Below are 57,105 nucleotides of genomic sequence, written 5' to 3'. Positions count from 1 at the left end.
CTGGTGGGGCTGCGGAGCGGCCGGGGTGCTTTTCGTCGGCTACCTGATCTATCTGCGCCGGCAGGTGCGCCTGGAGGAGGAGATTCGTCGCCGGCGGTCGGCCCGGTTGACCCGCGGCGGCCGGCCGGCCGCCGCCGAGCACGAGGCGCAGCATCCGGCCTCGGCCATGGACCGGGACACCGCCAGGGATCTGCGCCGCCGCGCGGTCGTCCTGGACGTCGACGACGAAGACCCGATGTTCGACTTCCTGGAGACCTTCGACGTGGCCGCGGTTCGTGCCACCCGGACCCGTTCCGGTGAGGACGAGATCCGGCGCGCCTCGGGGGAGTAGGATTCGGTTCGAGGGGGCCCGATGAGGGTTCAGGGGTTTGTGCCGCTCGAGGGGCGAGCCGAGTCAGGTCGCCGTATGATCCGGGTGGCCGATCGGCCGCATTCCCGCGCACAGGGATGATATGAACCGCTCGGTCGCGTTCGCCGTAATACAACAATGTGGACGATGTGTCCGCGGGCGCGAACTGCGTGACGTACGCGTTCGGGCCCTTGGCTGCTCCCCCCGGCCGGTTCGCACCGGGTCGACCGGGTCATCGAACAAGGGTTGGATGAATATGCTCAGACGTACCGTATGGTGTTGTGCCGCAGTCGGTCTTCTCGCGGTGGCGACCGCTTGCTCGTCCTCGACGACATCCGGTTCCGGTTCCACCACGTCGTCGGCCGCGGCGTCGTCCTCGAGCGCTGGGGAAGCCGGGATGTCGGGGGCCCCGGTTACCCTGGCCACGACGCCGACGGGCAGCGTCGTGCTGTCCTGGAATCCGGGCACCAAGGTGGTCACCGCCGCGGTCGATCTGTCCGGTCTGACCCCGGGCAGCTCGCACGCGATGCATATCCACCCCGGCAACTGCGCCGACCAGAGCCAGCCGCCGTCGATTCCGTTCCCGGACATCACCGCCGACGCCACGGGCGTGGCGAAGCAGACCGTGACGAGCCAGCCGGTCCCCGCCGGCATCCCCAACGGCGCCTACGTGAACGTGCATCTGGCGCCCATGGCCACGCTGGGCAATCCCGGCCAGCTGACCTTCACCCCCATCGCCTGCGGTGACATCCCCGCCGGCACGTCGGCCTCCGGCCCGGTCACCGTGCCGGTGAGCGCTCCGCCGGTCAAGGGGACGACCCCCTCCGGCACCATGGCGATGACCTACAACGCCGCGCAGCACAGCCTGCACGTGGACCTCACCGCGGCCGGCTTGCCTCCGAACTCCGCGCACGCCGCCCATATCCACAAGGGCTCCTGCACCGCTCAGGGCGATGTGTTGTATCCGCTTCCGGACCTGAAGGCCGACGCCTCGGGCAAGGCGAGCCTGAGCACCACCGTGAACAACGTGCAGACCGCGCCGCCCGCCTCGGGCTGGTACGTCAACGTGCATATGGGACCGATGGACAAAATCCTGGACAGCAGCAACAACCCGACCCTGCTGTTCGCCCCGATCCTCTGCGCGAACCTGAAGTAGTTCCGGCGATTCGATCGTGTGAACGCGTGTGGCCCCGGCGTGATCGCCGGGGCCACAGCCGTCGGATCAGCGCTGTCCGTCGACCCGGCGGGGCACGCCCCACGGGTTGGCGTCCTGCAGCGGCTCGGGCAGTAGCGCCTCGGGGAAGCCCTGCCAGGCGACCGGTCGCAGGAAGCGGTCGATGGCGGCGGTGCCCATCGAGGTGAACTGCGGGGTCGTGGTGGCCGGGTAGGGGCCGCCGTGCTGCTGTGCCCAGGACAGGGTGATGCCGGTGGGCCAGCCGTTCCAGATCAGGCGTCCGGACAGGGCGGTCAGCGTCGGAAGCAGCGCACGCACCTGGTCGGCGTCGGATTCCTCGGCGTGCAGGGTGGCGGTCAGGCCCGGCTCGAGCTTGTCCAGGACCGCGCGAAGCTGTTGTGGCCCATCGTATTCCACGATCAGCGAGACCGGGCCGAAGCACTCGACGTCGAGCGATTCGGTATCCGCGAGGAACGCGTCCGCGCTCACCGACAGCAGCGTCGGGCCGAACGCCGCGGCGGAGTTCGCCTCTGGCGTGTAACGCTCCGAGGACGCGGAGTCGGCGGGGTGGGTGAGCTCTGTGACGGAAGAGTGTTCGACCAGCCGGGACAGTCCGGCCCGGAAGCCCGCGGCGATCCGGTCGTTGAGCAACTGCTGCGCCCCGGTCGAGGCGACCGCGGCCCGCAGCTGCTCTTCCAGGCCATGTCCCTTGGGCAGCAACAGCAATCCCGGCTTGGTGCAGAACTGGCCCGCCCCCAGGGTGAACGATCCTACGTATCCCGTGGCGATATCCGCGCCCCGCGCGGCGATCGCGGCCTCGGTGACCACCACCGGATTCACGCTGCCGAGCTCGCCGTAGAAGGGGATCGGCCGGGGCCGGGCGTTGGCGATATCGAACAGCGCCCGCCCACCGGCCTCGGATCCGGTGAACGCCGCTGCCGCGATTCCCGGGTGGCGCAGTGCGGTGACACCCGACTCCACCCCGTACACGATGCCGACGATGCCCTCGGGCGCGCCCGCTTCGGTCAGGGCCTGCGCCAAGACCTCGAAGGTGCGCGCGGACAGTTCCGGATGTCCGGGATGGGCCTTGATCACGGCCGGGCATCCGGCCGCGAGCGCGGCGGCGGTGTCGTGCCCGGCGACGCTCAGGGTCAGCGGGAAGTTGCTGGCGGTGAAGACCAGCACCGGCCCGATCGGCACGGTCATCCGCCGGATGTCCGGGCGCGGCCCCATCGGCCAGGCGGGCTCCGCGTGATCCACTGCCGCGCGCAGGAATTCGCCGTCGGTCAGGGCCTGGGCGAACAGCCGCAACTGAAAGACGGTGCGTACCATTTCCCCGCGCAGCCGCGGCTGTTCGGGCAGGTGGGTCTCCTTGGCCGCCAACGCGACCAACTCCTCGGAGACCTTCTCCAGGGCGTCGGCGGCGGCGTCGAGCCAGCCGACCCGCTCGGCCGGGGTGCTCTGCGCGAGGTGGCGTGCGGCCTCGACCGCGGCGGCGACGATGCGGTCGACCTCGCTCGCGGACGTTTCCTCGGTCCAGGGTGCTTGTGCGGTCACGGTGTCCTCCACTTGTCTACGGTGTTCAGGCCCGGGTCTCGAATTCGGCGACGGTCCACGCGCGGGCCTGCTCGCTGATCGTCACGCCCAAGCCGGGGCGGGCGGACAGGTGCATGCGTCCGTCACGGATCTCGAGCCGCTCGTCGAACAGCGGGTTGAACCATTCGAAGTGTTCCACCCAGGGCTCGAGCGGGTAGGCCGCGGCCAGGTGCACATGCACCTCCATCACGAAATGCGGTGCCAATTGCAGATGTTCGCGCCCGGCCAGCGCCATCACGTCCAGGAAGCGGGTGATGCCGCCGACGCGTGGCGCGTCGGGCTGCACGATATCGATTCCGGCGCGGATCAATTCGCTGTGCTCGGCCACACTGGTCAGCATCTCACCGGTGGCGATGGCGGTGTCGAAGGTTCGCGCGAGCTGGGCGTGGCCCGCGAAATCGTAGGCGTCCAAGGGCTCTTCGATCCACACGAGGTTCAGCGGGTCGAACGCCCGGCACATCCGGCGCGCGGTGGGCCGGTCCCACTGCTGATTTGCGTCGACCATGAGCGGTGCCGCGTCCCCGATCTTCTCCCGTACCGCGGTGACCCGGGCGATGTCCACGGCGTTGTCCGGATGCCCGACCTTGAGCTTGATGCCGCCGATGCCCGCGGCCAGCGACTCGCCCGCGCGCTCGAGCACCTCCTCGATGGGCGCGTGCAGGAAGCCGCCGGAGGTGTTGTAGCAGCGCACCGAATCACGATGCGCGCCCAGCAGTTTCGCCAGCGGAAGTCCGGCGCGCTTGGCCTTGATATCCCACAGCGCGACGTCGAAGGCGGCGATCGCCTGCACCGACAGCCCACTGCGGCCCACCGAGGCCCCGGCCCACATCAGCTTGTCCCAGATCTTGGCGATATCGCTGGGGTCCTCGTCCAGTAGCACGGGGGCGATCTCCCGGGCGTGTGCGAACTGTCCGGGACCGCCCGCGCGCTTGGAGTAGCTGATGCCGACGCCCTCGAATCCGGCCTCGGTGGTGATCTCGGCGAACAGCACCGCGACCTCGGTCATCGGCTTCTGCCGTCCGGTGAGCACCTTGGCGTCGCTGATGCCGGTGGGCAGCGGCAGCGCCACCGAGGAGATCTTGACGCCGGTGATCCGGTCGAGTACTGCGGGACTTGTCGTATCAGTCATCACAGGAACCTCTGTCACGCAATCTTTTTCACGAGCTCGGCGAGTTCGGCGACCTCACCGGCGGTCAGATCGGTCAGCGGCGGGCGCACCGGGCTGGTCGGGCGGCCCACCGCGCCGAGCCCCGCCTTGATGATCGACACCGCGTATCCCGGCCGGCGGTCGCGAATGTCCAGGTAGGGCAGTACGAACTCGCGCAGCCGCCGATACACCTCCGCGCGGTCGTGCGCGCGTACCGCCTTGTGGAACTCCAGCGCGAACTCGGGCACGAAGTTGAAGATCGCCGACGAGTATGTGGTGACGCCCATCTCGGTGTACGGCAGGGCGAAGGTCTCCGCGGTGGGCAGGCCGCCGATGTAGGTGAGCCGATCGCCCATCCGGGCGTAGACACGGGTCATCATCTCGATATTGCCCACGCCGTCCTTGTAGCCGATGAGGTTCGGGCACCGGTCGGCCAGGCGTGCCGCGGTCACATCGTCGATCTTGGCGTTGGCCCGGCTGTAGACGATGACCCCGAGGGAGGTCGCGGCGCAGACCGCGGCGACGTGTTCGATCAGTCCGTCCGCACCGGCCTCGGTCAGATACGGCGGCAGCAGCAGAATGCCCTGCGCCCCGGCGGCTTCGGCGTTGCGGGCCTGCTCCACGGCGTTCGCAGTCCCGGTGGTGGCGGGCGCGATCACCGGCACCCGTCCACCGGTCTCCGCGACCGCGGCCCGTACCACGCGGTCGATTTCGGCGGTGGTCAGCGAGAATCCCTCACCCGTCCCGCCCGCGGCGAACAACCCGGCCACGTCGTACTGCGCGAGCCAGCCGATATGTTCCCGGTAGGCGGCCTCGTCGAAGGCCAGGTCGGCGTCGAAATGCGTGACCGGGAACGACAGCAGGCCGCGCCCCAGCGCGGGGCCCAGGTCTTCGGGGGACATCTGTGACACGGGTTTCCTCCTGGGGGACGGTAAGTCGGCGGAGCTTGCGGAGCCGGCGGGTGGGTAAACACAGCGGGAACGACATTCGCTGTCAGGGCTGGGCGGCTCAGGAATCCGGCCAGGCCTGAAGTAGTTCGATGACCCTGCGCAGGGCCGGATTCGCGGGTTGACGCCGCCAGACCGCGTACAGCTCGACAGGTTCGCGCACCCCCGCCAGCGGCCGGTAGCGGACCCCTTCGGGGTGCAGGTGGCTGGCGGTTTCCGGCACCAGCGCCAGGCCCCGTCCGGCGGCCACCAGCGCGAGCATGGTGTGCACCTGAGTCAGCTGGTCGGCGGAATCGTAGGAGATTCCGGCCAGCGTCGTGGCCAGGAGTTCGGCGAAATACCGTGCGGGCCCGGGCGCGTAGACCAGCAGCCGCTCGCCCTCGAGTTCGGTGAGCTCCAGCGGACGCGTGCCCACCAGGCGATGGCCCTCGGGTACGGCCAGCACGAGCGGTTCGCGATGCACCAGCCGGGCGTCGAATTCGGCGCGGTCGAACGGCGGCCGGGCGAACGCGAGATCCAGCTTGCCGCTGGACAATTCCTCGAACTGCACGGCACTGACCTGCTCGGTGAGCGTCAGTTCGACCTCGGGCAGCGACCGGGAGATCTCGTTGAGGAACCGGCCGAGGTAGCCGAATCCGGTGGTGGCGGTGAAACCGATCCGCACGGTGCCGGTGCGCCCGGCGGCCACCAGGCGCGCGGTGCTCGGCGCGGCCTCGGCCAGGGCCAGCAGCCGGCGCGCCTCGGCCAGGAAAACCGCACCGGCAGGGGTCAATTCGACCTGTCGCTGCGTGCGGTCCAGCAGCAGTACGCCGATATCGCGCTCGAGCTTCTGGATCTGACGGCTCAGCGGGGGCTGGGTCATCCGCAGGCGTTCGGCGGCGCGGCGGAAATTGCCCTCCTCGGCGACCACCACGAACCCGCGCACCTGTTCCAGCGACAACATGGCGGACAGCCGGTCGGTCATGCCCGCGTCTGTCCGGCGCTCGGCTCCGTCGTGCGCGAGGCGGACCGCGTCCATGGTTCCTCCTCGGTGGTACGGCAGACGGGGGTGCATGGTGCGTGCATCGGTACCTCTTGCAGGTTAGGGGTAGGGACTGATACCAGTCCAACATCAGTTGAGCATCACGATATGCCCAAGAGGTATCAGTCCTCGCTCGGTATAGATGTCTCCCTTCGGCGAAGCGGATTGTGAATGCCGGGTGGCCTGGTTAGCCTCCGAAACCGAATCAGCCCACGGGGAGCAAGGGAGTCACCATGTCGCAGCAGCGCGTTCTCATCACGGGTGCGGCGGGCATCGTCGGGCGGTTGATGCGCACCCGCCTGGCCCGTCCCGGCCGCGTGCTCCGACTGCTGGACATCGCGCAGCCGGATCCGGCCGGATCCGGCGAGGCGGTGGAGATCCACACCGGCTCGGTCACCGACGCCGCGCTCATGGCAGACCTCTGCCATGACGTCGACGCGATCATCCATCTCGGCGGGATCAGCCGCGAGGACAGCTGGGAGCGCATCCTCGAGGTCAACATCGACGGCACGCACACCCTGCTCGAGGCCGCGCGGGTGGCCGGGGTGCCGCGGGTGGTGCTGGCGTCGAGCAATCACGCCGTCGGATTCCGCGCGATCGGACAGGACGGTTCCGATGGTCTCGCGGGCGACAGCAGCCCCAGGCCGGACACCTACTACGGCGTGAGCAAGGCGGCGATCGAATCGCTTGGCAGCCTGTACCATTCGCGATTCGGGATGGATGTGAGCTGTCTGCGCATCGGCAGCTGTTTCGAGCGGCCCGCCGACGTGCGCCAGCTGTCGTTCTGGCTGTCACCGGACGACTGCGCGCGGCTGCTGGAGGCGTGCCTCGCCACCGCCGAGCCGGGATACCGTGTGCTGTGGGGCGTTTCGGCCAATACCCGCGCGGTGGTGTCGCTGGCCGAGGCCGAAGCGATCGGCTACCGCAGCCTCGACGACGCCGAACGGTTCGCCGCTAGTGTTCCGCCGGGTGAGCTGCCCAGCCTCGTGGGCGGAGCGTTCATCGAAACCCCACTGGGTCAACATAATCCGCTGTAGGCGCCACGCGGGGAGCGCCATCCGCGACGGCATGAGCTGATACCGAACGAGCATCATGATTCGTATTGTGTTCGCCGATTGGGCATGTGACTCTGAGCACACTCATCTGGCGATCCAAGGAAGCATCCCATGCGGCAATCGGCAGCGGCTCCGGCGCAGCGGCGTCGGATCAGCACCTCCTACCTGTATTTCTTCGGGTCGCTCGGCGGCATCCTGTTCGGTTACGACCTCGGGGTGATCTCCGGGGTGCTGCTGTACATCAACCCGCTCTGGCATCTGGGCTCGGTGGCCCAGGGCGTCGTCGGCGGCAGCCTGGCCGCGGGAGCGGTCTTCGGCGCGATCTTCGCCGGGCGCATCACCGAGCGCTGGGGACGGCGGCCCTCGATCATGGTCGCGGCCGTCGTATTCGCCCTGGGCGTGCTCGGATGCACCTTCGCACCCGGGTTCGGCGTGCTGGTGGTGGCACGGTTCGTCACGGGGCTGGCCGTCGGCTGTTCCTCGGCGACGGTGCCGACCTACCTGTCCGAACTGGCCCCGACGCGGGTGCGCGGGCGGCTGTCGACGCTCAACCAGTTGATGGTCGTGAGCGGCATCCTGATCGCGTACATCGTCGACTGGGCGCTGTCCGGCGCGGGTGCGGACAACTGGCGAATCATGTTCGCCATCGCCGCGATTCCGGCGGTTGTCCTGTTCTTCGGCCTGATGATCATGCCGGAGACCCCGCGCTGGTTACTGAAGGCCGGGCGCGAGGACGAGGCGCGTGAGGTGCTCGAACAGACCCATCGCGGCGAGGATGTCGCGGCCGAACTCGGCAGTATCCGCGAGGTCATCAGGATCGACGCCGAACAGCGGGGCTCGCTGCGCGACCTGATCACGCCGTGGGCCAAGCCCGCGCTGGTCGTCGCCCTGATTCTGGCCATCGGACAACAGTTCTCGGGCACCAACGCGGTGAACCTCTACGCGCCCACCATGTTCAAGCAGTTGGGCCTGGCCAACTCCGGCTCGCTGCTGGCCTCGATCATCATGGGTGCGGTCAAGCTGGTGTTCACCGCGTGGGTGTTCCTGGTGGTGGATCGGTGGGGTCGTAAGCCATTGCTGCTGCTGGGCAATGTGCTGATGGCACTGTCGCTGATCCTGCTCGGCGCCGCGGTGCTCGGTTTGCACAAGGGCACCGGAACCGGGATCGTCGCACTGCTGCTGCTGTGTCTGTACTGGGTCGGTTACGAACTGGGCTGGGGCGCGGTGGTGTGGGTGATGATGGCCGAGATCTTCCCGCTGAAGGTGCGCGGCATCGGCATGGCCACCGGTAGTACGGTGCTGTGGGCGGCCACCTTCGCCATCACGTTCCTGTTCCCCGTGATGAGTGATCATCTGGGCCTGGCGGGTTCGTCGTTCCTCTTCGCCGCGGTCAGCGTCGTCCTGTTCGTGCTGGTGCGACGGTATGTGCCGGAGACCAAGGGCCGCAGCCTGGAACAGATCGAACTGGATCTGCGGGGCCGGGTGGGTGGCCAGGAGATGGAGGCGGACAAGGTATGAGCATGGCGGTGTACGTGTCCAATGCGGACAGTGCCGAGATCTCGGTGCTGGGCCTGGACGACGACGGCGCGGTGCGGCCGGTGCAGACGGTGACCGTGGGCGGCGCGGTCATGCCACTGGCCGTGAGCCCGGATCGCCGTCACCTGTACGCCTCGCTGCGCTCGGCGCCGTATTCGGTCGCCTGCTTCGAGATCGATTCCGGCACCGGAGAACTGAGTGAGATCGTCCAGGTGCCGCTGCCGGACAACATGGCCTACCTGGCTACCGATCGCACCGGGCGTTATCTGCTCGCGGCGTCCTACACCGGCGGCGTCGTCTCGGTGAACGCGATCGGTCCGGAGGGGATCGTCGAGGCCGAGCCGCTCGAGGTGCTGGCCACGCCGCCGCATGCGCATTCGATCGTGACCGACCCGTCGAATCGGTACCTGTTCGTGGCGGCTCTGGGCGGGGATGTGCTCCTGCAGTACCTGTTCGATCAGGCCACCGGGCTGCCGACGCCGAACGATCCGGCATTCGTCTCTACCGGGCCGGGTGCGGGGCCGCGGCATCTGGTGTTCCATCCCGGCGGGCGCCTGGTGTACGTCGCGAACGAACTGGACGGCACAGTGAGCGGCTACGAATTCGACTCCGGCACCGGGCGCCTCGCCGCGCTGGACACGTATTCGGCGGTGCCCGAGGGCTGTCCGAAGCCGTGGGTGGCGGAGCTGCGCCTGACTCCCGACGGCCGGTACCTCTATGTGTCCGAACGACACTCGAGCACGATCGCCGGATTCCAGGTGGACGGCGGCACCGGGGCGCTCACGCCGCTCGGGCACACCGCGACGCAGGCCTGTCCGCGCGGCTTCGCGATCGACCCCGGCGGGCGGTACCTGCTGGCCGTCGGCCAGGAGTCCGACGCGCTGACGGTGTACGGCATCGATGCGGGCACCGGGGCGCTGACCCCGCTCGGCGAGTATCCGGTGGGCCGCAATCCGAACTGGGTCGAGATCGTCGACCTCGGATAGGTCGCGTGCGGGCAGATGAGGGGCCCGCACGCGACTGCCGGAGTGTGGGAGGAAAACTCGCGTAGGGAAGAATCGGTCCCGAGGCCGCGGCCTCGGCGAGCCGACACAGCGAAGGGGTGCCCGATGGCCGACGACGAGCTGGAACTGAGCGCGGGAGACGCGCGGTTGACGGTCAACCCCGCGACCGGTCGAGTCGCCCGGTTGGTCGTGGGCGGGACCGATGTCCTGCGCACGGGCGCGCGTTTCGGGAGTTTCCCGATGGCGCCGTGGTGCGGCCGGATGCGCGACGGGGTGCTGGAGTTCGCCGGGAACACCTATCAGCTGCCGCGCAACGCCGAACCGCATGCCATCCACGGCACGGTCCGCGACCACCCATGGGAGGTCGTACGGCACTCGCCGACCGAACTCGCGCTCGCCGCGCCGCTGCGCGAGCCCTGGCCGTTCCCCGGCCGGGTGACCCAGGAGTTCGTGCTGGGCGCCTCCGACGCCGCGTTCCGGATGACGGTCGAGTCGGACGCGGATTCCTTTCCCGCGCAGGCCGGCTGGCATCCCTGGTTCTCTCGCCGACTCGGTCCTGACGGTAAGGACGTCGAGGTCGCCTTCACCCCGGCCTGGCAGGAGCAGCGCGGCGAAGATTACCTGCCGGACGGAAACCGCATCGCTCCGCTCCCCGGTCCGTGGGACGACTGCTTCGGCATGCCCGAGGGCGTGCACGCGACACTCACCTGGCCGGGTGCGCTGGAACTGGTCGTGAGCAGCCCGCTGAGGTGGGTGGTGGTCTACGACCAACCGCCGGAGACCGTCTGCGTCGAACCGCAGTCCGGCCCGCCCAACGGACTCAACACCGATCCGCGAGTGGTCGCTCCCGGTACACCGCTCGAGGCCGAGATGTCCTGGCGCTGGAGGGTTCTCCGGTAGCTCAGTAGGCGCGCGAAGAGTCCGGCACCAGACAACCGGCGTAGACCAGCGTGCGTACCGCCGCCCGTCGCCGGGGGCATTCGTCGGTCCGGCAATCCAGGTGCATCTGCATTATGGTGTGTGCTCGCTCGACGGTGAGATTGAGGGGTTCGACCCAGCACGTACTGAACCTGTCCACGATCTCCGGCCTCCCTTGAAACCTGTAACCCCCGATGGCACCGCGTGCCATTAGATTAAGCGTCACTTCCAAGAGGGAGAATGTGACGAGCGGACCGAATATTGGTAATTTCGGACGGTGGTTGCCCCCGGTGGTCCGTTCGGCGCACGTCCCCGTAGTAGCGCCGGTGTACGAATGATGATTGGCGTCGCGAACGCGCACGGCGTGGATGAATCGGTGTTATTACGCGATACCGGAATTAGCGCAGACAGTCTGGCCGACGGGTCCATGCGATTGTGGCCTGACCAGGAATACGCGGTCGTGCGCAACCTGCTCGCCCATCTCGGCGACCGTCCCGGACTGGGTGCGCAGACGGCGTGGCGCGCCACGCTCGGCATGGCCGGTCTGCCTGGTCTGGCAGCTCTGTCCAGTCCCACCGCGGGCGCGGTCCTGTCATTCGCGATTCGCTACCAGGTGCTGGTCCCGGTGTCGGCGCGGTACTCGCTCGAGGACGACGGTGAGAGCCGGATCGCCGTCGTCGTGGACGGTGGGGAGATTCCCGAGGATGTGCGGGACTTCTGCCTGGAGCGGGACGTGACACTGATCTTCCTCGTCGGTGCGGTGCTCGGCGTCGAGATTCCGGCGCTCGAGATCGAGCTGGAGATGTCGGCCGAACGCGTCCGGGAACTGGTGCGGTTCGAGCCGTTCGATCGGCATCCGGTGCAGGTCGGACGGTCGCGCACGTGTGTCGTCATGGCCCGGTCGGTGCTGGATCAGCCCATGCCGCAGGCGGATCCGCAGACCGCCGCGCTGGTGGAGCGCAAGCTCGCCGAGGCGTTGCGACGGTCCCTCGGCGCCGGGCGCGGGCTGACCGCGGCGGTGCGGGAGCGGCTGCTGCGCGATTCGGGCGCGATCCCGACCATGGCGGAGGTCGCCGCGGAGCTGCACATCACGGTGCGCACCCTGCATCGCCAGCTCTCCGCGGAGGGGGCGAGCTTTCGCGGTCTGCTCAATGGCGTGCGCGAGACCAAGGCCGCCGAACTGCTGGCCGGTGGTTCGACCATCGAGGAGGTCGCCCGGCTGCTCGGCTATGCGGAGACCGCGAACTTCACTCACGCCTTCAGGCGATGGCGAGGTATGTCACCGCGTGCATTCCGGCAGTCGATTCTGCGTCGGCAATAGGGCGATTTACCTGCGGTTGAATCCGGCATATCGGATGCCCGTCACGACGACGAAAATGTGAGAAGTTGGTATTTCGAAAATAATTTCGGCGGTCACGCCGGATGGCATTCGGTGCCCCGGGGGTGTGACGCGATGCGGTCGGCGGTGAGCGGCCGCGCGGATCGGGCTATCGCGACGGGCCGGGTGCGAGCCGTGACACATACTTTCCAAGTAAAATATCTGCTAAGCTTTTCGTGTGTTTCCGCCTCCCTACCTACACTTGCGTCCGGTCGATCGTGCGGCCGGGAGCCTCTGGCGGGCAGGGCAGGTGCTGTCGCTGCGGGGTGTGTTCCGGATGCGGCCGGTGGCAGATACCTGGCGCAGGTCCGCCGTCAGCGGCGTGATCGCCGTGGGTGTACCCGCGGTGGTACTGCTGCTCACCGGGCATCTGCCGCTGGCGTTCTTCACCGCCGCGGGCGGGTTGTGCGCCGCGTACGCACACGGGCTGCCCTATGTGGCACGGGGTCGCGCACTGGGCTGGGTGCTGCTCGGCATGCTCGCCGGGACGGGCATCGCGCTCACCACCGCGGCGCTGACCACCTCCGCCGTCGTGCGCGTGCTGGTGCTCGCGCTGCTCGCCGGCCTGTTCAAGCTGGTCTGTGACGCGTCCCGGATCGGGCCGCCCGGCAATGTCATCTTCACCTTCATCGCCGCCGCGGCCGGCTTCCTGCCGGTGCGGCTCGCGGACATTCCCGCCCACCTGCTGCTCGTGCTGTGTGGAGGTGCGCTGGCATGGCTGGTCTGTATGGCCCCGGCCCTGGTGCGCCCGCACGATCCGGAACGGTTCGCGGTGTCCCGAGCGCTGGCGGCGACCGCCCGACTGCTGCGTCTCTCGGCCGACGGCGGCGCGAACGGCGCGGCGCGTGCGCGAGCCGAGTACGACGCCACGGCGCTGACCCATGCCGCCTGGCGCACCGTGCGCCTGGTACCTACTCCCAGCGTCGGTCGAGCCGCCGAGATCACCGCGCTGATCCGGCTTCTCGTGCGTGCCGAATCCCTGGCCGCCGCCGTGCAGATCGCCGATCGGCCCGCGCAACCCGTGCGGCCCTATGTGCCCCCTGGGTGGGAACGCGGCTGGTTGGGAGTCGGCGCCGACACCGCACAGTGGTGCGAATCACGTTCCACCGCATCGCGATCGGCGGACGCCGATCTGCTCGATGGATGGTCGCGGCAGTTGCGCACGCGGCACGCGGTGCCGGTGCTCGACGGCGATGTCCTCGCGCCGGTCCGGCGCCGCAGTATCGGGGCGCGGCGCGGGGAGAGCGGCGTGCGCAGGGTGATCCGCGCCTTCCGGCCGAGTTCTCCGGGATTTCAGATCGCACTTCGGGTGGCCGTGGGCGCCGCGCTGGCCGGGCTACTGTCGGTGGCACTGGGGGTGAACCGGCCGTACTGGGCGGTCATGACAGCGGCCGTGCTGGTGGTGGCCAATACCTCGCAGTCATGGCATCGCACGGTGCAGCGTGTGCTCGGCAGCCTGGTCGGCCTCGGACTGTTCACCGTCCTCGTTCCGGTCATGCACAGTCAGGCAGGACTGGTGGCCTTGTCGCTGATCTGCTATCTCGCGCTCGAGGCGACGATCTCGCGGAACTATTGGGTAGCGTCGATATTCGTGACACCCATGTCCTTGGTGATGGTCCAGTTCGCCGGTCGCCTGCCTTCCGGCCATCTTGCGCTGGATCGTTGGATCGATACCTGCATGGGGGCGGTGGTGGCCGTCCTCATCTGCTTCACGGTACCCAACCGGCGTGCCGAGTCCCGGGTGGCGATCGCGCTGCGGGAACTCGACGCGGTCCTCGCCCATACGCAGGCCGCGCCGGCGCAGGCGCGTGCGGACCGTGGTGTGCGAGAGCGCGTCGCCGCCGCGCTCGTGGAGCTGAGGGATGCGGCCGATATCGCTACCGGAGAGTGGTGGAGCGTCGAGGCGCCGCAGGAGCGGATCATCGCCTCCGAGCGCGCGGGTCATCGCTTGCTCGCGCAACTGCCGGTCCGGACCGCCGCGGCGGCGCGATAGTGACACCGAGCCCAAAGGAGACATCGGAGTCGGCGGAGCCGCAGGACGCCGTCGCGAGTGTGCTGCATCAATGGCAGCTCGTGCATCCGGATTTGGACCTGGGCCCGATCGCCGTGGTCGGTCGCCTCAACCGCTGCGCCGCGCTGTTCCAGCGGATGACGGATGCTCCGCTGGGTCAGGCGGGGTTGAGCCGTCCCGAATTCGACCTGCTCACCGCTCTGCGCCGGCTCGGCGGCGAGCTGACGCCGAGCCGCCTCGCGCGCGAGACGTTCGCCTCGCCGGCCGCCGTCACCAAGCGCGTGCGCGGACTCGAAGAGCGCGGCCTGGTCGACCGCCGGGTCGACGAGCGTGATCGCCGGGTGGCGCATCTATCCCTCACGGCCGCGGGAAGCGATCTATTGGACCGGCTGTTCCCGCAGCAGCTGTCCTATGAGCGAACGCTGCTGTCCCGCCTGCCCGATACCGAACAGGCGGAACTGGCCCGCATCCTGGGCCAGCTGCTGCTCCTGTTGGAGGGGCAGCTCGGAGGCCTGGAGTACTAGCGGATTACCCCGCGAAGGACATGGTGGACATGGTGCGGGGGCGGATATCGGCCGCGGCGGGAACCGACGGGGCCTGGGAGGATTCGAGGGCGGCGTAGTAGGCGGCCTCGTATCCGGCGCCGAGCCGATCGACCGAGAAGTGCTCCAGGACGCGGCGGCGGCAGGCCACGGGATCCAGGTCACCGGCCTTGGCAATGGCCGCGGGCAGCTCCGACGGGTCGTCGCAGATGAATCCGGTAACCCCATCTTCCACGACCTCCTCGACCGCGCCGCCGCGCAGCGCGACCACCGGCGTGCCGCAGGCCATCGCCTCGATCATCACGATGCCGAACGGCTCCTCCCAGCGAATCGGGAACAGCAGACAGCGCGCCGACGACAGCAGCAAACGTTTGGATACCGCGTCGGCCTCGCCGAACACACAATCCCGTTCGCTCAGCAGCGGGCGCACCGTGGAGTTGAAATACTCCTTTTCGGGCGGCTCGTTCATCTTTGCGGCAAGCACCAGTGGAATTTCCGCGGAATGCGCGGCATGTAATGCCAGGTCGGGGCCCTTGTACGGTGCGTATCGGCCCAGGAAGAGTGCGAAATCCTGTTTTTTCTTCTGCATAGGCCATTCGATGGGGCGCACCGCGTTGTACACTCGACCCGCCCAATTCAGCGCGGGCGCCAATTCCCGCTGGCGATTACTGATGGCAATGAGCTGCGCGGTACCGCCGAGTTCCCGGTAATAATCCTGTTCCTCGCCGTTGACCGGTCCGTGCACGGTGACGACGGTCGGGATGCCGAGCGCGGAATACATCGGCGCGTTCAGCGGGCCGGCGAAGGTGTGGTCGTGCACGATGTCGATGTGCTCGGTCCGTGCCATTTCGGTGATGATGCGCCGGACCTTCAGCGCGTGCAGTACCTCCGGATACGGCTCGCCGAGGCGGTCGGAGAGGATCTCGTCCCAGACCCGGACGAATCGGGCGGTGGTTCCGGATCGTCCCGCTCCGAGCAGTGTCACGCGATGTCCGAGGGCGACCAGTGCATCGCACAGTTGCGCGCAAACCGCCTCCACGCCGCCATATCCGGACGGTGGAATCTCGAAATACGGCGGTGCCACCATGACGATATTCAGTGGCGCGCGAGTCCTGCGGAATCCCATGACACTGGAGTCTGCAACGGACGGGATACTGCTCATGGTACTGCCTCCTCAACGTGTGAAGCTGCGACCAATTCGACGAGAGCCGGCGAATGCCGGTAACTCTCGGGAGCTATAGCTCCTTCCTCGGGGCGCCGACTTTTCGGTCAGGCGTGTTCCCAAGGGCAGATATACCCAGCATCCTTCGGGCTAACCATGCACGAAAAAATTTTACGGGCGACATCCCGTCCGTGCCGGTTGATGGCAAAGCTTGCCTAACATGATATCTGTCCGAGATACGCTACTCTTTAGTTGGCAAAATGATCTGGATGCGCACAGCGACACGCGGGCGAACTCCCAGCGACACGCCGCGGGCGACGGTGAGCTTCGCCGCGGGGGGTCGTACCCCGATCGCGGCGGCGCGCCGCGGTCCGGCCGAGGGCCGGGACTGCTACCGTGCGTCGGCGGACACCGTGCGAACCCTCGAGCGGCGGCGTGCGGTTCTGTATTGCGACAGTCGATCGTAATTCCTTGCTGGATAATGACGTGGCATCGGTCTTTGCTGGATCGACGCCGACGCTGCCGTGTCGTCCCCGATCTGCCGGATATGGGCGTGTTGTCCCATTAGCTGGACAGTCGCTGGAGGGGGGCTGCGACGGCATTTCGAGATATGTAAAGATTGTCTATATGCAGATCAAAGGCTGTGCTACACAACGTCGTTGATATGTGTAAAGTAGCCATCAATCATGACCCCACTACGAGGTGGGACGACCGGCGAGGCGGTGTCGTAGTGAACGTCGACAGACTCCGGATACGCCGCGCGGCCTATGTTGCGACCGCGCTCGGTGTACTGGCTCTGGTGGTGGCAGGACCGCTTGATCGGTTGTTGCTGGGCACGTTCATCTGCATCGGTCTCGGGCTGGGTTGGTTGAATGCCCACCTCACGTGGCGGTTCGCGACCCATACCATCCGATCGGAATTGCCGAATAAGCAGGCGCTGCTGGCCTCGGCCGGGGTGCGGCTGGCCGGTTTGACCGCGATATCGGTTCTGGTAGCCCTGTTGGCCCGGCCCAATGGCGTCGGGATATTCTTTGGCCTGGCATGCTTCCAGGTCATCCTGGTACTGCACACCGTTCTGCCCGAGTGGAAAGCGATGCGCCAGCTCTCATGACGATTCACGCCACCTATTCCGGACTGCTCAGTTCCAATGCCCGGGTCGGAATTCCGCTGGCCGATTCACCGAAGATCCAGGTCGGCGATCACGCCGTCGTGCATTGGCTCGGCATGGGCTTCAATATCGACACCATCATCTCCACCGGGGTCGCCGCGATCATCGTGCTCGCGCTGGCGATCTTCCTGCGGGTGAAGATCACCTCGGGCGTGCCCAACGGGATACAGCTGTTCTTCGAGGTCATCACCGTACAGGCCCGCCAGCAGGTGGAACAGGCCATCGGCCTGCGGGTCGCACCGTTCGCGCTGCCGCTCGCGGTCACCCTGTTCGTCTTCATCCTGGTCTCGAACTGGCTGTCCGTGCTGCCATTCCAGTACGGCAGCGGTGAACTGATCGCCCCACCCGCCGCGGACGTCAACTTCGTCTACGCGCTGGCCCTGTTCGTCTTCATCTTCTACCAGATCGCCGGTATTTCACGGCGCGGTCTGGGCGGCCATCTGAAGCAGACGCTGAAGGGTCACACAGGCTGGGCCGGTGCACCGCTGAACATCATCGAGGAGCTGACCAAGCCGCTGTCGCTCTCACTCCGGTTGTTCGGCAATATGTTCGCCGGTGGTGTGATGATCTCGGTGATCACGTTGTTCCCCGTCTGGATCAGCTGGGGCCCGAACGCGGTCTGGAAACTGTTCGACCTTTTCGTCGGCGCGATGCAGGCATTCATCTTCGCGCTGCTGACCGTCCTCTACTTCAGCCAGTCGATGTCGCTGGAGCACGAAGACCACTGATCGGCACCGTCGATCGGGAATACCTGTACGAGAATTAAGGAAGTGAAATGGCAGATCCAGCGATTGTTCAGGGCGCCCTCATCGGCGGCGGCATCATCATGGGCGGCGGTGCGATCGGCGCCGGCATCGGCGACGGTCTCGCGGGCTCCGCGCTGATCAACGGTGTCACTCGCCAGCCCGAGGCCGAGGGTCGCCTGCGCGGTAACTTCTTCCTGACCGTCGCGCTGGTCGAGGCCGCGTACTTCATCAACCTGGCCTTCATGGCGCTGTTCGTATTCGCAACTCCCGGTAAGTAAAACCATGATGTCTCCGCGAACCGATGTGGAGGCCGATGGGAATTTCCTCATTCCCAACGGCACCTTCTTCGCCGAGTTGCTGATCTTCCTGATCGTGCTCGGCGTCATCTGGTTCTTCGTCGTTCCGCCGATCCGAAAGGTGCTGGAGGAACGTGAGGACCGGGTCAGCCAGACCTCGGCTGACAACAAAAAGGCGAAGGACGTGTTCGCCGAGGCACAGGCCAAGTACGAGGCCGAGGTGGCCAGGGCCCGTGCCGAAGCCGCCGACATCCGCAACGAGGCGCGTGCCCAGGGCCGGGCTATCCTCGAGGAATTGCGTGGCGAGGCCCAGCATGAGGCCGACAACATAGTCGCCGAGGCCGCGGCACAGCTGCGCGCCGAGGCCGATCAGGTCGCCGCGGAACTGCGCGAGGCGGTCGAGCCCCTCTCGCAGACCCTGGCCGACCGCGTCGTCGGCGATAACGGGCATGCCGGATCGGGTACGGGCCACCGGACGGGACGGGCTACTTCATGAGTGATCTTTTCGCGGGTGGCACTACCGATGTGCTCGCTGCGGATGTCTTTCACATCTCGTTCGACTGGCCCGTGTTCATCAGCCAGCTGGTCGGCTTCGCCCTCATCATCTTCATCTTCGTGCGGTGGGTCGTGCCGCCGATCAAGCGGATGATGGCTCGCAGCCAGGAAACGATCGCGCGCCAGATCGAGGAGAGCGGCAAGGCCGCCACCCGGCTCGAAGAGGCCAAGCGCGCCTACGACAGCGCCTTGGCGGACGCACAGGTCGAACTCGAGCGCATGCGCTCGGATGCCCGGGCCGATGCCGACCACATCATCGCGCAGATGCGTGAGGCGGCGAACGCCGAGGTCGAGCGGGTGCGCAAGCAGGGCCGCGACCAGATCTCGCAGCTCCACCGCCAGCTGGTCCGCGATCTGCAGACCGAGCTGGTGACCAATATGCTCGACCGCACCGAGGAGCGGGTGCGTCAGCAACTCGCCACCCTCCAGTCCAAGTCCGACAGCGTCGATCGCTTCCTGGAGGACCTCGAGGTCATGGCCAACGGGCAGGCCGCTCCGGCGGTCAAGCGCCGGGCGCAGTCACGCTGGAACTGAATTGCCGGATCACTGGACCGGCCACCGCAGGTCCAGTGCATCCAGCCATGGTGTGAACGGCGTCCCGACGATCCCGAGGGATTGCGACATGGCGCCGAAACAATCTTCTACGGCGGCCACGACCGTGGGGTTCGCACCCCAGAGTTCGGCCATATCGAAGGTCGCGCCGATATCGGCGTAATCTTTCGCGGCGAGTTCGGTATCCACCGCTCTCTCGTCGAGAGCAAGGTATTTCCGGTACACCACAACGGGTTCGGCGTCATGCACCCGCCAGGCGGTCCACATGGCGCCGAATTCGTCGAAGTCGTCGGCGATGACTATCCGCGCCGTGTCCACCCCGGCGAACAGATCGGTTCCGATCATGTCCGAGGTCGACATGCCGACATAGCCGGATGCCCGCCAGAACTCGCCGACCGGCCTCACCGGATTGAGGGTGCATCGGTCGGTGGTCATGGCCGCCAACTTCTGCAGGTTCGCATTGATCGCCTCGGCCTCTTCGCAGGTCGCCGTGTCGGCTATGACCGCAGTTCCGTAGGTGCTCATGTTCGGATTGTCCCGAGAGGACGTGTGAGTCCCGAGCAGCAACGCGCGACCGTGCCGATTCCGTTGTGTCCGCGACGGCCCCGGATCAGCCGTTGTCCGGGCGCAGGGTGAGGACGGTGATCTCACTGGGCGCGAACAGTCGCAGCTGTGGACCCCAGAAGCCGGTGCCGCGGCTGGTGTAGAGCCGGGTGTGCTCGCCGTGCCGGCTCAGGCCGGCGACCACCGGCTGATCCAGGCGGACCAGATAGTGGAACGGCCAGATCTGCCCGCCGTGCGTATGCCCGGAGATCTGGAGCGCCACACCGGCCTTCGCCGAGTCGGCGATCTGCTTGGGCTGATGGGCCAGCAGGATCACCGGCAGATCGGTGTCGGCCCCGGACAGCGCCGCGGGCAGGTTCGGGCCGTGTCCGGCCAGGCCCACCCCGGTCGGGTCGTCGATACCCGCCATGATCAGGCGGTCGCCGCCGCGGGTGATGACCTCGTGCTGATTGCGCAACGGCTGCCAGCCGAGCGAGGACATATGCTCGAGCCAGCCCGGCGCGTCGCCGAAATACTCGTGGTTGCCGGTGATGTAGAACCGGCCCAGCGTGGCCTGGACCTTGCCGAGCGGGTCCACCTGCGGATGGCGCTTCGCCACCGAGCCGTCCGCCAGATCGCCCGCATGGCAGGCGATATCGGGCTGTAGCTCGTTCACGATCTCGACCACCCGCTCGGACCAGCGCAGCCGGTTCAACGCGGCGTAATGCGTGTCGGTGAGTACGACCAGCCGCAGCCCGTCCAGGCCCGCACCCAGTCCGTGGATGGGCACGTCGACGCGGCGTACCCGCGGAATTCGCCTCGCCTCGGTGACAGCCCAGCCCACCAGCGCCGCGACCACCACGAACACGCCCACCCCGACGATGCGCGAACGCGCCGGATCGGACACACCGCCGAGGGCCAGCCCCAGCCCGACGATCTGGCCGATGACCGACCACGTGAACGCCACCCAGGTCACCCCGAGCAGCGTGTCGCCGACGACGGTGGCGAGATCGGACTGCGCGGGCCCGTGCCCGAGCAGCATGCCCGCGGGGAGGGCGACGTAGGCGAGCAGAAAGGCCGCGGTACCGAGCCAGAAGGCCGTGCCGGACGTGGGGGCGCCGATCAGCGTCCACCACGGCAGGGCGAGCAGTATCGCGGGAATCGCCAGGAATAGGACCAGGCGGGGAATACGGATCACGGTCGGGCCATCCTCGTGCCAGCGAGCGCGGGGCGTTCGCCCGGCTCGCACCGACAATACCGTGCGGGCCGTATTGCCTGGTCAGGGTGCATTGCCGGGAAGGTGGCCGGTCCGGGTGGAGGAATACCTCCACCCGGAGGTCGAAAAGTTCCACCCGGGATCCGTCATCGGGTCCATGATCCGGATCCCGCCGGTCCGTAGCGTCTTTTTCGACAGCGGACGCCGAATCCGCGATCCGGACCCAGAAGGGCTAGCACGATGAACATCGCCGATCCCCGCACCGATTCCCCCATGACGAGCACCTCTTCCCTCGCGGCCCCGACCGAGCCGGCCCCGGCACCGGGTTCGCCCCTCCGCAGGGTGATGACCACGCTGGCGTTGGATCTGGGTCTGCCGGTCGCGGCGTACTTCGCGGCCGAGGCGCTCGGTGCGAGCACGTTCGTCTCGCTGCTGGTGGGCACCGTGGCATCCGGGCTGCGTCTGGTGTGGGTCGCGCTGCGCCAGCGCCGCCTGGACGCCTTCTCCACCTTTCTGCTGGTGGTGTTCGGCGCCGGGCTGGTGCTCTCGTTCGTGACCGGCGATGTGCGGTTCATGATGGTCAAGGACTGCGCGACCTCGGCGGTGGTGGGCCTGACGATGGTCGTCAGCTGCCTGATCGGCCGGCCGCTGGCCTACTACGCCGCGCTGCGGATGGCCGGTGCCGAGGGGCGTGAGCGGATCCTGGCCAGCGCGCAGGATGACGAACTGCGTAGGCGCTGGTACCGGGTGTCGCTGGTGTGGGGCCTGGCGCTGCTGACCGACACCGCGTTGCGGATCGCGATCATCTACCTGCTGCCGGTTCACTTGGCCGCCAACGTATCCCAGGTGCTGATGATCCTGGTGTACACGCTGCTGTTCGGCTGGACAGTGCGCAACGCCCGCCGCGCCGCCGCCTGAGCATCCGCCATGGCGGCGAGCAGTCCGCGACCCGATCGGGTCGCGGACTTTTTCGTTCGGGTACTGCGCGGAATGTCACTGCCGGACGTGGAGGGTCGTTAGGGTCTAGCCATGACATCTGATGCTGTGGCCGATCTCCAGCGGGCCTTCGCGGCGGTGGGGGGACTGATCGACCGGATCGGTCCCGAGCAGTGGCCGGCGCCGACGCCGTGCAGCGAGTGGAACGTGCGCCAGGTGGTCGATCACCTGATCGGATTGAACCGCCTGATGACGGCGCAGTTGGGCGGCGATCCGGTGCCCGACGGGCGGCCGAGCGACGATCCGGTCGGCGACTACCGCACTTCGTCGGCGGAGCTGGTGGCGGTGTTCGCGGCTCCGGGCATGCTGGAGAAGGTTTTCCCGAGTTCGTTCGGTGACCTGCTCGGTGAGATGCGGTTGCGTGTGCGGTTGGCGGATCTGCTCACGCACGGCTGGGATCTGTTCCGCGCCACGGGGATTCGGGCGGATATCCCCGAGGATCTGGCCGAGGAATCGTTGGCGCTCGTCCAGCGGCAGATGGTCGGCGCCGCGCGTGGCGGACGATTCGGCGATCCGCAGCCGGTCGCCGACGACGCACCGGCGCTCGATCGTCTCGCGGCGTTCACGGGTCGCTCCGTGTGACCGATCGCGCTCCGGGCCGGGAACGGACCGGCTGTTCGGAATGACTGTCGCGCAGCGAAATTGATTGTCGGTGTAGGCAAGTACTGTGCTCGGTGACTGGTCCGTTCGCGAGGGGAGTTCCGATGGTCGGGCGTTGGTTTCGCTGGTTGGTGTCGACGGTGGGAGTCGTGCTGATCGCCGCGGTGTCGGCGGGACCGGCCGCCGCCGCGCAGGATCCGCTGGACCGGTTCTACCACCAGAGACTGGTGTGGCAGCCCTGCCACGACGCCGTGCTCGACGGGGCCGGCGCGCGCTGCGCGGGCGTGCTGGTGCCGCTGGACTACAGCCACCCCGAGGGCCGCACCCTGACCGTCGCGATCTCCCGCATCGCGGCTACCGATCCGGCCCGGCGGCGCGGCATCCTGCTGTCCAATCCGGGTGGTCCGGGTGGTCCCGGCCTGCGCACGATGGTCAGCGAGGAGCGGAATCTGAGCGCCGGCGCGCGGGCGCAATACGATCTGATCGGCATGGATCCGCGCGGCATCGGCCGCTCCGATCGGGTGAACTGCGTAGTACCCCTGCCGACCATGCTGTTCTCGGCGGGATTCGACCTGTTCGGCTACGCCCGCGACACCGCACTGGCCGGGGCGCTGGCGGCCTCGTGCCTGGCCGGTGATTCCGAGAAGGTCCGCCAGATCACCACCCGCAATACCGCCCGCGACATGGATGTCATCCGGGCGGCGTTCGGTGATGAGAGGCTCAGTTACTACGGCGCCTCGGCCGGAACGTATCTGGGCGCGGTGTATACGCAGATGTTTCCCGGGCGCACCGATCGGATGGTGCTGGACAGCGCGGTGGATCCGGATCGTGCCTGGATGGGCATGTTCCAGGATATGGGTCCGATCAACGAGGCCGCCCTCGACGACTGGGCGGCGTGGGCCGCCCGCCACGACGATCGATACCATTTCGGCACGACTGCGCAGCAGGTGCGTGCATTCGTCGAGCAGATGATCCGGCGTGCCGCGGCCCATCCGGTCGTCGACCTCGCCTCCCAGTACCTGATCGACGAGCACACGGCGCCGATGATGCTGCTCGCGTTGCTGTCGAATCCGCAGGCCGACGCCAAACTCGCCGAGGTGGTGCGGATGGTGTCCGATGGCGTCTCTGGGCGTCCGATGGACATGGAACGGCTCAAATCCGAGATCACCGCCGCCGTACCGCTCGAAACGGGCGGTATGGCCGCGGTGACGTGCGGCGATGCGGCCGCACCCCGGGATCCGCAGTGGTACTACCGCAATATCGAGGCCGCACGGGCCACTCAGCCGGTATTCGGTGCGTTCGCCAACAACATCACCGCCTGCGCCTTCTGGCCCGCTCCGGTCGAGCCCCCGACGCGGGTTCGAAACCCCACGCCCGCAATGATTCTCGCGTCGGTCCACGATACGCGAACCGCCTATTCGGAAGGCCTCGCGCTGCACCGTGATATGTCGGCTTCGCGTCTGGTTACTCTGGCGGACACGAGGATTCACGGCGCATTTCGTGCCGGGCTGAGCCCGTGTGTGAACGATGCCGTCAACACCTATCTGGGCCAAGGGGTGCTGCCCGCCGCCGATGTCACATGTGAGCCGGAGGCGAGCTTCTTTCCGCGATAAGTCCTGGATGATGAGTGTGTCGGATGGGCGCCACGGACGCCATTTCCGATTGGGACAATCGACGGACCCCGACTGGACGGGCACCATGGATACGGGTGGACGGACCGGACGAGGAACGATTGAGCGTGACAGAGAACAACGACCGCTGGTGGGAGGGGGCGGTGTCGTCGCCGGGGGAGGCGAGCGCATCGGACGATCCGCAGCCGACGCGTCCGGGACAAGGTGAGGTGTCCGGCGATACGGCTACCAAAACGTCGCAGACCGTTGCCGAGCAGACGGTGGTGGAGCAGACGGTTGCGGAGCCAGTGCTTGCCGAGCAGGCGGTAGCGCAGGAGACCGCGCCGTCGCCCGAGCCCGATGCTCCGAGTGAGTCGGCAGGGCATCCGGGGTCGACCGGCTACCCGGTCTCGGGATTCACCAATCCCGTGGTGCCGCAGGGTGGGACGGTCGATGTGCCGCAGGGCGGTTACGGGGTGCCGGGCGGGCAATACGACTCAGCGGGGCGGCATGCCGGGTGGACGAGCCCGATGGAGGTCGGGTGGGGCACACCGGCCGCGAACCATACGCCGCCTTCCGGGAGTTATCCGACGCCTTCCGGGAGTTATCCGATGGTCGGTGCTCAGCCGCCCGGATACGGGCCACCCGGACAGCCGATGCCCGGATACGGTGGGCCGCGCAAGAATCGGACCGGGCTGATCATCGGGATCGTGGTGGTGGTCGTGCTGTTGATCGGTGGCGGCATCGCCGCGCTCGTGTTGACAGACAGGTCGTCGTCCAGCAACAACGCCTCGTCGAGCTCGTCCGAGAGGTCGACGACGGTCGATCCGAACTCGACGACGACCCCCGCGGTCATACCCGGCTATCAGGGTGTCGCGGTGCCCGCGTTCGACGTCGCCTACGACGTGCCCACCGGGTGGGCCATCGAATCGGCCGCTACGACATGGCTGATCGGCGGATTCACCGGTCGCGGCCAGGCCGACGACGGTGCGCACTACTGTCCGGGATCGGGCTATCGGGCGGTCAGCACCGTCACAGATTCGGGGTTGCAGGATCCCGCGACGGCCGCGACGTCGGTGGGCAGCACCGCCGCCCAGACCAGCTACGGCGATTCCGCCGCCACCGCAGTGCCAGCGGTCCCGTTGACCACGCTCGGTGGCATCGTCGGTCAAATGGTGGAGACCGACGGCAATTGGACGCCCAACCAGCCCGGCTGCACCACGACCTCATTTTCGATCTACACCTTCGCCTTCCCCGGCCCCAAGGGGTCGGCGCTGGTCCTCACACTCCTGGCCGACCGAGGCACCGCGGGCGAACTGTCCCCTGATCTGGCCAATCAGATCATCACCAGTATCCGTGCCCTGGGCAACTGACAGAGGCGCCTGTGCGGCAGGGGACTCCGCGTCAGATACCAAGTCCCTTGGCCGAAGTGGGTCAGAAGGCGTTGCGAGTGTCCGGCCCATGAATGGTGCCAGTGGTGTGTAAACCGTGGCAGTTGCTGCATGAAGAATGTGCGCCAATTTCGGTGCAATAACTCCATGCACCGTCGAGCGGTTCGACGATATTGATGTTCTTATTGCGTTGCCAGCCCGCCTTATCCACGCCGTTCGGCAGATACATGACCGGTCGTGGCGTGTCGGCGTCCTGCCCGCGCTGCACCTCGACAGTGATGTCATCGTTCACCGCGGCCGAGGGCAGGCGCAGGGTGATATGGCGGTCGTCGCGCAGATAGTAAGCGCTGATCTCGGATCCGTCAGGGCCGTTGGCCCGGTTAGCAGGTGTTTGGACGCGATGGTCGGGTCGGTGGCGCGGCAACATGAAAACCCCTGGTGCAGTACTCGTTTTGATGGTTTCGGTTACAAGTGCCGCCAGGCTTGCGCAGGGGTCGCAGAATTATCGGAGCGGGCCGGGCGAAGGGCTGCCCGTCGGGTCCAAGCCCAGGTCGGAGGGGTGTGTCGGACTCGGAAGGGATGCTTCGGAATTCCCGTCTCAGGGAGGGGGTGCGTTTGCAATAGAGGCTGGTCTCGCTCGATGCTGTCGGGTTAGACTGACCCGAGTCGACACCACGTCAGTATCGGCGCAGCCAGTAAGGGGAAGGGAGGGGGCTTGATTTACTGACATCCGACCGGTACGACTGAGGTGCGCCTGTGGGGGGATTCATCGGCCTACAGGTCAGCTCGACCCCGGAAACCACCCAGGTATTGTCACTGTGACGTAGGTCACAGGGTAGCCGGAATCGGATCGGAACCGATCGGGCGCTGGGTGCGTCCAAGTATATGAACCAGGTCAGCTGAACTTGAAGGGGACGTTGGCCCAGTAGAGGCAGGAGGAGCTGCAATGGCAAATACATTCAATGCCGACAAGGCCGCAATCGACAAGAAGGTCGGCGAGTTCGAGCAGACGCACGGCGAGTTGAACACGATGCTGACCCAGTTGCGGAGTGAGGCTGACACTCTCACCGAGCCTTCGAACTGGCAGGGCGCTGCAGCGAACGCGTTCAAACAGTTCATGGACACATTCGCCGATCAGGCCAAGGTCATGAACAACCAGTTGATGGACACCGCCGAAAAGCTTCGGTCGGTGGGTAGCCAAACTACGCAGCACGATGAGGATCACGCCCAGCAGGTGTCGAAGGTGGCCTCCAGCCTCAATCTGTAGAGCTCCCAGCCTCTCAACCTGTAGAAAGGTAAAAGTCATGACTATTCGCGCACAATTCGGAAATATCGACGAGAGCGCTCAGCGCATCGTGCAGCAGGCCCAGGGACTGCAGCAGAAGCTCGAGGAATTCCACAAGTCAGTCCAGGATTACGTCACCAACTCTGGTGCAGGTGCGGCCAACGACGCGTTCGGTCAGCTGCAGCGGACCTGGAACCAGCGCAGCATGCAGCTGGGGGACACGTTGAATCAGGCTGGTAAGGTTGTTGGCCAGGGAAACCAGGATCTGCAGTCGAAGGATCAGTCTCTGGCGGGTATGTTCGGAAACTAGCACAAACGAAGATAAATGCGCCTTGTGGATATCTATCCACAAGGCGCATTTAGTTTGCGGAGCGGATTGGAATAGTCCCTCACATTCCTTGGCTGTTGGCCAACAGTGCATACTCTGCTGCTGCGCGTTGCTGGGCATCATCCAGCTGGCGCGCCCAGACCACTCCGACATACTGGCGGTAGCGGACGGCACATGTGAAATTCTTAAGATCCGTTTCGCTTGGGAGCTGTGTGCATTTCGCATCAGGTACACCTTGAGGCGCCATCGCAGAACCGGGTGCGTTCAGTATCTTCGACCAAACCACTCGTGCCGAATCTGTGTCGGGGCTGCGATAAAGAACGGTACCTTCGGGCGTGAGGGGGATGCCGGCGATGAATGGTTGCATATCGCCATTTCTTTCACCGAGAGGGGAGTTCAATATGTATGCTGCCGCTACACCGAATGCATCTATATGCAAAGATTGATACAATTGCTTTGCTGCTGCACGGTCACGCTGGAGCTGAAGAAAACCTTGAAGATCGTATGATGCGAGTGATCCTGGGCCGTAAACCCAATCCTGGTCAGGATTGAGCAGTCGTCGAATAATGCCATCCGGGTCGGGAGGCTGCTTCAGCACAGCCATTGGCGAAAGAGGCGGAAGAGCATCCAGCATCGATAACTGTTTATCGTAGGCCTTTTCGGCTAATGACGCCATTGCGCTGGTATCCCCGTTGGGAACTTGGATCTCCGCTTTGACGATGTAATGCCCGTGGGCAATGATCGTGTTGAGCTGTGGTGTTCCGGTATGCCGGTAAGAGTGTGCGTCGGGATATTTTGGTAGAGATACCGGCTGATTCACTGCTGTTAGTCTATTCAAGTCGCCAGTGTAGATATCGGATGCGGCTTGCCGCGCCTCGCCATCTCCCGGGAACTGAATTATGGTTATTGTAAGGAGAGTGGCCTCGGAGCTGGTATAGCCGTGAATATCGGGCTGGACGTTCATACTTCCGGAAGAAAAACCGAACATTGCTCCATTTTGCTCCACTGCTTTGCTGTCCGAGGCAGAGAGTATAGTTGACCAGTCGCTGACCTGTGATGTCGGTATCGCTCCCTGAGCCATGGCTCCCGAGCCGAACTTCAGGCGCGGATCGACGTCCAGGCCTGTGATCGTATGATTTGCTAACCGAATAGCTGCGAGAGTCTTTCCATCTCTATAGGTGTGGCTATATTGCTGGACGGAGTCGATTGGCGCGACCGGATAGTTCCCCGCGCTGAGTTTGGTAACATCCAGTTCACCGGCCGCCGGTATTCCGGAAATTGACGCTCCGCATCCCGCAACCGCGGCTGCGCTGGATAAGGAAGCTACAAATTTTATAAGCCTCGTGTGCATGGCACCTACCGGTTCGAATATGTAATGGACCGCATATCATGAGGTTGCGAGTAGGGCGTACTGTGCAGCGATACGTTGATGTACATCAATCAACTGTTCAGACCACATCTCTGCTACATAGCGATCATAAGCCACCGTGCAATGGAATCTTGCGATTCCGTCCGAAGAACTTCCTTTATACTCGTCGCAGTGTGCCTCCGAAAGATTTGGGGGAGGATCTGCGGTTTTATACATTCTGGGAACAACACTGCGGGCGTCGAGTAACTCTGAAGCGGCCTCGGCGTCGCGGGTGCGATAGAGCCGCCCAGCATTCAGAACCATGCTGTCCATGCCCGTTCTAGTATAGAGATCTCGATCGGTTGCAGGGTGGTCGGAAAGCATGAGTGCTCCGCGCTGCGTGTATATTCCGGGATAATCGTTGTTTACATCCCCGTTGGTCTGCGGTACAGCGCGGTCTGCCATATCATGGTTGAGTGGCACATCTGGCAATTGTGAGATCGGGGTTATTTTGAAACCGCTCAAACTCGGCACGATGTCCTCGATCGTTTTTTTGGTCAACGCCGAGATTGCTGCCAGATCGTTGGAATTAATCTGAGGCATAGCAGTGTCGTAGGCTTTTGAATATATGACGTACTGCCCGCTGGATGTAAAAGTCTCTATAGTATCCTCACCTGATCGCCAGAACGAATGTGCATCGGGGTGCCCATCTATGGCGGTGGGTTGATTTTGAGGATCATGAGCGAACTGAATCTTTGCCAGAGCTGCGGCGCCGTCACTCGCTGCTTTATCATCCGTGAATATCATCACGGAGTAACGGAGCACGGAGGCAATGATTATGTCTGGATCCGAATAACCGCCGACGTTGAATCCCGCTACGAATCCGGGAGCGATGGAGTTGATATCATCCGTGGCGAGCCCGGCGTCTTCGGCACCGTTGAGGAATCCACGCACTGTCATCGGGTTGGTGCCATCCTGATACCTGAACTGCGGATCGATATCCATGGGCAACGGTAGATAGCTCGCCAGCCGCTGTCCTTCGGACAGTTCAGCTCGCTCGAGTGTCGGCTTGCCACCTTGATGATGCGGGATGATCGTATATCCGCCGACATCCAGCTTGCTTACATCGACGGGTGGCGGCGATGCGGTCGAGTGCGACCCCGACCCGCACCCGGTTATCGCAGCCAGAACGGCCGCTAGCCCGACAGCGAGTGCAATGGTTCCACGACGCATACTTCCCCCTCGTAGCCTGCCCGGCTGGAATCTTCCATCGATACCGGCCGGTACGCACGCACATTACTCGCCGAGACCCGGACGTACATCGCGGGATGGGCGTTCCGGCACGGGTTTTGGCAAGAACCTACTGGATTCGGTTGCGCAGGACGGGGACCAGTTTGGACAGTTCGACCTGGGCGGAGTTCGTGCCCCAGGTGCGCATGGCGGACACCGCGGAGGGGTCGTCGAGGGCGATCACGGTGGCGCGGGAGTTGGTGATCTCGTAGGGGAGACCGAGCAGGCCGCCACCGCCCGCACCGGAGTCGCTGCGGACGGCGAGGATGTAGCTGTCGTCGGCGGCGTTGATGGTGTCGTAGTCCTGCATGGGACGGGGTGAGGTCTCGGTGCCCTGCTCGACGTAGTTGAGGTTGTAGACGAAACCCAGGCTCTGCAGGAAGTTGGTCTGCGGGGTGCCGCCGAGATAGATGGCGACCTTGCCGTCGTTGGTCACGTCCACCATGGTGATGGTCTTGCCCGCGAAGGCCGGGTTCTGTGCCTTGGCCTGTGCCGCCGAGGTCGCGGAAACGGCTGCGGCGGTGGTGGTTCCGCTCGCCGACGTCGAGCCCGTCGATGAACCGCCGCTGGAGAGCCAAATCCCCACGCCCGCGGCGATCGCCACGACCACCACGCCGGCCGCGGCCGGGATCACCCATCGCCGAGGGGATTTGGGGGAGGTCATCAACGCGGACAGATCGACGTCTCGGGGACGCGAGGGAGGCATCCCGGTATTGCCCTGCGCGCCCGCCATGGTCAGGCGCGGATCGCTGGCGGGGGCGCGCGTCGCCCCGGTCATGGACGTGCGCGGATCGGGGCCGGGGCTGTAGGTCTGGACCGGATAGCTGGGCGAGGTGCCGCTCGGCATCGGGTTGTAACCCGGCACGAGGACACCGGCCGCCGCGTCGGTGAATTCCCGGCAGCTGTGGTACCTGTCGGCCGGATTCTTCGCCAGCACGCGCGCGAAGATCTGGTCGATCGCGGGCGGCAGCGCCGCGTTCGTCGCGGACGGCTGCGGCGGCGGCTCGTACAGGTGGCCCATCATGACCATCGCCGGTTGTGTTGCCGGATAAGGGTTCTGGCCGGTCAGCAGCTTGTAGAGCGAGCAGCCGAGGCTGTAGATGTCGGCGTGGTGGTCCACCGGCATGCCCTGCAACTGCTCCGGCGAGGCGTAGGCGATGGTGGCCACGAAACTGCCGGTCTGAGTCAGCTCGCCCGGATCCTCGGTGGACTTGGCGACGCCGAAATCGGTGAGCAGCACCCGCTCGTCGTCCTCGCCGTCCTTCGCGGACAGCAGGAAGTTCGCGGGTTTGACGTCACGGTGCAGCAGTCCGCGCCGATGCGCGTAGTCCAGGCCCCGGCCGACCTCGGTGCAGATGCGCAACGCCCGCGGCGGAGTCATGGCGCGAGGGTCGCGGCCCAACTCGGCCGAGGCGTCGGTGCCCTGGACGTACTGCATGGCGATCCAGAGCTGCCCGTCCTCCTCGCCCCGGTTGTAGACCGAGACGATGTTCGGATGGTCCAGTCCCGCGGCGAGATTGGCCTCGCGCTCGAATCGGGCGCGATATTCGGCGTTGTTGCTCAGCTCGGAACCGAGTACCTTGATCGCGTCCATACGCGGCAGGCTCGGGTGCTTTCCGAGATAGACCGTGCCCATACCGCCTGCGCCGAGCACCCGCTCGATCCGATAACCACCGACGATGGTGCCGGGACTCATCGCCATATGTCACAAACTCCTGGTAGATCGGTGGTTGGCGCGGTGTGCAGCGGCCCCCGTACCCCCGGGGAGCATACCGGCCCGGCCGGATTCGGGTCGAGTCACATCGATCATCGATCACGGCTCCCACGTGCTGTTGGCGAGCAGGGCGTACTGCGCTGCGGCGCGTTGCTGCACGTCGATCAGCTGGTCGGAATTCACGTATCCGACGTAATTGCGGTACGCGACAATGCAGGTGAAGCGCTTTCGATCGGTCGGAAATGTCTGCTCCGAGGTGTTCTGCACGCAGGCCGAATCGGGCAATTTCGGCACGTCCCGGGCCGGGGTCAGAAACTTCTCCGGAGTGAGCCGATCGTGCACGGCCTTGGCCGCCGAGGCCGCGTCGGCGGTGCGCACGAGCAGCGCGTCATCGGTTCTGGCGAATTTCTGCCCTTTGATCGCGGCGAAGGTCTTGGCGGCCGTCGCGCGGTCGGGCATGTAGTTCATGATGCCGTGCAGAGTGAACGCGGCATTCTGGTCACCGAAGGACAGCCGCCCGAGCTGAGCGGCATTCAGTGTGCGGCTGATCAGATATTCCGGATCCCAGGACACACCCATCACATCCTCGTCCGAGATCGGGGGCAGCGTGTCCAGCACCGGGAATTCGGTGTCGTATGTCTTCTGGGCCAGGGCCGTGAGCGTCGTCGGATCGGCGGTCGGGGCGAAGACCAGCACCGCAGCGACATAGGAGCCGTGTGCGAGATAGGAACGCAGCTCGGCGATTCCGGGGCGCCACTGGGCGCGTGCGGCAGGATATTTCGGCAGTGGAATCGCCGCGGTCGTCTTATCGATACCGGATTCGGCGTCGGCGAACTCCCCGGCCGCACGGGTGGCCGCGCCGGCGTCGGGGAATTGCATCACGATCAGATCGACGGCGGTGGAGTTGTGCGGATCCACCGAGGGCCAGCCGTCCGGTGAGGTGGAATCGATGAAGGTCCGCATATCGGATCCGATGGTCTCGAAGCCGAAGTACATATCCTCGCGTGTGGCGACCGCTTTCACGGCATCGCTGTTGCCGAGCCGCTCGGACATCACGCCGGATTCGAACGTCCCCATATCGGATGGGCTCATGCCCACGTTCATCCGGGGATCGACATCGTAGGCGTTGACCGTGTAGTCGCTGATCCGCAGTCCGCCGATCTGCGGGGTGTCGGTCAGTCCGGGCGGATCGTCCTCGTGGATATCGAGCGGGTCGACGGTGAATCCTCCGACATCGAGGGTGCGCACGTCGAGTTCCGCGGACGTCGCGGCGCCCGGCTCCGAGGAGCCGCAGGCGGTGAGGGTGACGGCCAGCCCAAGACCGATCATCGTGACGACGAAGCTACGTGTGCGGGACATCATTTCGCCTTCACCAGGATCGCGTACTGGGCCGAGATCCGCTGCTGCGCGTCCAGGAGTTGATCACCCCAGGCCTGCGCCGCGTACCGGCCGTAGGACACCGCGCAGTAGTAATGCACCGCGATGATCTGCTGCCCGTGATACTGCCGGCACCTGGCGATCGGAAGATTCTTCGGCGGCGCCGCGGATTTGAAATGTTTGGCCGGATCGCCCAGCTGATCGCGCACATCCGCGGCGGCCGCGGCATCTCGTGCCCGGAATACGTCGTCGCCGTACTGCGCGACCAGATCGACGCCGTCGGCCCGCATCCACTGCTGCGTCTCGATGGGATCCGGGGTCCAGTTCAATTCGGCGTGGGCGGTGTAGACGCCGGGCGGATTCACCCACTCGTCCTTGGACACCTTGGGCCGCAGCATCGTTCGCCCGAGCATGCCGTCGATATCGATCGGCTGATCGGACAGCTTGTCCACCGGAATCGCGGTGAACTTGGCCAGGGCGGGCGCCATCGTGTCCAGGCTCTTGGTCACGATATCCACCAGTGCGGGAAAATCGTTGTGGTGGAACCACATTCGTGCCTGGTCGAAGAACGAGGTCAGCACCACCAGTGTGCCGGTGGCATACCAGGAGTCGATCGACTGCACGCCGGGATGCCAATGTGCGTGAGCCGTAGGATATTTGGGGATCGGAACCGGTTGATTGCCGGGTTTGGACCCGAAATCCCGGCGCTCCAGCGCCACCGCGGCATCGGCCGCCTGCTTCTCGTCCGGAAAGATCATCACCGCGTTGACCAGTTCGAGGCCGTCGTCTGCCTGGGAGCTGCGGCCGTAACTGATGAATCCGCCGACGAGATTCGGCGCGTCCTGGGCGACACCGCTGAAATCGGCGAAATTGCCCAGCTGTGTGGCCCGTGGATCGACGAAGACGATCGGGCTGGTGCCGCCGCCGTAGGTGAGTTCCGGGTTGATGTCCATGGCCAGCGGAACGACATTGCCCAGCCGCTCGGCCTCGATGTCCTGGGCTTGTGCCTGGTTCGTCGGCTTGCCCTCGTCGCGTGGGGCGGTCTCGTACGGGCCGGCATCCAGTGTCTTCAGGTCGATGACCGGAGCCGCGGCGGTCGGGCCGTGCCCGGAACCGCATCCGGCGCCGAGCATCGTGATCAGCAGAGCCGCGCCAACGGCTCCCAGTGCCCGACGAATCCCGCCCGACCTGCGCATACTCCCTCCCGCGGGCGCGGGGATGTACTGTCGCTCGGTTCCCGGCCCGTCGGTATCGTACACAACGCGGCATCGTCTTCCCGGCGTGCTCGCGGCCGGGCCGGGCTCACATGCTGTTCGCCAGCAGCGCGTATGCCGCCGCGGCACGGCGGTTCACATCGGACTGATCGTCGCTGACGACCACCTCGACGTACCGCCCGTGCGTGACGAAGCAGCGGAATTGGCTCTGCCGCGTCGCGTCGCCCTTGCTGTTGAGCTGCAGGCACCTCGCGCCCGGAACCCGCACGGGCGCCGAGATCGGATCGTAGGTGTTGCTCGACCCGGCGATCAGCCCGGTGATCAGGCGGTCTCCCGCCGCGGCATCGCGTACGCGCAGCACCGTGCTGGAATCGGCGACGGCGATCGAGTCCAGGCCGGTCTCGTCGACCAGGCGTTGCCGTCCGGCCGCGTCCTCGGCGTTCTCGATGAAATCGGTCGGCCCGTAGGCGGCGAAGACGTCCCGGTCCGGGGTGGTCGGTGCGCCGACCCGCACCACCGCCCGGGCGAGCAGACCGTCCGGATCGATCGGCAGGTTCGAGAGCTTGCCGGTCTGCGTGGCCTGGAAGGCGTCCAGCGCGGGCACCTGTGCGTCGAGCGTTTTGCGCACCCAATCCAGCAGGTCCTGGCTGTTCGGCTGGGGGCGCTCGACGAACAACGAGATGACGAATTGCCGATGCGCCAGGAAGGTTCCGATAGTGGGCACGCCGGGACGCCAGTGGATGAAGGCCGTCGGATACTGGTCCAATGCCAGCTTGACGTTTTCGGTGGGGTCGACGGCGAAGTCCACATCATCGAGTTCGCGCGCGGCCCGCGTGGCACTGTCGTCGTCGGGGAATCGCATCACGAAGTCGGTGACCGAAGTGGCGTCGGGGGAGGGGATGTCGGTGCCCGGCAGGTCGGCTCGGTCCGCGCCGGTGACCGTATAACCGGTGATCATGTTCTCCTGGTCCAGGATCGGCTTGGACACCTCGGCGAGCAGCCGTGCGGTGGCCTCGGTGTCGCCGGCTACCACGCGGCCACCCTCGCCGACCGACAGCGACGGATCGATCTTCATCGCCGGCATCACCGCCCGCGACATGCGCATGCCCTCCACCAGTGCGCCGTTATCGCCGGCGGGCTGGGCATAGGCGTGCTTGACGGTGGCGTAACTGCCGACATCGAGTGTGCGTACGTCGATTTCGCCCGGGACGGCCGTTCCCGCGACCCCGCATGCGGTCACGAGCGCGGCGACGGCGGCCGCCGTGAGCGATACGCGTACGCGGCGTGTCGGACAGAACATCGCCGAGCCCCCGTTCGGGTGGAGACAGACTGATCCCAAAGTTACCGGACTCCGGGCCTCGGCGGGCGGTCTCCGGGCGCGGGCACGGTGCTCTACGCTGATCGTGTGACGACCGTGTGTGACCGGAGCCGATTCCGTTGAGGGATCGGCAGGTCGAGGTTGTCGGGGGCAATCATGTGGTGGTCCGGGTGGCCGGAGTCGTGGTGGTCGTCGGCCATCGTGAGAACGGACCGGTGCGAGACGATTCCGCCGCGATGGAGGTTGCCGAGGCGCTCTCGCAGGTGGTGTTCGAGGCGGCCGAGCGGGCGCCCGCCGGGCCGGGACGGATCATCGCCCGTGAGGCCACGAACTGGCTGACGAGCCGGGCCGATTCGGGTGCGCCCACCGATCTGGGCATCGTCTCGGGCGCGGAATCCGGTGCGGTGGCGATATTTCTGCACGGTGCGGTCACCGCGATGCTGGTGCATGACGATGGCGTCGAATACCTGCGCGGCGCCGACGCCGTCTTCAGCGTCGATCACGTGGCCGAGCCGCCCGCCCGCGCCGTGGCGGTAGTCGTCGACACCGGGCGCGATCCCGAATTGCCCGAGCGGGGAATCGGTTCGCTGGTCGAAGGCGTCGCGTCCGCCGCGGGAGCGATCGTCTGGTTCGAGGGGCGGCGCTCGCGGGCCCGCGACCGGGATGAGGCGCCTGCCGAAGCCGGATCCACCGCGCAGCCGACCGGCACCGAGCCGCAAGGACAGGCGTACGCGTCGAGCACCACGGGGCCGCAACCGGTCTCGCCCGCGGCGGCGAATCCCCGCTTGGATCGTACGCAATTGGCCCGCCCCTCCGATCCCAGTGTGCCGCTACCCGTTACGGCGCCCGCAGACGCCGCGAGTGTGCCGCCGCCCATGGCCGCCGGGGACGACCCGTCGGCGTCCGGGCGAGCGCCGGACCCCGCGTCCGGCCGTGTTCCGGTACCCGATATATACGGAGGCGCCACCGAACTGGTCGGTTCCGGTCCGCCGCCGCTGCCCGACTGGCTGGCCGACGATCTGGTGCAGGACGCGCAGAATCCGCCGCGCGACGCGGACGATCCGCCGCACAGCCGGCGTGACGAGGCGACCGAACGCGCACCCTCGCTGTCCACGCGGGTGCTCGGGTTCGTCTGTGCGCGAGCACATCCCAGCGATCCGCGAGCGGCGTTCTGCACCGTCTGCGGTATGCCGGTGGACCAGACGCAGCGGCCGACGGAGGTCGTGCGCCCGCCCCTGGGCCGGCTGATGCTCGACGACGGCACCACTCTCGTGTTGATCGCCGACACCGTGCTCGGACGCGATCCGCAGAACTCCGACGCTGCCCAGCGAGGCATGCAACCGTTCAAGATCGAGGACACCTCCGGCGGCATGTCCCGTGCCCACGCCGAAATTCGGCTGGTGAACTGGGATGTGACGATCGCGGATCGGGGCTCCACGAACGGCACCCACGTCCGCCTGCCCGGCCGCCAGGACTGGATTCGCGTGCTGCCCAATCAACCCATGGCGCTGCCGTTCGGCGCCGAGCTCATGCTCGGCGGCCGGGTTCTGCGCTTGGACCCCACCGCGCCCACTCCCTTCGGCTGAGCCTACGAGTAGCGCGACCGGCAGATCTGCGCGTTGCCCAGCACCCCGGCGCGGAACGCGTCCACCCGCGAAAATCCGCTGGGCACAGTGTTTCCCGCGACGTCACTGGCCGCCAAGCCATCGGTCAGCAGACCCGAGACCGCCTTGTCCAGATCCCCCGGGGACAGCGCGATATCGCCGTTCACCACGCTGCGCGCCGGATCACCGAGCGCGGCGGTGATCACACCGGACAGGCAGGCCGCGCGCAGTCCGGTCTTGGCCCCGGTCAGCGGTTGACGCGAATCGTGCTGTACCGCGAGGGCGTATCGGGACACGAACACCACGTATGCGTTGTAATCCCCGCCGACGTGCATCGGAAAGCCGGTTGCCGCACCGGTATCCGTCGCCCCGCGGGCGGCCAGGGCGGGCACGTCGGCGCCGATGGTGTTCGTCGCCGGGCAGTAGGTGACCGGTACGGTATCCGCCGCGTCGCTGCAGCCGAGCCTGGCGCCGAGATAATCGAAGGTGGGTTCGTTCGCGATCGGCATGATCGATTCCATCGCCTTGCCCAGTTCGGTCAGACTGTCCTTGGTGATGGGCAGTTCACCGTGATCGGGATCGTCCCCGTACGACTGCGGCAGACCCTGGCGGCGCCGCTCGACGTTCCGCATATCGATGGCCGCACAGCCCTTGGGGCCGTCGGTGAAACCGATCTGCACGGCGCTCACCCGCTCGAACGCCGAACCGTGCACCGACTCCGGGTTCTGCGGGTCGGTGTCGCGGATCGCGACCGTCGCGGCGAGCACGCTGTTCAGCCCGTTCGAGGTGTTGATCGTGAAGTGTCTCGAATCACCCTCGGCCACATGGCGTATGAATGCCCCGGCGAAGCAGTCGGCCTGCTGCTCCTTCACGATGGTCGGCGTCTTGGCGTCGACCAGATGCGCCATCGTCTGCACCGCGTGGCCGTATTCGTGGGCCAGCGCCATGACGATCGCCATCGTCCCGAAGTCGCGCTGCATCGAGGGCAGCAGCACGCCGCGGTCCCAGCCGATCGAATTGTCCGGCCGGCAATACGCGGCGTTGGCCACATGCGTCGTGGACTCGTGGCAGAACTGGCTGACCTGCGCAGAGGTGGCGTCCCAGGAGTACAGCTTCGCGACCGGTGCGAAGGCGCCGGTGAAGTCCTTGGGATATTCGCCCTGCCAATAGGTTTGGATGTCCGCGACGGCGTCCAGGGCCAGACGGTCCGGGTCGTCGCCGGTCCCGCCGATCGCGGTGAGCGTGCTGTCGGTCACGCCGGGGCGCGGTCCGCTGGGCCCGTCGGTGGTGGGAAGCCCGGCCACCCGGAACGGATCCTCGTAGATGGACACCGCCCGGCCCTCGACGGTGGCCGTGCAACCCGACAGCGCGAGCGCCACCACACCGAACGCGGCGAACGCCGTGATCACATGGCGCTTGACCACGCGTACCCCCTCCGCGATGTACCTGGACGAGCTCTTGTGCGCCCGGATGGTTCGGCGGCCGTCCATTAAATGGGCTCTCCCCGAGTCCGAGCTTTCGAATAGTATCCGGCACATGTCATCACCGGGGGCGCAGAAGATCACAGTGCGCCATGAGGGAATCGATCGGGGATTCGACGCCGGGCAAGAGATCACCATCGGCCGTGCGCCGGAGGTGACGTTGTTCGTCGACAGCCCTTTGGTTTCCCGTGTGCACGCGACACTCAGCTGGCAGGGTAACGCGTGGATCCTGGCCGACAACGGAAGTACGAACGGTGTGTTCGTGGACGCGCAGCGGGTGAGCGGTTCCGTGCGTATCGCCCAGCCCACGCTGGTCCGTCTGGGTGACGCGGCCACCGGCCCCCTGCTACACCTGCTGCCCCAGGGCAACCCCGCCGCCGCGCAGGGCCGGACGCCATCGGCTCCGGCCCAGCGCCCGCCGACACCGCCGCAGGGCCAGCGCCGGCAGGATCGACCGTCCTCCCCGACTCCCGGGCAGCGTCAGCCCTCGTGGCCTCCGGCGCAGCAGCCGCCGCCGTCGGGCCGGCTGCCCCCGATTCCGTCGCGGCCGCCGACGCCGCCCGCGCAACGTCCGGCCGTCCCGCGACACAGTGGTCAACCCGCACAGCCGCCGGCCCGGTCCGGACCGCTTCCCGCGGTACCTCGGACTCAGGATCAGGCCCGGCGTGCGGCGCCGGGGCGGGCCGGGGCGTCGGGCCAGGGTGCGTCCCAGGGACGATCGGCCACCCCGGGCCACGGATTCGGTCAGCCGGATCGCCCGGTCCCGGGGCAGGGCGGATCTCAGCGCCCGGCCGGAGCTCCGGAGAGCAACCTGACCATCAAGGGCGACGCCTCCGTCCTGCCACCGATGCGGGCGCGCGTATCCACGGCCCCGATCACCCGCGCCGACCGAATTCCCGCCGGTGGCTTGACGATAGGCCGCACCGGCGACAACCAGATCGTGGTCGACGACCCGCTGGCCTCGCGACGGCACGCCCGCCTGGTCAGGGGCCAGGAAGGACTGGTGCTCGAGGACGCGGGCTCGGCCAACGGCACCTTCGTCAACGGCCGCCGCGAACAGCGAACCGTCTTGCGCGAGCGCGACATCGTCACGATCGGCAACGTCGATTTCCTGGTGCAGGACGGCACGCTCGTGCTGCGCCGCAGGCCCGTGGCCGAACAGGGCCTGGAAGTGCACGGCCTCGGCTTCACGGTCGAGGGCAACAAACAGTTGCTGATCGATGTGAACATGCAGGCCGGGCGCGGTACCCTGACCGCGCTCATCGGCCCGTCCGGGGCCGGCAAGTCGACGCTGTCGACCCTCATCGCCGGCCTGGCCCATCCTTCGGCGGGCGTCGTCGTCTTCGAGGGTCGCAACCTGCACGCCGAATACGAGGCCATGCGCAGCCGTATCGGCATGGTCCCGCAGGACGACGTGATGCACCGCCAGCTCACGGTGCGTCAGGCCCTGGGCTTCGCCGCCGAGCTGCGTCTCCCGCCGGACTCCTCCAAGGAGGACCGAGGCCATGTCATCGACGGTGTGCTGCGGGAACTCTCGCTCACCGAACACGCCGACACCCGCGTGGATCGTCTCTCGGGCGGTCAGCGCAAACGCGCCTCGGTGGCGCTGGAGCTGCTCACGGGCCCCGCACTGCTGCTGCTGGACGAGCCGACCTCGGGCCTGGACCCGGCGCTGGACCGGCAGGTCATGACCATGCTGCGCGAGCTGGCCGACGCCGGGCGCACCGTCGTCGTGGTCACCCACTCGGTGGCCTGCCTGGACATGTGCGATCAGGTGCTGCTGCTCGCGCCGGGCGGTAAGACCGCCTATTTCGGGCATCCCGGTGGGGTCGGGGCGTTCCTGGGCACCAGCGACTGGGCCGAGATCTTCGCGCGGGTGGCGGCGGATCCGGACCGGGCCTTCGCGAACTATCGCTCCAAACAGTCCGCGGTGCCGCCGCCTCCGCCGCCCGCACCCCGCGGCCAGACCGGACGACCGCCGAAATCCAGCGCGTGGAAACAGTTCTCGACCTTGTCACGGCGCCAGCTCCGGCTGATCCTGGCCGACCGCGGATATCTGATATTCCTGGCGGTCCTGCCATTCGTGCTCGGCGTGCTGTCCCTCGTGGTGCCCGGCCGCAACGGGCTGGCCATGGGCCCGCTCGCGCAGACCAGCGACGGGCACGGGGGCACGATATTCACACCCGTCGGCGGCGTCGAGACCTCGCAGCTGCTCGTGGTGCTGGTACTCGGCGGATGCTTCATGGGATCCACGCTGACCGTGCGGGATCTGGTCGGCGAGCGGCCGATCTTCCGCCGTGAGCGGGCGGTCGGGCTGCGGCCCGGGTCGTATCTGGCGGCCAAGATCATGATATTCGGCGGTGCGGCGCTGGTGCAGTCGGCGGTGCTGGTGACGATCGTGCTGATCGGCAAGAAGCCGCCCGTCGGCGGCGCGTTGATCCCGTCCGGCGGTGTGGAGCTCTATATCGACATCGCGGTCACCGCGGTCTGCTGCGTCATCCTCGGTCTGGTGCTCTCCTCGGTGGCGAGGTCGAGCGAGCAGGTGATGCCGCTGCTGGTGGTCGCGATCATGGTGCAGCTGGTGATGGCGGGCGGCATGATCCCGGTCACCGGCCGGGTGGTGCTCGAGCAGCTGTCGTGGCTGTTCCCCGCGCGCTGGGGTTTCGGCGCGGGCGCGGCGACGGTGAATCTCCCGGCCCTCGAGCCGCTGGACCACACCGCGGCGCGCGACTCCCTGTGGAAGCACACGACCGGCATCTGGTCTCTGGACATCGGGATGCTGGTCGCGCTCGGCGTAGTTCTGTCGGTGATCACATGGTGGCGGCTGCGCCGCCACGCAGGCAGCGTGAAATGAGGGGGTACCACTTGACACTCGAGACCATGACCGGTCGGCAGCACACTGTAAAGCACCCTGCGAAACGGCGACGACCAGGCAATAAACCCGCCCAGTCGCGCGTGTCGCTCGAGAAGAAGGCACACTTGTGGGCGTGACGGCTCGAGTTGGGGCAGTACATCTCGGCTGGGATGTGGTGTCCGTGGCCGGTGGCGGCGGTGGCATGCCGATCCGACCGGTCCAGGTGGAAGGGACCTATACACCGCCCGCGTATCTGCTTGCGGATACGTCGGGTCGCCTGCATACCGCGGGCGCCGACAAGGGGCGCTCCGATCTGGGCATCGCCGTGTCCGATGTGCGCGACATCCTCGGTCATCGGCAGATCCGGATCGCCGGCGCCACCTGGCCGACCGAGTTGGTGTTCCGGGCGCGGCTGTACAACCCGCTGGCCTCGATCGGCAAATACGTACGCGGCAAGCCCGACGTGGTCGCGCTGCCGTATCCGGACGACTGGCCGGACGAGAAGATCGATGAGTACGTGCGCCTGGTCGAGCAGCTGGACGTGGTGTGCGAGCCGTTACCGGAGTCGGTGGCGCTGTCCGGGTACGTGCGGGCGATCGGGCTGGTCGCCCCGCCCGAGCCCGGCCGCAGGGCGACAGGCGCCACCGGCGTGTACTCCGACGGCCGGGTCTGCCTGGTGGTATCGGTCAACGGCGACGATGAACAGCCCACCGAATCGGTCGGCGTGCCGATCTCCGCCGACGCAATGCGCGACGCCCACCACGCCGACAACGTGGTGATCGAGGTCATGGCCGCGGCCCGCTCGATCGGCTCCGACACCTCCACCGTGCTGTTGACGGGCAACGTGTGCTTCAACGACGCGCTGCGGCTGGCGTTCCAGAACCACCTCGGTCACCGCCTGCACGTGGCCGACCATCCGATGCACGCCCTGGTCCTGGGCGCGGCGCATCTGCTGGTTACCGATAGTGAATATGCGGAGGAGGGTCCCGACCAGGGGTACGGCCCGGAACCGGCGCGGCCCGGCGGCCCGGCTCCGCTGCCGCAGGGGCCGGGTCAAGCCGCGACACCGCCGCGTTCGCCGGATCAGGGTCGTCCGGTGAATCCGGGGGGTGGGCAGGTCTCCCATACCGGTCCGGGCGGGCAGAGCACACAGGGTTCGGCGAACCCGCCGACGCAGTCGAGTGCGCGACCCGACACGGGCGACTATCCGGTGATGAGCGAGGCCGAGGGCGGCGGACGCCACGGCTGGCGCGGCCCGGAGCCGGCCGAGCAGCCGGTCGCGCGCCCTGGCGACCAGCGTCCGCGGCATGCGGCGCCCGATGACGACGACGAGGACACGACCGTCCGAGTCCCGCGTGACCAGGTGTCGAACGTTCCTCCGGATTTCGCCACCATGGGTGGGCGCGGGACGCAGCGGCCCAGTTCGCCGGCCGATACCACCGACACGTTCAAATACAGCGGAGAACCGGCCGCCGATGCGCCGATGCGGTCCGGTCAGATGTGGAACAAGGTCAAGGACAACCTGTTCGGCGCGCCGACGATCGTGGGGGCGGCCGCCTTGGCCGCCCTCGCGATACATACGGGGACTGTCCAAGCGAGCACGGGAGGTGCGGCCCACCCGGCCGCGCTCGCCGGAGCGACCGCGACCATATCCGGGATCGAACCGGTCTCCGGCGTGCCCAGGATCCTGCCGGACTGCCTGGCGATCCCCAACGCCAGCGCGCAGCCCGGCCCGGGGATCGAGCCGAGCGGCGACGAATGCACGCGGACGGGCACCGGCAACCTGCGATATATCGTCCCGGCCGTGCCCGACGGTTTCGATCCTGGCCCGCCCATACACGTCTGACGAGCCGCGGTCCGGTGCTCGTCACGCGACCGGACAGGGCGTCCGGGCCGATTACGGCCCGGCCCGTCCTGCCTGGTACCGTTGTCAGCTGGCGTGCGGTACGTCGCGGATTTCACAGAATTCCACGAGATGTCCCACGAGTCCCGGGTCTCAGCTGGCCGCCGGATCGCTCGATCGCTCGCCTGGCCGGTAGAACACCACGACAGACAGGGAAGATCTGTGCCTACGTACAGCCCGAAGGCGGGTGACGTCACCCGCAAGTGGTACGTCATCGACGCCACTGACGTAGTGCTCGGCCGTCTCGCCGTGCAGGCTGCGAACATCCTGCGGGGCAAGAACAAGCCGACCTACGCGCCCCACGTCGATGGTGGCGATTTCGTCATCATCATCAATGCCGACAAAGTTGCCGTCTCCGGCAACAAGCGGCAGGACAAGAACCTCTACACCCACTCCGGGTACCCGGGCGGCCTGAAGGCCCGTACTGTCGGGCAGTTGCTCGAGACCCGGCCCGAGCGCCTGGTGGAGCGTGCCATCCAGGGCATGATCCCGAAGAACAAGCTCGGCAACAAGATCGGCGCCAAGCTCAAGGTCTATGGCGGCCCGTCGCACCCGCACGCGGCCCAGCAGCCCATTCCGTTCGAGATCAAGCAGGTGGCCCAGTGACCGCTCCCGAGGAATTCAACGAGGACGTCGTCGAGGACGCGCCTGTCGAGATCGTGGACGCGGCCGTCGAGATCGTGGACGAGGGTGAGGGCTACGAGGCCGAGGGTGAGGGCGAATTCGCCACCTTCGCGGCCGCCCCGATCGTCATCGACCGTCCGGTGCAGACCGTCGGCCGCCGCAAGGAGGCCGTGGTTCGTGTGCGTCTGGTGCCGGGTAGCGGCAACTTCGTACTCAACGGCCGCACCATCGAGGACTACTTCCCGAACAAGGTGCACCAGCAGCTGGTGAAGTCCCCGTTGGTCACCGTCGAGCGCGTCGAGGCGTTCGACATTCACGCCCGCCTGCACGGCGGCGGCCCGTCGGGTCAGGCCGGCGCGCTGCGCCTGGCCATCGCCCGCGCGCTGATCGAGGTCACCCCCGAGGATCGTCCCGCCCTGAAGCGGGCCGGGTTCCTCACTCGTGACCCGCGTGCGACCGAGCGTAAGAAGTACGGCCTCAAGAAGGCCCGCAAGGCTCCGCAGTACTCCAAGCGCTGATCTTGCACCGTGCGGGCCCGCCCGTCCGGCACTTCTGGAGTGCCGGATCGGCTGGGCCCTCGCGGTATCTGGCGGTGTCAGTCCAAGAGCAGGCGTCCTTCCTGGGCGCCTGCTTTCGTGCTATCGGGACGCGGTGTTGTCACGTCACTGATATCGCACGTTATCCCAGCACACTGGTTAGGCTGGCACGACGCCAACGGCGGCGACGACGATCCAGGGTGGCAGTTCGCCACGAACTCGGTAACCCGTGAGACCCGCGGATGCCCATTGCACGACACGACGTTCGCGGCCCGCTTCGCGACGTGGGAACCAAAGACCTAGGGGCAGTTGTATGGGACGTATGTTCGGCACCGACGGAGTCCGCGGGCTGGCCAACGACACACTGAGCCCGGAACTGGCACTCCATGTTTCGGCCGCCGCGGCACAGGTCATCGGCCGGGGGCGCGCGCGGGCGGTCGCGGTGGTCGGCCGCGATCCCCGGGCCAGCGGCGAGATGCTCGAGGCGGCGGTGACCGCCGGCCTGACCTCCGCCGGGGTGGACGTGCTGTCGGTGGGTGTGCTGCCCACGCCCGCGATCGCGTACCTGACCGCGGTCTATGACGCCAGTCTCGGCGTGATGATCTCCGCCTCGCACAATCCGATGCCGGACAACGGGATCAAGATCTTCGCCCCGGGCGGGCGCAAGCTCGACGACGTGGTCGAGGACCGCATCGAGGAGTTGGTGCGCGCCCGGACCTTCGCGCGCCCGACCGGCCGGGACATCGGCCGGGTGTTGAGTCAGTCCGGCGCGGACGGGCACGTCGAGGCGAACTACAGCCTGGCCGGGACGCACGAGCGGTACGTCGAACATCTGGTGGAGGCCACCGGCCGCGATCTGAGCGGGCTGACCGTCGTGGTGGACTGCGCGAACGGCGCGGCCTCGGACGTGGGTCCGGCCGCATACCGGGAGTCGGGCGCGCGGGTCATCGCGATCAACGCCGAGCCCAACGGCGTCAACATCAATGATCGTTGTGGTTCCACACATCTGGACCAGGTCCAGCGCGCGGTGCGCGAGTTCGGCGCGGATCTGGGCCTGGCCCACGACGGCGACGCCGACCGCTGCCTGGCCGTGGACGCGGCGGGTTCGATCCTGGACGGCGACGCGATCATGGCGATACTGGCGCTCGGCATGCGCGACAAGGGTGAGCTGGCCGAGAACACCCTGGTCGCCACGGTGATGAGCAATCTGGGCCTGCACATCGCGATGCGGGAGGCGGGAATCGCGGTGCACACCACTGCCGTCGGCGACCGATACGTGCTCGAGGAGCTGCGCCGCGGCGGTTACACGCTCGGCGGCGAGCAGTCCGGGCATGTGGTGTTCCCGACGTTCGGTACCACCGGCGACGGCCTGCTGACCGGGCTGCGGGTGATGGCGCGCATGGCCGAAACCGGGGATAGTCTGGCCGCACTCGCATCCGTGATGACCCGCGTCCCGCAGGTGCTGGTCAACGTCCCGGTGTCGGACAAGGCCGCGGTCGCCGAGGCCGTCGAGGTCCGCGACGCGGTCGCCGACGCGGAACGCATTCTCGGCGATTCCGGCCGGGTCCTGCTGCGCCCCAGCGGAACCGAGCAACTGGTCCGTGTCATGGTCGAGGCGACGGATCCGGATCGCGCCCGTCAGCTCGCCGACGATCTGGCCAAGCGGGTCGCGGCGGTGTGACCGGGATTCCGCGTCATACCTGATTTACTGGTCGCAGTGTGCTTGGACTGGACTTTCGGTGAATGATCGGTGTGATCGAAGCGCGCAGCGCGAGGATCACACGTATGGTGGACGTGAATCGTGATGCGACAGCGAGAGCTTGATTTCCGTGAGGGGGAACAGTGGACGCGCTGAAGCTGGATCCGGCGGCGATGACCGCCTATACAACCGTGGCCGACACCGTGTCGCAGCAACTGGCCTCCGCGGCCGTCTCCGCGGGCGGCGCCGTGAATCCGGAGCAACTGGCGGTCGATCTGGGCGAGATCGGCGCCGATTTCACCGCCGCGTTCACCGCCGCGGTCTCCGATCATGTGCAGGCGCTGTCGACCGCGGGCCAGTTGGTCTACACCTACGGGCAGGTCCTGCGCGGCTACAACACCGATGTGCAGCAGTCCGACAGCGATACGGCCACCGCTATCGACAAGGTGGGACAGACGCTCGTATGAGCGAGGCGGCTCCGGAGGTGGCAACCTGCGTCACCGCGCGGGGCTTCCGGTCACGCAGAAAGGATGCAGCATGAGGCGAGGCACCGGGCTCAGGCGGCGACCCGTCGCGACGAATACCGCCAAACCCACGCCCGTATCCAGTGACCCGAACGTCGACCCGCCCATTGTCGCGCGGCTGGTGCAGCCGCTGCTGCAGTTGCGGGCCTCGCTGGGCAGCGGCGTCGGTGTTCCCGATCCGTCCATCGTCCGGGCGCTGACCACGTCGTCCAATCAGGCCGCCGACACCGAGGCGCCGCACCGCGACGGTGTGCAGGCCCTGGAGTCCACCTGGACCGGTCCTGCCGCCGACGCCGCCGTCCCGGCGCTGCGCACCACCCGCACCCAGATCGGCGACATCTCCGATCGCGGGCCGGAGTATCTGGCTGTTCTGACCGACGCCCAGGGCACCAGTTCCCGGGCCGCACATCGGGTGGACGGCATCATCTCCAGCTTCCGCCACGATTCGCGCGCGATCCTGAGCAATGCGAACGCCGCGCCCGACACCGACGCCGTGATCGCCCGCGCCTCACAGGCGCTGCACGAGGCGATCACCGCGGTGAACTCCGCGAAGACCGAAATGGACGGGCATACGCGGAAGCTGACCGCGATGGGCCCGCTTACCATGACCACCCCCGCCAACCTCAGCGATGTGTCGCAGGATTACACCCCGACCTCCACGAGTGACTTCTCGAACGATACGTCCGACAACAGCAGCTACTCGCCCAACGGCAACTACACCCCCGACAACAGCACCAATACGGCCCCGCAGGCGACGGTGGCGAACGGCACCCCGCTCGATCCGGCCACGGCCGCTCAGCTGCAGTTGCAGGAGCAGTTGATCAACGCCGGCGTCAGCCTCGGTTCCGACGGCATCAGCGCGGGCGTCAACCTCGGCAACGAGCTGATCGACCAGATCGCCCAGGTCGGTGAGAACGCCATCCAGTCCGGGGCGCAGGTGGCCGAACAGGTCATCCCGCAGCTGGTTCAGCAGGCGACCAATCCCGCGGCCAGCGGCAGCGGTTCCGGCGCCTCGCCCGCGATGTTCAACTTCGGCGGCGGTCAGGGCCAGGGCGCCGGTAGTGGCAGCGGAAGTGGTAGTGGCAGTGGCAATACCGGGCTCGGCTCGGTCCTGCCGTCCACGCCGTCCGTCCCGTCCATCCCCGCGCCGAGCGTGAACCCGCCGACGCCCGGCGCCAGCATTCCCCCGCCCGCGCCGTCACCCGCGCCCGCACCGGATCCGGCTCCCGCGCCGCAAACCCCCGCCCCGCAGCCCGGGCCGGGCCCTGCCGCGGGGCTCGCGCTGCCGCCCTCGTCCGGCGGTGACGCCACCAGACCGCGCGACGGCCAGCTCGGCGTGACCGCCCCGGCCGCCGTCGAGGAGATGGTCCCCGCGGCCGTCATCGGCGATTTCGGCGATGACGCGATCTGATTCCGACGAACCGGACCCGGATCAGGACAACCCGTTCGACCTGGGCCTCCCGATGCTGCGCCCATCGGCGAGCCGCCCGGCGCGGCGTCGTCCGGCGCGACGCGGCGCGCGTCGGCGCAGCCGGCCTGCGGGCCCGCGGCCCGGCCCGTTACCCGTGCCCGGGACCGGGGATCACTCCGGCGGCTGGGAAGAATGGCTCGAACAGGGTGCACCGCAACCGGATTCGCGACCGAATCCCGAGCCGCCGCGACTGACCGTCCGCGAATACGACTACGGGCCGCCCGACAATGCCGATCTGGTCCCGACGATCGTCGACCGTTCCGGCGGCAGCCCCGGCACCCGGCTGCGTCGCGCCCGCGCGCCCCGGGGCGAGGCGCCGAACCGCGACAAGATACTCAGCGTAGTGATCATGGCCGGCGTCGCGATCGTGGTCGTCTCGGTGATCCTGACCGTGCTGCACACCGGTAAGCGCCACCATCCCGGAATGCTGAGCCAGTCGACGTTGGCCGCGGCGCCGTCCGCGAGCCCGGCCGCGCAGCCGAATGCGATCGCGACCCCGGACTGTCAGCAGCGCCGCGACGCCGATGTCGTCTCGGGCACCGATCCGGGTGGCACCAGCAACGGCCCCGACGCCATCCTGGCCTTCGAACGCGCCTACTACGTGCAGCGGTCCGGATCCGCCGCCCGTGCGGTCGTGGCCGACGGCTCGGACATCAACTCCGCCGACGAGATTCAGCGCGGCATCGACCAGGTTCCGGCGGGCACGCGCTACTGCGTGCAGATCACCAGCGGCAGCACCGACAGCACCCAGTGGGAGGTGCGTCTCACCGAGCAGAGCCCGGGCAAGCCGGCCCACACCTTCACCCAGATCGTCACCACCAGAACCGTCGCGAACCGCACCCTCATCGCCGCCATCAAAGGCACCTGAGCGCGGATCGTCCGGCGGCTCAGGGCTATTCGGTCCCGGGTTCCCGGGCCGGGAGTCCCCGGAGCAGGGTGTCGAGGAACAGGTCGAAGCGCGGGGCGCTGGAACCGAGGTGCACCGGGTTCTCCTCGACCGCTATCCAGCTGACTATCGAGGTCATGAAGATGTAGTAGCTCTGCTCCGCGAGGTAGGCGTCCACCCCGGCCTCGACGAACACCGCGACGATCGCGGCACGAAGCCGCGCGGTGGAGTGGGCGGTGTGCGCGTGGGGGCGCGAGAGGTGGGTGGCGTAACCGGGCACGGCGAGGAACTGATCGCGGATGCGCCGCGCGATCAGTGACAGCCTGAGCTGCCACGACGCGTCCTCGGGCTCCTCGCGCCGCAGTATTCGATCGACGAGAACCTCGCTGATGAGATCGAACAGTTCGTCGCGGTTCTTCACCCATCGGTAGAGCGCGCTATGGGTGACGTCGAGCTTCCCGGCCAGCTCGCGCATGGTCAGGGTGTCGACGTTCTCGATCGAGGACACGGCCTCGACGATCAGTTCCCGACTGATCTGCGCCGGGCGGCCCGGCGGCCGACGCGCTCCGACCGGAGATGACATGCCCGAATAGTACGACGCCGGCGCGTTCGTGCACGGCCCTAGCCGGTGATTCGGAATTTTCCCGTAATTAGTTTCCATTGGTCACTAAATAGGTTAACGTGGGAGTTGTTCGAGAGTCGGCAGCGTGTCGTGGAGGAGTACCGATGAGAGGGAATGACGTGCGCGGCACGGTCGCGGACGGTTTCGAGCCCGTGCGCGAGGTGTTCGAGGCGATCCTGGACGCGGAAGGTGCGGATCTCTGCGCGCAGGTCGCGGTGTATCACCACGGCGACCCGGTGGTGGATTTCTGGGCGGGCGCCGAGGCCGCGAGTGATTCGCTGCTGGGGACCTATTCGGTCAGCAAGGGCCTGGCTCACCTGGTCGTCGCGCTGCTCGTCCAGCAGTGTGTGCTGGATCTGGACCAGCGGGTCGGCCACTACTGGCCGGACTTCGCGGTACACGGCAAGGGTGAGTTGTCGCTGCGCGAGTTGCTCTCCCATCAGTCCGGCCTGGCCGGGGCGACCGACGGGTTCAGCATGGCCGAACTGGCCGACGATCGACTCGTCGCCGAGCGGCTAGGCGCGCAGCGGCCGTTCTGGCGGCCCGCGACCGCCTCCGGCTACCACGCGCTGGTGATGGGAGCGCTCAGCGGGGAGGTGGTGCGCCGCGCCACCGGACAGACCGTGCAGAGCCTGTTCGCGACACACCTGCGCGACCCGTTCAAGCTGGACCTGCACTTCGGCCTGCCCGCCGACCAGGACCACCGCTTCCTGCCCGCCCAGCCCATGGTGGCCACCCCGGAGCGGCTGCGCGACCTCGCCGCGAGCGCCACCGCACCGAACAGCCTCAGCGGCATCGCCTTCAACCGCCACCACCCGGACAACCACGAGGTGTGGGAGCTGCCGAACCTCCAGGTGGTCCGATCGGCGGGCCCAGCCTCGTTCGGCGCCGTCGGCGCCGCTCGCGATCTGGCCAAGCTCTACTCGGCCGCTATCGTCCCCATCGATGGCATCGCCCCTCTGCTCACACCGGACACCGTCGCCGCGTTCGGCCAGATCCAATGCGTCGGCTGGGATCTCGTACTGCGGCAGGAAAAGGCCTGGGCGGTGGGTTTTCATCCGGTGTCCGAGATCTATCCGAGCCTCGGCGCGGGCGCCTTCGGGCACAGTGGCGCCGGCGGACAACAAGCGTTCGCCGACCCCCGCAACGGGCTGTCCTACGCGTTTCTGCGCCGCCGGTTCCACTACCCGCCGCAGGCCGACGCGGACCACAAGCGCATCCTGCGTGCCGTCTACGCGGCGGTCGAACAGGTCCGGTGAGCACGCGTCATCAGGTGCTGACAGGCTGATTGCCGACCCGGCCGAACAACCACGGCATCGCATTCTGGAACGCGATCGCGGCGGAGTTCCAGGTGTGCGCGCCGAGGGAGGAGTACATCGCGCAGTCGATGCCGACCCGGTGCGCTTCGGTGTACAGGGCGGCGGCCGCGCGCGACTGGGCGGCCAGGCCGCGGGTCTTGTCGTGGGCCGCTGTGGGCACGGCTGTACCGCTCCAGATATGTGCCGTTCCGCTGCTGGTGAAGGTGTAGAACAGGCCGCTGGTATCCCGGTACGGGCCGTGCGCGGCCATGGTGGACCGCGGGTCGAAGGCCTTCCACTGCGCGGCGTTTCCGCCGTACAGCCGGGTGATGGTCTGCTGTTTGTCCCCCGCGTTGGGTCCGATGTCCCCGGCGATGTCGACGAACGCGCCGAACAGTTCCGGGTGCATGACGGCCAGATCGATCGCACAGGTGCCGCCCATCGAGAATCCGGCGACACCCCAGTTCGCGGGATCGGTCGCCGCGCCGAAGGTCTTCTCCACGTAGGGCGCCACCTCGGCAGTGAGATGGGTGGCACTGTCGTCCCGGGGGCCGTTCACGCATTCGGTGTCGTTGGTGAAAGTTCCACCGGTGTCCGGGAATACGAGAATCGGTGACCAGCCGCCGTGCGCCTCGGCGTAGGCGTCCAGGGACGGCAGAATGCCACCGACGCGAATCCAGTTGGAGGGAGACGCGAATTCGCCGCCGATCATCATGACCACGGGAAGCCGGCGCGGCGTGCTGCCGTGGAACCAGGCGGGCGGCAGGTACACGTATTCGGTGCGGTGCCGCATGCCACTGACGTTGCCGGGAGTCGTGATCGGCACGATCCTGCCGCCCGTGACCGTGGTGTTGCGCAGTGCGGCAAGCGAATTCAACGAGCCCTGCTGCGGCAGCGCACCTGCCGTGGCATCGGCCCAGGCGGCCTGCACGGTCGGGTAGTACCCGACCCACTGATTGACCGTCAGCGCGGCACTGGCCCCCACCAGGACGATCGCCACCACCGAAACCAGCCGCCGCCACCAACGCGCCGAACGCCAGCCGAGCACCAACACCACGACCCCCGCCGCCAGCGTCCCCACCAACCACCAGAGCCGCACCGGCGCATGATCGTTCGTACCGGCCCATCCCTGGTCATAGGTCAGCCACCGCGCCCACAACGCCACGACGAGCCCCACCACGGCCGCCGCCGGCACGCTCACCAGCCGCCACCGCCCGGTCCGCCACCCGACGGCGGCCACCAGTGCGACGATCGCCACCACCTCGACGGTGATCGGCAGCCACCCGTGCAGCAAGGCGATCCCATGCCCCTGCCCCGAATTCCCGGAGCTCGTCAACTGTGGCGGCGGTGGCGGCGGAAACGACATGTTCGCCAGGTTTCCTTCCATCCGGTGAGGTCTTCCGCTCGCGACAGTAGCGACGATCGCCGCACCAGCGCTGTATCGTCCGAGAAGTATCGGCACATCGTCAGGAAGCCTTCAGAAATCGACCAGGCCCGAGCCGGGATTGCCGGATTTCGAGGGGACGGCCAGGCCGCCTCTCATCGCTCGCACCGTGGCCGTCGGGCGGGTAGCAGCGTCGGGAATCGGCTGGCAGGGTGGTGTGATGCACCGGCTCTCGTGGGATCACAACGCCTTCTATCAGCGAGCGCTGATTCGCCGGTTGCCGCGCGGATGCAGGCGGGTACTGGATGTCGGGTGTGGTGCGGGCGTTCTCGCGGCTCGATTGGGGAGGCGGGTCGAGCGGGTGGACGCGATCGATCTGTCGCCGGCGATGATCGAGCTGGCGATGCGGCGTGTGCCTGGCAATGTCACCTGCATCCTTGGTGATGTGCTCGAATATCCGCTGCCCGAAACGGGATACGACGGGATCGTGTCGAATACCGCCCTGCACCATGTTTCGCTCGAAGCGGTGCTGCCGGTCCTGGCGGGTGCACTCCGACCCGGAGGGGTGCTGGCTGTCGTCGCGCTGCCCCGGATCGGCAGAGGGGACTGGCTCGTCGAGCCGCTCGCCTTGCTCGGGCAGTGGGTGTTCGGGGTCGTGTTCTACCTGCTGCGTGTGCTGACGCGACGGCCCTGGTACGCGTTCAATGCCAGTCACGCCGCGATGCCGGTGGTAGTGGATCCGCCGCTGACCACACGCGACGTCCGGCGAATCGGCACCGATCTACTTCCGGGCGTGCGAGTACGCCGGCTGGTGTTCTGGCGTTATCTGCTGGTGTGGCACAAGCCCTGATCAGTCTTCGATGAGTTGGCCGTTGTTCATCCGCCAGCGGCGGGTGGCGTGGACGTTGTCCAGCATGCGGCGGTCGTGGGTGATGAGAATCATTGTGCCGGTGAAGGATTCGACGGCTTGTTCGAGTTGTTCGATGGCGGGCAGGTCCAGGTGGTTGGTGGGTTCGTCGAGGATAAGCAGGTTCACGCCGCGGGCTTGGAGTAGGGCCAGGGCGGCTCGGGTTCGTTCGCCGGGGGAGAGGGTGTCGTTGGCGCGTAGTGCGTGGGGGCCGCGGAGGCCGAATTTGGCCAGGAGGGTGCGCACTTCGGAGTCGGGCCAGTCGGGCACTTGTGCGCTGAAGGTGTCCGACAGGGTGGCGTTTCCGCGGAACAGCCCGCGGGCCTGGTCCACCTCGCCCACGGCCACCGCGGAGCCGAGCGTCGCGGTTCCGTTGTCGGGCGCGATCTTTCCCAGCAGCAGCGCCAGCAGCGTCGACTTTCCGGACCCGTTGGCGCCGGTCAGCACGATGCGATCACCCCAATCCACCTGGGCGCTCACCGGTCCCAGCGTGAACTCGCCGCGGGTGAGGGTCGCGCCGGACATCGTGGCGACCACCGAACCGCTGCGCGGCGCCGCGGCGATCTCCATCCGCAGCTCCCACTCCTTGCGCGGTTCCTCGACCACGTCGAGCCGTTCGATGCGCCGCTGGGTCTGGCGCATCTTGGAGGCCTGCTTCTCGGTGGATTCGGCGCGCATCTTGCGACCGGCCTTGTCCGAGTCGTTCTTCGCCTTGCGCCGGGCATTGCGCACGCCGTGCTCGAGCCAGTTGCGCTGCATTTGCGCGCGGCCCTCCAGGCCGGATTTGGTGTCCGCATAGTCTTCGTAGGCCTCGCGGGCGTGGCGGCGGGCGATCTCGCGTTCGGCCAGATACGACTCGTAGCTGCCGTCGTACACACCCACCTGCTGCTGCGCCAGATCCAGTTCGACGATCCGATTCACGGTGCGCGCCAGGAACTCTCGATCATGGCTGATCACCATCAGCGGCACCCGCACGCCGGTCACGAACTGCTCCAGCCGGGCCAGTCCATCCAGGTCCAGATCGTTGGTCGGCTCATCCAGCAGCAGAATGTCGAAGCGGGACAACAACACCGACGCCAAACCCGCCCGCGCGGCCTGTCCGCCGGACAGTCCCGTCATCGGGGTGTCCAAACCGCTCGGCAGAGTGTCGGTCAGGCCCAGTTCGACGGCCACCTCCTGCGCCCGCTGGTCCAGATCCGCGCCGCCCAGCGCCAGCCAGTGTTCCAGGGCGGGGGAGTACTCGTCTTCGCCGCCGTCGCCCAGCCGTTCGGCGGCATCGTCCATGACGTGTTGCGCGGCAGCGACTCCCGTGCGCCGAGCCAGAAAGTCGAATACCGTCTCGCCGTCCACCCGCTCGGGCTCCTGCGCGAGATACCCCACTGTCGCATCGGGCGGGCTCAGCGCGATGTCCCCGTCCGGCGCGGACCCTTGGGCGAGCATCCGCAACAGCGTCGACTTCCCGGCCCCGTTCACCCCGACCAGCCCGATCACATCGCCCGGTGCGAGCACCAGATCGAGATCGCTGAACAGGATGCGCTCGCCGTGCCCCGCGGACAGGCCGCGGGCGTGCAGGGTGGCGCTCACGACTCCACCCCGCAGGCGCTCGGCTTCGTCGCGCGCGCGTCGCGCAGTGCCCACGGTTCGCTCGCAAGCTCGCTCACTGTCGCACCCCGTCCACATCGACCGTCTGTGCCGTGGCTTCGGGGTGTCACGCTGTGCTCGATCACGATAAGAGTGTGCCGTGCGCGGTCTCCGGGACCGCATCCGACGTCGCTGTGACGTACGCCCCGGCTCGATGGGGTGCTCAGGGTCGCGCACCCTGAGACAGCGGGCACGAAAATCAGGGTGTGGATCGGTCCTGGCCCCGATGCGGGCAATGCCCCTGCTGCCCTGGCCGCACATCCTGGTCTACCTGGTGCTGTGGGTGGTCATCCCGCGCGACTGAGCCTCGCTGAACCGTCACCGCTTGTACGAGGGGCGGCATCGCTCCGAGGCCGTGGCGATGAATTACACGGGTTATCTCCAGGAATCGGGATCAGGTGGTGCGCCGCACCCCAGGAGGATGTCAGGATGGAACCCGCATCCCGTCCCGCACACCCCTTTCCCAGGAGCCGTACATGGTCAACTCGGGCGACCTGCCAGGTCTGGACATGCCGGACGTCGACGCGCATTCCGACCTCGGCGGCCTGGGCGCGGTAGAACTGCACCACCCCACCCAGGACCTCACCGGCCACGGCCATCCCGACTCCGAAAGCGTCCAGGGCCCTCACTCCATTGATGTCTGGTCCGATCTGGACCACGACGGCTTCGCCGATCACCTCACCGTCGTGGACAACGACGGCGACTACTCCGCGTGGGAGTTCCACCACCACACCGACGGCACGTCCGAGTGGGTGCGCACCGAGCAGGGGCATATCGGCAAGTAGGGGTCCCGCGGTCCGGTGCGGCCGCAGTGGATGGCGGCGTACGCCTTGTCGAGCCTTCCGCGCACCGAGTAGATTTTCCCGGACGACACCGGCTGGTGCGCGCCCACACCACCGCGCGAGCAGGCCGGATGTTCGGAGGGAACCGAACGCGGTCCGGTTGCGTCCAATCGAGTAGACGGCAGCACCTGGGCACCATGGAACCGAGTCCGGGGGGAGCGGAGGGACGACGATGGGTGACAATCTCGGTGTCAGCACCGGCGAGCTCGGGCAGTTCGCGGAGCGGGTGCGGTCTTCCGCGGGGACGGTGACGGGGACGGTCAAGAATGTCACCGGGAACATGTGGGGCGCCGGGAACAATCCGAAAGGCCCCGAGGCCGGCCGGAACTACGCCGCGCAGGGAAAAACGATCAATGACGCGCTGACCGAGATCGGCAAATGGATGACCGATTGGGGTTCGGCTGCCAGTGCGCTGGCCGACGCCGTCGGCGCGGCGAATGTCGCGTACACCGACACCGATGCGGTGAACGCCGGCAATACCCAGAACGTCACCAGCAATGTGTCCTCATGATGCGGAGAACATCACCGATGCGGACCGATCGAATGTGCTCTGCCGCACCGATTCACGATAGGGGGGCGGCCTGATGGCACAGAGTGTCGATGCGATGCTGGACGACGCCGCCGGCGGATTGCAGTATTTCGCGCAGTTCATCGAGGAGTACAAGCGCGCCTACGGCGGATACTACGGGGGGCACGATCTCGATTTCCTCTATGCGCGGTACGACGAGCAACGCGGCATGGACCTGGACAAGCTCACTACGACTGCGAATGGTCTGCAATCGGCTCTGAAGGACGTCGACCAGGAGTGGAGTACTCAGACCGGCTTGTCGCAACAGATGTCGTCATTGTGGCAGGGGACGGCGTCCAATTCCGCCCAGGATATGTTCCGCCAGCAGCTTTCTCAGGCCGGGGATGACAAGACCAAGTCCCGGGCACTCATGGATGCGATCAATGCGGCCATTCCCGGCCTGCGCAGCACTGTTCAGGACAAGGCGAATTTCGTCAAGGGTTTGGTCGGTGATGGTGGTGTGCTGAGCGGCGGTAAGACTCCCGCCCAGGTCGATACGATCATTTCCGGTGCGAGCATGGGTCTCTCGGACGGCACGATTATCAGCCGGTTGCAGGACATATTCCCCGATCAGAAACCTGGTGGATCCTTCGGCGCCACTTTCTCCTTCGCCGAGGATCCGCTCGGTGAATTCGGAATATACAGCGGCTCCGAAGGCTACGGGGCTCGTCTCAAGGGACGGTGTCAGGATTGGCTGGCGAAGGTCTTCAAGCCGGATTTCGAAGGTAAGGTCGGCGCTTTCATCGCGCACTGCAACACCACCGATTCCGCTATCACGCAGGCTTATACGGCGGTGACGCAAGCGGCACAGCAGGTGACGCACAAGCCGTTCGTGCGTCCCGCGGGAACACAGGCCCCGAGTTCACAACCCGGC

The 57,105-nt window shown here is 67.0% G+C and carries 53 protein-coding genes (1 of these 53 only partly in view); 35 read left to right on the top strand and 18 right to left on the bottom strand.

The annotated features are described in order from the left end of the window. Positions 1 to 331: the 3' portion of a divisome protein SepX/GlpR gene (sepX, locus tag JZ791_RS03760; RefSeq protein WP_216892713.1), read on the top strand. Its footprint begins 650 nt before the window's first position; the window shows 331 of its 981 coding nt (coding positions 651–981); its start codon lies off the left edge, out of view; its stop codon occupies positions 329 to 331. Between the two features lie 415 nt (positions 332 to 746). Beyond that, a complete protein-coding gene (locus JZ791_RS03755) occupies positions 747 to 1,505 on the top strand; it encodes a CHRD domain-containing protein (protein WP_216892712.1) in 759 nt (252 codons plus the stop codon). Positions 1,506 to 1,571: 66 nt separating this feature from the next. On the opposite strand, the gene JZ791_RS03750 is transcribed toward JZ791_RS03755, so the two are convergent. The 4 genes from JZ791_RS03750 to JZ791_RS03735 all read right to left on the bottom strand — a co-directional run bounded on the left by JZ791_RS03750 (position 1,572) and on the right by JZ791_RS03735 (position 6,231). After that, positions 1,572 to 3,080 carry an aldehyde dehydrogenase (NADP(+)) gene (locus tag JZ791_RS03750; RefSeq protein WP_216892711.1) on the bottom strand — a complete coding sequence of 503 codons (1,509 nt, stop codon included), beginning with the start codon at positions 3,078 to 3,080 and terminating at the stop codon, positions 1,572 to 1,574. A gap of 25 nt (positions 3,081 to 3,105) precedes the next feature. After that, entirely contained in the window at positions 3,106 to 4,248 is a 1,143-nt protein-coding gene (locus JZ791_RS03745) for an L-talarate/galactarate dehydratase (RefSeq protein WP_216892710.1), read from the bottom strand. A gap of 14 nt (positions 4,249 to 4,262) precedes the next feature. After that, positions 4,263 to 5,177, bottom strand: a complete 915-nt coding sequence (gene kdgD / locus JZ791_RS03740; protein ID WP_216892709.1) for a 5-dehydro-4-deoxyglucarate dehydratase — start codon at positions 5,175 to 5,177, stop codon at positions 4,263 to 4,265. A 97-nt stretch (positions 5,178 to 5,274) separates the two neighbouring features. Continuing rightward, entirely contained in the window at positions 5,275 to 6,231 is a 957-nt protein-coding gene (locus JZ791_RS03735) for a LysR substrate-binding domain-containing protein (RefSeq protein ID WP_254205170.1), read from the bottom strand. Positions 6,232 to 6,467: 236 nt separating this feature from the next. Between JZ791_RS03735 and JZ791_RS03730 the strand changes: the two genes are divergently transcribed. The 7 genes from JZ791_RS03730 to JZ791_RS03700 all read left to right on the top strand — a co-directional run bounded on the left by JZ791_RS03730 (position 6,468) and on the right by JZ791_RS03700 (position 14,660). After that, positions 6,468 to 7,271 carry an NAD-dependent epimerase/dehydratase family protein gene (locus tag JZ791_RS03730; protein ID WP_216892708.1) on the top strand — a complete coding sequence of 268 codons (804 nt, stop codon included), beginning with the start codon at positions 6,468 to 6,470 and terminating at the stop codon, positions 7,269 to 7,271. Positions 7,272 to 7,400: 129 nt separating this feature from the next. Then, positions 7,401 to 8,807 (top strand): sugar porter family MFS transporter, encoded by a 1,407-nt coding sequence (locus JZ791_RS03725; RefSeq protein WP_216892707.1) that lies wholly within the window; start codon positions 7,401 to 7,403, stop codon positions 8,805 to 8,807. Beyond that, complete coding sequence (locus tag JZ791_RS03720) at positions 8,804 to 9,811, top strand: lactonase family protein (protein WP_216892706.1); 1,008 nt, start codon at positions 8,804 to 8,806, stop codon at positions 9,809 to 9,811. The genes JZ791_RS03725 and JZ791_RS03720 overlap by 4 nt, the downstream gene beginning before the upstream one ends. Before the next feature lie 123 nt (positions 9,812 to 9,934). Beyond that, the gene (locus tag JZ791_RS03715) at positions 9,935 to 10,729 is read left to right on the top strand and encodes an aldose epimerase family protein (RefSeq protein ID WP_216892705.1); all 795 of its coding nucleotides are present in this window, start codon (positions 9,935 to 9,937) and stop codon (positions 10,727 to 10,729) included. A 352-nt stretch (positions 10,730 to 11,081) separates the two neighbouring features. Beyond that, positions 11,082 to 12,068 (top strand): AraC family transcriptional regulator, encoded by a 987-nt coding sequence (locus JZ791_RS03710; RefSeq protein WP_216892704.1) that lies wholly within the window; start codon positions 11,082 to 11,084, stop codon positions 12,066 to 12,068. 343 nt (positions 12,069 to 12,411) lie between these two features. Beyond that, positions 12,412 to 14,118 carry an FUSC family protein gene (locus JZ791_RS03705; protein ID WP_216892703.1) on the top strand — a complete coding sequence of 569 codons (1,707 nt, stop codon included), beginning with the start codon at positions 12,412 to 12,414 and terminating at the stop codon, positions 14,116 to 14,118. Further along, positions 14,118 to 14,660 (top strand): MarR family winged helix-turn-helix transcriptional regulator, encoded by a 543-nt coding sequence (locus JZ791_RS03700; RefSeq protein WP_216892702.1) that lies wholly within the window; start codon positions 14,118 to 14,120, stop codon positions 14,658 to 14,660. Before JZ791_RS03705 ends, JZ791_RS03700 begins: the two co-directional genes overlap by 1 nt. Positions 14,661 to 14,664: 4 nt before the next feature. On the opposite strand, the gene JZ791_RS03695 is transcribed toward JZ791_RS03700, so the two are convergent. Next, complete coding sequence (locus JZ791_RS03695) at positions 14,665 to 15,840, bottom strand: glycosyltransferase family 4 protein (protein ID WP_216892701.1); 1,176 nt, start codon at positions 15,838 to 15,840, stop codon at positions 14,665 to 14,667. A 269-nt stretch (positions 15,841 to 16,109) separates the two neighbouring features. On the opposite strand from JZ791_RS03695, the gene JZ791_RS03690 reads away from it, so the two are divergent. From JZ791_RS03690 to JZ791_RS03665, 6 genes are all read left to right on the top strand, one after another. Continuing rightward, the gene (locus JZ791_RS03690; RefSeq protein ID WP_216892700.1) at positions 16,110 to 16,307 is read left to right on the top strand and encodes a hypothetical protein; all 198 of its coding nucleotides are present in this window, start codon (positions 16,110 to 16,112) and stop codon (positions 16,305 to 16,307) included. 263 nt (positions 16,308 to 16,570) lie between these two features. Further along, positions 16,571 to 16,951, top strand: a complete 381-nt coding sequence (locus tag JZ791_RS03685) for a hypothetical protein (RefSeq protein WP_216892699.1) — start codon at positions 16,571 to 16,573, stop codon at positions 16,949 to 16,951. Positions 16,952 to 17,064: 113 nt separating this feature from the next. Beyond that, positions 17,065 to 17,736, top strand: a complete 672-nt coding sequence (atpB, locus tag JZ791_RS03680; RefSeq protein ID WP_254205182.1) for a F0F1 ATP synthase subunit A — start codon at positions 17,065 to 17,067, stop codon at positions 17,734 to 17,736. Positions 17,737 to 17,783: 47 nt separating this feature from the next. After that, the gene (locus tag JZ791_RS03675) at positions 17,784 to 18,032 is read left to right on the top strand and encodes a F0F1 ATP synthase subunit C (protein WP_216892697.1); all 249 of its coding nucleotides are present in this window, start codon (positions 17,784 to 17,786) and stop codon (positions 18,030 to 18,032) included. Between the two features lie 4 nt (positions 18,033 to 18,036). Next, complete coding sequence (locus tag JZ791_RS03670) at positions 18,037 to 18,546, top strand: F0F1 ATP synthase subunit B (protein ID WP_308162755.1); 510 nt, start codon at positions 18,037 to 18,039, stop codon at positions 18,544 to 18,546. Continuing rightward, entirely contained in the window at positions 18,543 to 19,139 is a 597-nt protein-coding gene (locus JZ791_RS03665; RefSeq protein WP_216892696.1) for a F0F1 ATP synthase subunit B family protein, read from the top strand. Before JZ791_RS03670 ends, JZ791_RS03665 begins: the two co-directional genes overlap by 4 nt. 9 nt (positions 19,140 to 19,148) lie before the next feature. On the opposite strand, the gene JZ791_RS03660 is transcribed toward JZ791_RS03665, so the two are convergent. Both JZ791_RS03660 and JZ791_RS03655 read right to left on the bottom strand, forming a co-directional pair. Further along, a complete protein-coding gene (locus tag JZ791_RS03660) occupies positions 19,149 to 19,682 on the bottom strand; it encodes a hypothetical protein (RefSeq protein ID WP_216892695.1) in 534 nt (177 codons plus the stop codon). A gap of 85 nt (positions 19,683 to 19,767) precedes the next feature. Then, the gene (locus JZ791_RS03655) at positions 19,768 to 20,898 is read right to left on the bottom strand and encodes a metallophosphoesterase (RefSeq protein ID WP_216892694.1); all 1,131 of its coding nucleotides are present in this window, start codon (positions 20,896 to 20,898) and stop codon (positions 19,768 to 19,770) included. A 291-nt stretch (positions 20,899 to 21,189) separates the two neighbouring features. On the opposite strand from JZ791_RS03655, the gene JZ791_RS03650 reads away from it, so the two are divergent. From JZ791_RS03650 to JZ791_RS03635, 4 genes are all read left to right on the top strand, one after another. After that, on the top strand, positions 21,190 to 21,834 hold the full coding sequence (locus JZ791_RS03650) for a VC0807 family protein (RefSeq protein ID WP_216892693.1): 645 nt from the start codon (positions 21,190 to 21,192) through the stop codon (positions 21,832 to 21,834). Positions 21,835 to 21,945: 111 nt separating this feature from the next. Continuing rightward, a complete protein-coding gene (locus tag JZ791_RS03645; RefSeq protein ID WP_216892692.1) occupies positions 21,946 to 22,494 on the top strand; it encodes a TIGR03086 family metal-binding protein in 549 nt (182 codons plus the stop codon). 122 nt (positions 22,495 to 22,616) lie between these two features. Next, positions 22,617 to 24,125 (top strand): alpha/beta fold hydrolase, encoded by a 1,509-nt coding sequence (locus JZ791_RS03640; RefSeq protein ID WP_216892691.1) that lies wholly within the window; start codon positions 22,617 to 22,619, stop codon positions 24,123 to 24,125. Positions 24,126 to 24,250: 125 nt separating this feature from the next. Continuing rightward, the gene (locus JZ791_RS03635; protein ID WP_216892690.1) at positions 24,251 to 25,495 is read left to right on the top strand and encodes a DUF8017 domain-containing protein; all 1,245 of its coding nucleotides are present in this window, start codon (positions 24,251 to 24,253) and stop codon (positions 25,493 to 25,495) included. A 61-nt stretch (positions 25,496 to 25,556) separates the two neighbouring features. Here JZ791_RS03635 and JZ791_RS03630 read toward each other — a convergent pair whose 3' ends face one another. Continuing rightward, complete coding sequence (locus tag JZ791_RS03630; protein WP_216892689.1) at positions 25,557 to 25,940, bottom strand: hypothetical protein; 384 nt, start codon at positions 25,938 to 25,940, stop codon at positions 25,557 to 25,559. A 519-nt stretch (positions 25,941 to 26,459) separates the two neighbouring features. On the opposite strand from JZ791_RS03630, the gene JZ791_RS03625 reads away from it, so the two are divergent. Next, on the top strand, positions 26,460 to 26,780 hold the full coding sequence (locus JZ791_RS03625) for a WXG100 family type VII secretion target (RefSeq protein WP_216892688.1): 321 nt from the start codon (positions 26,460 to 26,462) through the stop codon (positions 26,778 to 26,780). Between the two features lie 37 nt (positions 26,781 to 26,817). Then, positions 26,818 to 27,108 carry a WXG100 family type VII secretion target gene (locus JZ791_RS03620; protein WP_216892687.1) on the top strand — a complete coding sequence of 97 codons (291 nt, stop codon included), beginning with the start codon at positions 26,818 to 26,820 and terminating at the stop codon, positions 27,106 to 27,108. A gap of 79 nt (positions 27,109 to 27,187) precedes the next feature. Here JZ791_RS03620 and JZ791_RS03615 read toward each other — a convergent pair whose 3' ends face one another. The 6 genes from JZ791_RS03615 to JZ791_RS03590 form a co-directional block, all read right to left on the bottom strand. Continuing rightward, positions 27,188 to 28,477: a DUF7373 family lipoprotein gene (locus JZ791_RS03615; protein WP_216892686.1), complete on the bottom strand. Its 1,290-nt coding sequence runs from the start codon at positions 28,475 to 28,477 to the stop codon at positions 27,188 to 27,190. A gap of 36 nt (positions 28,478 to 28,513) precedes the next feature. Continuing rightward, positions 28,514 to 29,707 carry a DUF7373 family lipoprotein gene (locus JZ791_RS03610; protein ID WP_216892685.1) on the bottom strand — a complete coding sequence of 398 codons (1,194 nt, stop codon included), beginning with the start codon at positions 29,705 to 29,707 and terminating at the stop codon, positions 28,514 to 28,516. 127 nt (positions 29,708 to 29,834) lie between these two features. Next, a complete protein-coding gene (locus JZ791_RS03605; protein WP_216892684.1) occupies positions 29,835 to 31,466 on the bottom strand; it encodes a serine/threonine-protein kinase in 1,632 nt (543 codons plus the stop codon). 111 nt (positions 31,467 to 31,577) lie between these two features. Continuing rightward, positions 31,578 to 32,837, bottom strand: a complete 1,260-nt coding sequence (locus tag JZ791_RS03600; protein ID WP_216892683.1) for a DUF7373 family lipoprotein — start codon at positions 32,835 to 32,837, stop codon at positions 31,578 to 31,580. After that, positions 32,837 to 34,051: a DUF7373 family lipoprotein gene (locus JZ791_RS03595; protein WP_254205169.1), complete on the bottom strand. Its 1,215-nt coding sequence runs from the start codon at positions 34,049 to 34,051 to the stop codon at positions 32,837 to 32,839. Before JZ791_RS03595 ends, JZ791_RS03600 begins: the two co-directional genes overlap by 1 nt. Positions 34,052 to 34,157: 106 nt before the next feature. Beyond that, positions 34,158 to 35,369 (bottom strand): DUF7373 family lipoprotein, encoded by a 1,212-nt coding sequence (locus tag JZ791_RS03590; RefSeq protein WP_216892682.1) that lies wholly within the window; start codon positions 35,367 to 35,369, stop codon positions 34,158 to 34,160. Positions 35,370 to 35,506: 137 nt separating this feature from the next. Here JZ791_RS03590 and JZ791_RS03585 point away from each other — a divergent pair, with 137 nt between their 5' ends. Next, a complete protein-coding gene (locus JZ791_RS03585; RefSeq protein ID WP_216892681.1) occupies positions 35,507 to 36,973 on the top strand; it encodes an FHA domain-containing protein in 1,467 nt (488 codons plus the stop codon). 2 nt (positions 36,974 to 36,975) lie between these two features. Here JZ791_RS03585 and JZ791_RS03580 read toward each other — a convergent pair whose 3' ends face one another. Further along, positions 36,976 to 38,415 (bottom strand): neutral zinc metallopeptidase, encoded by a 1,440-nt coding sequence (locus tag JZ791_RS03580; RefSeq protein WP_308162754.1) that lies wholly within the window; start codon positions 38,413 to 38,415, stop codon positions 36,976 to 36,978. 112 nt (positions 38,416 to 38,527) lie between these two features. Here JZ791_RS03580 and JZ791_RS03575 point away from each other — a divergent pair, with 112 nt between their 5' ends. The 8 genes from JZ791_RS03575 (at position 38,528) to JZ791_RS03540 (ending at position 48,951) form a co-directional block, all read left to right on the top strand. Then, complete coding sequence (locus JZ791_RS03575) at positions 38,528 to 41,326, top strand: FHA domain-containing protein (RefSeq protein WP_216892680.1); 2,799 nt, start codon at positions 38,528 to 38,530, stop codon at positions 41,324 to 41,326. A 133-nt stretch (positions 41,327 to 41,459) separates the two neighbouring features. Further along, a complete protein-coding gene (locus tag JZ791_RS44705) occupies positions 41,460 to 43,172 on the top strand; it encodes a hypothetical protein (RefSeq protein ID WP_254205168.1) in 1,713 nt (570 codons plus the stop codon). 219 nt (positions 43,173 to 43,391) lie between these two features. After that, positions 43,392 to 43,835, top strand: a complete 444-nt coding sequence (gene rplM, locus JZ791_RS03565; protein WP_216892679.1) for a 50S ribosomal protein L13 — start codon at positions 43,392 to 43,394, stop codon at positions 43,833 to 43,835. Continuing rightward, complete coding sequence (rpsI, locus tag JZ791_RS03560) at positions 43,832 to 44,371, top strand: 30S ribosomal protein S9 (protein ID WP_438804478.1); 540 nt, start codon at positions 43,832 to 43,834, stop codon at positions 44,369 to 44,371. The genes rplM and rpsI overlap by 4 nt, the downstream gene beginning before the upstream one ends. 331 nt (positions 44,372 to 44,702) lie before the next feature. Further along, positions 44,703 to 46,070: a phosphoglucosamine mutase gene (gene glmM / locus JZ791_RS03555; RefSeq protein WP_216892678.1), complete on the top strand. Its 1,368-nt coding sequence runs from the start codon at positions 44,703 to 44,705 to the stop codon at positions 46,068 to 46,070. Positions 46,071 to 46,231: 161 nt separating this feature from the next. Continuing rightward, positions 46,232 to 46,555: a hypothetical protein gene (locus JZ791_RS03550; RefSeq protein ID WP_216892677.1), complete on the top strand. Its 324-nt coding sequence runs from the start codon at positions 46,232 to 46,234 to the stop codon at positions 46,553 to 46,555. Positions 46,556 to 46,625: 70 nt separating this feature from the next. Further along, positions 46,626 to 48,023, top strand: a complete 1,398-nt coding sequence (locus JZ791_RS03545; protein ID WP_216892676.1) for a hypothetical protein — start codon at positions 46,626 to 46,628, stop codon at positions 48,021 to 48,023. Beyond that, a complete protein-coding gene (locus JZ791_RS03540) occupies positions 48,010 to 48,951 on the top strand; it encodes a DUF8176 domain-containing protein (RefSeq protein WP_216892675.1) in 942 nt (313 codons plus the stop codon). The genes JZ791_RS03545 and JZ791_RS03540 overlap by 14 nt, the downstream gene beginning before the upstream one ends. 25 nt (positions 48,952 to 48,976) lie before the next feature. On the opposite strand, the gene JZ791_RS03535 is transcribed toward JZ791_RS03540, so the two are convergent. Next, positions 48,977 to 49,552, bottom strand: a complete 576-nt coding sequence (locus tag JZ791_RS03535; RefSeq protein WP_216892674.1) for a TetR/AcrR family transcriptional regulator — start codon at positions 49,550 to 49,552, stop codon at positions 48,977 to 48,979. 143 nt (positions 49,553 to 49,695) lie between these two features. Here JZ791_RS03535 and JZ791_RS03530 point away from each other — a divergent pair, with 143 nt between their 5' ends. Then, complete coding sequence (locus JZ791_RS03530; protein ID WP_216892673.1) at positions 49,696 to 50,850, top strand: serine hydrolase domain-containing protein; 1,155 nt, start codon at positions 49,696 to 49,698, stop codon at positions 50,848 to 50,850. A gap of 10 nt (positions 50,851 to 50,860) precedes the next feature. On the opposite strand, the gene JZ791_RS03525 is transcribed toward JZ791_RS03530, so the two are convergent. Beyond that, positions 50,861 to 52,255: an alpha/beta hydrolase gene (locus JZ791_RS03525; RefSeq protein WP_254205167.1), complete on the bottom strand. Its 1,395-nt coding sequence runs from the start codon at positions 52,253 to 52,255 to the stop codon at positions 50,861 to 50,863. Between the two features lie 238 nt (positions 52,256 to 52,493). On the opposite strand from JZ791_RS03525, the gene JZ791_RS03520 reads away from it, so the two are divergent. Beyond that, positions 52,494 to 53,123 carry a class I SAM-dependent methyltransferase gene (locus JZ791_RS03520; protein ID WP_216892671.1) on the top strand — a complete coding sequence of 210 codons (630 nt, stop codon included), beginning with the start codon at positions 52,494 to 52,496 and terminating at the stop codon, positions 53,121 to 53,123. Here the strand turns inward: JZ791_RS03520 and JZ791_RS03515 are convergent, their stop codons facing one another. Then, positions 53,124 to 54,764, bottom strand: a complete 1,641-nt coding sequence (locus JZ791_RS03515) for an ABC-F family ATP-binding cassette domain-containing protein (protein ID WP_216892670.1) — start codon at positions 54,762 to 54,764, stop codon at positions 53,124 to 53,126. 533 nt (positions 54,765 to 55,297) lie between these two features. On the opposite strand from JZ791_RS03515, the gene JZ791_RS03510 reads away from it, so the two are divergent. From JZ791_RS03510 to JZ791_RS03500, 3 genes are all read left to right on the top strand, one after another. Then, on the top strand, positions 55,298 to 55,606 hold the full coding sequence (locus JZ791_RS03510) for a DUF6802 family protein (RefSeq protein WP_216892669.1): 309 nt from the start codon (positions 55,298 to 55,300) through the stop codon (positions 55,604 to 55,606). Between the two features lie 229 nt (positions 55,607 to 55,835). Then, a complete protein-coding gene (locus JZ791_RS03505) occupies positions 55,836 to 56,174 on the top strand; it encodes a type VII secretion target (RefSeq protein ID WP_216892668.1) in 339 nt (112 codons plus the stop codon). Between the two features lie 73 nt (positions 56,175 to 56,247). Further along, positions 56,248 to 57,105 (top strand): hypothetical protein (locus JZ791_RS03500; protein WP_216892667.1); only part of this gene is annotated, 858 nt, incomplete at its 3' end.

Origin of the sequence: Nocardia alni, assembly GCF_019038435.1 — a bacterium.
GTDB classification, from domain to species: Bacteria; Actinomycetota; Actinomycetes; order Mycobacteriales; family Mycobacteriaceae; genus Nocardia; species Nocardia alni.
This window is presented reverse-complemented; position numbering and strand designations above follow the sequence as displayed.

What these genes read in the sequence shown, in the direction of transcription:
- JZ791_RS03755 (WP_216892712.1), top strand. Translation starts at nt 747, where the DNA reads ATGTCGGGGGCCCCGGTTACCCTGGCCACGACGCCGACGGGCAGCGTC.
- JZ791_RS03745 (WP_216892710.1), bottom strand. Translation starts at nt 4,248, where the DNA reads ATGACTGATACGACAAGTCCCGCAGTACTCGACCGGATCACCGGCGTC.
- JZ791_RS03735 (WP_254205170.1), bottom strand. Translation starts at nt 6,231, where the DNA reads ATGGACGCGGTCCGCCTCGCGCACGACGGAGCCGAGCGCCGGACAGAC.
- JZ791_RS03730 (WP_216892708.1), top strand. Translation starts at nt 6,468, where the DNA reads ATGTCGCAGCAGCGCGTTCTCATCACGGGTGCGGCGGGCATCGTCGGG.
- JZ791_RS03725 (WP_216892707.1), top strand. Translation starts at nt 7,401, where the DNA reads ATGCGGCAATCGGCAGCGGCTCCGGCGCAGCGGCGTCGGATCAGCACC.
- JZ791_RS03720 (WP_216892706.1), top strand. Translation starts at nt 8,804, where the DNA reads ATGAGCATGGCGGTGTACGTGTCCAATGCGGACAGTGCCGAGATCTCG.
- JZ791_RS03715 (WP_216892705.1), top strand. Translation starts at nt 9,935, where the DNA reads ATGGCCGACGACGAGCTGGAACTGAGCGCGGGAGACGCGCGGTTGACG.
- JZ791_RS03710 (WP_216892704.1), top strand. Translation starts at nt 11,082, where the DNA reads ATGATGATTGGCGTCGCGAACGCGCACGGCGTGGATGAATCGGTGTTA.
- JZ791_RS03695 (WP_216892701.1), bottom strand. Translation starts at nt 15,840, where the DNA reads ATGAGCAGTATCCCGTCCGTTGCAGACTCCAGTGTCATGGGATTCCGC.
- JZ791_RS03690 (WP_216892700.1), top strand. Translation starts at nt 16,110, where the DNA reads ATGCGCACAGCGACACGCGGGCGAACTCCCAGCGACACGCCGCGGGCG.
- atpB (WP_254205182.1), top strand. Translation starts at nt 17,065, where the DNA reads ATGGGCTTCAATATCGACACCATCATCTCCACCGGGGTCGCCGCGATC.
- JZ791_RS03675 (WP_216892697.1), top strand. Translation starts at nt 17,784, where the DNA reads ATGGCAGATCCAGCGATTGTTCAGGGCGCCCTCATCGGCGGCGGCATC.
- JZ791_RS03670 (WP_308162755.1), top strand. Translation starts at nt 18,037, where the DNA reads ATGATGTCTCCGCGAACCGATGTGGAGGCCGATGGGAATTTCCTCATT.
- JZ791_RS03665 (WP_216892696.1), top strand. Translation starts at nt 18,543, where the DNA reads ATGAGTGATCTTTTCGCGGGTGGCACTACCGATGTGCTCGCTGCGGAT.
- JZ791_RS03660 (WP_216892695.1), bottom strand. Translation starts at nt 19,682, where the DNA reads ATGAGCACCTACGGAACTGCGGTCATAGCCGACACGGCGACCTGCGAA.
- JZ791_RS03650 (WP_216892693.1), top strand. Translation starts at nt 21,190, where the DNA reads ATGACGAGCACCTCTTCCCTCGCGGCCCCGACCGAGCCGGCCCCGGCA.
- JZ791_RS03645 (WP_216892692.1), top strand. Translation starts at nt 21,946, where the DNA reads ATGACATCTGATGCTGTGGCCGATCTCCAGCGGGCCTTCGCGGCGGTG.
- JZ791_RS03640 (WP_216892691.1), top strand. Translation starts at nt 22,617, where the DNA reads ATGGTCGGGCGTTGGTTTCGCTGGTTGGTGTCGACGGTGGGAGTCGTG.
- JZ791_RS03630 (WP_216892689.1), bottom strand. Translation starts at nt 25,940, where the DNA reads ATGTTGCCGCGCCACCGACCCGACCATCGCGTCCAAACACCTGCTAAC.
- JZ791_RS03625 (WP_216892688.1), top strand. Translation starts at nt 26,460, where the DNA reads ATGGCAAATACATTCAATGCCGACAAGGCCGCAATCGACAAGAAGGTC.
- JZ791_RS03620 (WP_216892687.1), top strand. Translation starts at nt 26,818, where the DNA reads ATGACTATTCGCGCACAATTCGGAAATATCGACGAGAGCGCTCAGCGC.
- JZ791_RS03615 (WP_216892686.1), bottom strand. Translation starts at nt 28,477, where the DNA reads ATGCACACGAGGCTTATAAAATTTGTAGCTTCCTTATCCAGCGCAGCC.
- JZ791_RS03610 (WP_216892685.1), bottom strand. Translation starts at nt 29,707, where the DNA reads ATGCGTCGTGGAACCATTGCACTCGCTGTCGGGCTAGCGGCCGTTCTG.
- JZ791_RS03605 (WP_216892684.1), bottom strand. Translation starts at nt 31,466, where the DNA reads ATGGCGATGAGTCCCGGCACCATCGTCGGTGGTTATCGGATCGAGCGG.
- JZ791_RS03600 (WP_216892683.1), bottom strand. Translation starts at nt 32,837, where the DNA reads ATGTCCCGCACACGTAGCTTCGTCGTCACGATGATCGGTCTTGGGCTG.
- JZ791_RS03595 (WP_254205169.1), bottom strand. Translation starts at nt 34,051, where the DNA reads ATGCGCAGGTCGGGCGGGATTCGTCGGGCACTGGGAGCCGTTGGCGCG.
- JZ791_RS03590 (WP_216892682.1), bottom strand. Translation starts at nt 35,369, where the DNA reads ATGTTCTGTCCGACACGCCGCGTACGCGTATCGCTCACGGCGGCCGCC.
- JZ791_RS03575 (WP_216892680.1), top strand. Translation starts at nt 38,528, where the DNA reads ATGTCATCACCGGGGGCGCAGAAGATCACAGTGCGCCATGAGGGAATC.
- glmM (WP_216892678.1), top strand. Translation starts at nt 44,703, where the DNA reads ATGGGACGTATGTTCGGCACCGACGGAGTCCGCGGGCTGGCCAACGAC.
- JZ791_RS03545 (WP_216892676.1), top strand. Translation starts at nt 46,626, where the DNA reads ATGAGGCGAGGCACCGGGCTCAGGCGGCGACCCGTCGCGACGAATACC.
- JZ791_RS03540 (WP_216892675.1), top strand. Translation starts at nt 48,010, where the DNA reads ATGACGCGATCTGATTCCGACGAACCGGACCCGGATCAGGACAACCCG.
- JZ791_RS03535 (WP_216892674.1), bottom strand. Translation starts at nt 49,552, where the DNA reads ATGTCATCTCCGGTCGGAGCGCGTCGGCCGCCGGGCCGCCCGGCGCAG.
- JZ791_RS03530 (WP_216892673.1), top strand. Translation starts at nt 49,696, where the DNA reads ATGAGAGGGAATGACGTGCGCGGCACGGTCGCGGACGGTTTCGAGCCC.
- JZ791_RS03525 (WP_254205167.1), bottom strand. Translation starts at nt 52,255, where the DNA reads ATGTCGTTTCCGCCGCCACCGCCGCCACAGTTGACGAGCTCCGGGAAT.
- JZ791_RS03520 (WP_216892671.1), top strand. Translation starts at nt 52,494, where the DNA reads ATGCACCGGCTCTCGTGGGATCACAACGCCTTCTATCAGCGAGCGCTG.
- JZ791_RS03510 (WP_216892669.1), top strand. Translation starts at nt 55,298, where the DNA reads ATGGTCAACTCGGGCGACCTGCCAGGTCTGGACATGCCGGACGTCGAC.
- JZ791_RS03505 (WP_216892668.1), top strand. Translation starts at nt 55,836, where the DNA reads ATGGGTGACAATCTCGGTGTCAGCACCGGCGAGCTCGGGCAGTTCGCG.